The 40,737-nt window shown below is 49.8% G+C and carries 33 protein-coding genes; 16 read left to right on the top strand and 17 right to left on the bottom strand.

Translation table 11 applies throughout. The features are described from left to right. Positions 1-165: 165 nt before the first annotated feature. On the bottom strand, positions 166-3,735 hold the full coding sequence (locus tag KKH67_08470) for a hypothetical protein (protein ID MBU1319218.1): 3,570 nt from the start codon (positions 3,733-3,735) through the stop codon (positions 166-168). Between the two features lie 911 nt (positions 3,736-4,646). Here KKH67_08470 and KKH67_08465 point away from each other — a divergent pair. Together KKH67_08465 and KKH67_08460 are read left to right on the top strand one after the other, a co-directional pair. After that, entirely contained in the window at positions 4,647-5,330 is a 684-nt protein-coding gene (locus KKH67_08465) for a hypothetical protein (protein ID MBU1319217.1), read from the top strand. 155 nt (positions 5,331-5,485) lie between these two features. Continuing rightward, complete coding sequence (locus KKH67_08460; protein ID MBU1319216.1) at positions 5,486-6,271, top strand: hypothetical protein; 786 nt, start codon at positions 5,486-5,488, stop codon at positions 6,269-6,271. 277 nt (positions 6,272-6,548) lie between these two features. On the opposite strand, the gene KKH67_08455 is transcribed toward KKH67_08460, so the two are convergent. Continuing rightward, positions 6,549-7,046 (bottom strand): hypothetical protein, encoded by a 498-nt coding sequence (locus KKH67_08455; GenBank protein ID MBU1319215.1) that lies wholly within the window; start codon positions 7,044-7,046, stop codon positions 6,549-6,551. A 592-nt stretch (positions 7,047-7,638) separates the two neighbouring features. Then, positions 7,639-10,422 (bottom strand): cytochrome c3 family protein, encoded by a 2,784-nt coding sequence (locus tag KKH67_08450; protein ID MBU1319214.1) that lies wholly within the window; start codon positions 10,420-10,422, stop codon positions 7,639-7,641. A 417-nt stretch (positions 10,423-10,839) separates the two neighbouring features. Here KKH67_08450 and KKH67_08445 point away from each other — a divergent pair, with 417 nt between their 5' ends. The 4 genes from KKH67_08445 to KKH67_08430 all read left to right on the top strand — a co-directional run bounded on the left by KKH67_08445 (position 10,840) and on the right by KKH67_08430 (position 15,426). After that, a complete protein-coding gene (locus KKH67_08445; protein MBU1319213.1) occupies positions 10,840-12,357 on the top strand; it encodes a NapC/NirT family cytochrome c in 1,518 nt (505 codons plus the stop codon). A gap of 178 nt (positions 12,358-12,535) precedes the next feature. After that, positions 12,536-14,476 (top strand): cytochrome b/b6 domain-containing protein, encoded by a 1,941-nt coding sequence (locus KKH67_08440; protein MBU1319212.1) that lies wholly within the window; start codon positions 12,536-12,538, stop codon positions 14,474-14,476. 18 nt (positions 14,477-14,494) lie between these two features. After that, positions 14,495-14,656, top strand: a complete 162-nt coding sequence (locus KKH67_08435; GenBank protein ID MBU1319211.1) for a hypothetical protein — start codon at positions 14,495-14,497, stop codon at positions 14,654-14,656. 221 nt (positions 14,657-14,877) lie between these two features. Beyond that, positions 14,878-15,426 (top strand): cytochrome c family protein, encoded by a 549-nt coding sequence (locus KKH67_08430; protein MBU1319210.1) that lies wholly within the window; start codon positions 14,878-14,880, stop codon positions 15,424-15,426. Between the two features lie 111 nt (positions 15,427-15,537). Here the strand turns inward: KKH67_08430 and KKH67_08425 are convergent, their stop codons facing one another. Genes KKH67_08425 through KKH67_08405 form a run of 5 tightly spaced genes read right to left on the bottom strand, consistent with a single transcriptional unit; the run spans position 15,538 to position 17,902 of the window. After that, on the bottom strand, positions 15,538-15,843 hold the full coding sequence (locus tag KKH67_08425; protein MBU1319209.1) for a hypothetical protein: 306 nt from the start codon (positions 15,841-15,843) through the stop codon (positions 15,538-15,540). Next, positions 15,840-15,986: a hypothetical protein gene (locus KKH67_08420; protein MBU1319208.1), complete on the bottom strand. Its 147-nt coding sequence runs from the start codon at positions 15,984-15,986 to the stop codon at positions 15,840-15,842. Before KKH67_08420 ends, KKH67_08425 begins: the two co-directional genes overlap by 4 nt. Further along, positions 15,979-16,455: a PIN domain-containing protein gene (locus KKH67_08415; GenBank protein ID MBU1319207.1), complete on the bottom strand. Its 477-nt coding sequence runs from the start codon at positions 16,453-16,455 to the stop codon at positions 15,979-15,981. Before KKH67_08415 ends, KKH67_08420 begins: the two co-directional genes overlap by 8 nt. After that, positions 16,455-17,204, bottom strand: a complete 750-nt coding sequence (locus tag KKH67_08410) for a hypothetical protein (GenBank protein MBU1319206.1) — start codon at positions 17,202-17,204, stop codon at positions 16,455-16,457. The genes KKH67_08415 and KKH67_08410 overlap by 1 nt, the downstream gene beginning before the upstream one ends. Before the next feature lie 2 nt (positions 17,205-17,206). Then, positions 17,207-17,902: an IS1595 family transposase gene (locus tag KKH67_08405; GenBank protein ID MBU1319205.1), complete on the bottom strand. Its 696-nt coding sequence runs from the start codon at positions 17,900-17,902 to the stop codon at positions 17,207-17,209. Positions 17,903-18,215: 313 nt separating this feature from the next. Between KKH67_08405 and KKH67_08400 the strand changes: the two genes are divergently transcribed. Continuing rightward, complete coding sequence (locus tag KKH67_08400) at positions 18,216-20,144, top strand: M28 family peptidase (GenBank protein ID MBU1319204.1); 1,929 nt, start codon at positions 18,216-18,218, stop codon at positions 20,142-20,144. A gap of 78 nt (positions 20,145-20,222) precedes the next feature. Here the strand turns inward: KKH67_08400 and nrfD are convergent, their stop codons facing one another. The 3 genes from nrfD to KKH67_08385 are packed head-to-tail and all read right to left on the bottom strand — an operon-like array spanning position 20,223 to position 22,972. Then, positions 20,223-21,440: a polysulfide reductase NrfD gene (gene nrfD / locus KKH67_08395; GenBank protein ID MBU1319203.1), complete on the bottom strand. Its 1,218-nt coding sequence runs from the start codon at positions 21,438-21,440 to the stop codon at positions 20,223-20,225. Positions 21,441-21,455: 15 nt separating this feature from the next. Continuing rightward, positions 21,456-22,229 (bottom strand): 4Fe-4S dicluster domain-containing protein, encoded by a 774-nt coding sequence (locus tag KKH67_08390; GenBank protein MBU1319202.1) that lies wholly within the window; start codon positions 22,227-22,229, stop codon positions 21,456-21,458. After that, positions 22,226-22,972 carry a hypothetical protein gene (locus tag KKH67_08385; GenBank protein ID MBU1319201.1) on the bottom strand — a complete coding sequence of 249 codons (747 nt, stop codon included), beginning with the start codon at positions 22,970-22,972 and terminating at the stop codon, positions 22,226-22,228. Before KKH67_08385 ends, KKH67_08390 begins: the two co-directional genes overlap by 4 nt. A gap of 223 nt (positions 22,973-23,195) precedes the next feature. On the opposite strand from KKH67_08385, the gene KKH67_08380 reads away from it, so the two are divergent. The 4 genes from KKH67_08380 (at position 23,196) to KKH67_08365 (ending at position 24,793) form a co-directional block, all read left to right on the top strand. After that, a complete protein-coding gene (locus tag KKH67_08380; GenBank protein MBU1319200.1) occupies positions 23,196-23,348 on the top strand; it encodes a hypothetical protein in 153 nt (50 codons plus the stop codon). 361 nt (positions 23,349-23,709) lie between these two features. Continuing rightward, positions 23,710-24,072 (top strand): DUF2089 domain-containing protein, encoded by a 363-nt coding sequence (locus KKH67_08375; protein ID MBU1319199.1) that lies wholly within the window; start codon positions 23,710-23,712, stop codon positions 24,070-24,072. Continuing rightward, positions 24,069-24,350, top strand: coding sequence for a hypothetical protein (locus KKH67_08370; GenBank protein ID MBU1319198.1), 282 nt, complete (start codon positions 24,069-24,071; stop codon positions 24,348-24,350). The genes KKH67_08375 and KKH67_08370 overlap by 4 nt, the downstream gene beginning before the upstream one ends. Positions 24,351-24,361: 11 nt before the next feature. Continuing rightward, positions 24,362-24,793 (top strand): hypothetical protein, encoded by a 432-nt coding sequence (locus KKH67_08365; GenBank protein ID MBU1319197.1) that lies wholly within the window; start codon positions 24,362-24,364, stop codon positions 24,791-24,793. A 139-nt stretch (positions 24,794-24,932) separates the two neighbouring features. Here the strand turns inward: KKH67_08365 and KKH67_08360 are convergent, their stop codons facing one another. Then, on the bottom strand, positions 24,933-25,502 hold the full coding sequence (locus KKH67_08360) for a biotin transporter BioY (protein ID MBU1319196.1): 570 nt from the start codon (positions 25,500-25,502) through the stop codon (positions 24,933-24,935). 91 nt (positions 25,503-25,593) lie between these two features. Beyond that, positions 25,594-25,764 (bottom strand): hypothetical protein, encoded by a 171-nt coding sequence (locus tag KKH67_08355; protein MBU1319195.1) that lies wholly within the window; start codon positions 25,762-25,764, stop codon positions 25,594-25,596. A gap of 594 nt (positions 25,765-26,358) precedes the next feature. Between KKH67_08355 and KKH67_08350 the strand changes: the two genes are divergently transcribed. Beyond that, positions 26,359-28,134 carry a glycogen/starch synthase gene (locus KKH67_08350; protein MBU1319194.1) on the top strand — a complete coding sequence of 592 codons (1,776 nt, stop codon included), beginning with the start codon at positions 26,359-26,361 and terminating at the stop codon, positions 28,132-28,134. 177 nt (positions 28,135-28,311) lie between these two features. On the opposite strand, the gene acs is transcribed toward KKH67_08350, so the two are convergent. Further along, a complete protein-coding gene (gene acs / locus KKH67_08345; GenBank protein MBU1319193.1) occupies positions 28,312-30,270 on the bottom strand; it encodes an acetate--CoA ligase in 1,959 nt (652 codons plus the stop codon). Between the two features lie 27 nt (positions 30,271-30,297). Continuing rightward, a complete protein-coding gene (locus KKH67_08340; protein ID MBU1319192.1) occupies positions 30,298-31,341 on the bottom strand; it encodes an aldo/keto reductase in 1,044 nt (347 codons plus the stop codon). 206 nt (positions 31,342-31,547) lie between these two features. Between KKH67_08340 and KKH67_08335 the strand changes: the two genes are divergently transcribed. Beyond that, positions 31,548-32,750, top strand: a complete 1,203-nt coding sequence (locus KKH67_08335; protein ID MBU1319191.1) for a glycosyltransferase — start codon at positions 31,548-31,550, stop codon at positions 32,748-32,750. Positions 32,751-33,113: 363 nt separating this feature from the next. Here KKH67_08335 and KKH67_08330 read toward each other — a convergent pair whose 3' ends face one another. Further along, positions 33,114-33,524 carry a YkgJ family cysteine cluster protein gene (locus tag KKH67_08330; protein ID MBU1319190.1) on the bottom strand — a complete coding sequence of 137 codons (411 nt, stop codon included), beginning with the start codon at positions 33,522-33,524 and terminating at the stop codon, positions 33,114-33,116. A 128-nt stretch (positions 33,525-33,652) separates the two neighbouring features. Next, complete coding sequence (locus KKH67_08325) at positions 33,653-34,543, bottom strand: hypothetical protein (GenBank protein MBU1319189.1); 891 nt, start codon at positions 34,541-34,543, stop codon at positions 33,653-33,655. Between the two features lie 280 nt (positions 34,544-34,823). On the opposite strand from KKH67_08325, the gene KKH67_08320 reads away from it, so the two are divergent. From KKH67_08320 to KKH67_08310, 3 genes are all read left to right on the top strand, one after another. After that, positions 34,824-37,415 (top strand): hypothetical protein, encoded by a 2,592-nt coding sequence (locus tag KKH67_08320; protein MBU1319188.1) that lies wholly within the window; start codon positions 34,824-34,826, stop codon positions 37,413-37,415. 117 nt (positions 37,416-37,532) lie between these two features. Next, positions 37,533-37,901, top strand: a complete 369-nt coding sequence (locus KKH67_08315; GenBank protein ID MBU1319187.1) for a hypothetical protein — start codon at positions 37,533-37,535, stop codon at positions 37,899-37,901. 409 nt (positions 37,902-38,310) lie between these two features. Further along, entirely contained in the window at positions 38,311-40,656 is a 2,346-nt protein-coding gene (locus KKH67_08310; GenBank protein ID MBU1319186.1) for a hypothetical protein, read from the top strand. Positions 40,657-40,737: the final 81 nt, after the last annotated feature.

The raw sequence follows: 40,737 nt of genomic DNA, 5'->3' as shown, positions 1-40,737 counted from the left end.
TCGACCGGACCGCAGGGCAGGATTGACCCAAGCCCGCCATGTCCCCACGCGGAACGTGTGGCGTTGTTTTGACGTCCCATTTCATGCTGCGCATGATTGTCAAAAGCGCAGGGCTTTGACCTACAGCTTCTGGCAGGCTTCGGGGAATCCTGCCCTACTACCCTGCTACTGGCAGCCCTCACACGGCGCAGGACCACCCGAAAAGATGAAAGCTATCAGGTAAACCGCGTCATCTATATCTACAGCGCCGGAACAGTCAACATCTCCTGCCTCCACAGGGTCGGGGGCGGGGCCACCTGTGAAGATATACGCAATCAGGTAGACGACATCATCAATGTCTGTTGCACCATCGCTGGTGACATCGCCGCAGTCAAACATGAGAACCGTGACAGTGAATTGGAGATCGCAGGTCGCAGCGCATTCATCAACGAATGTGACGGTTATGTCAAGAGTGTCCGGGCCGGTCGGAGTGTATTGCCAGTTGCCATCTACAACCTCACCCGGACCTTCGGTCACAGAGCAACCGGCAAGGTTGCCGTCTGGATCCGTCGCCGACACCGGAACGAATATCGTCTCAAGGGACACCATCGAGACTGTTGTATCGCCTCTCGATCCGCAGACCGGCGGCGAGTTGAATTCAAAAATGGCTCGGAAACTTTCATCACAATATTCACCGCAGTCATCGGTGCAGCGCACCGTTACATCCACCGTATCGCCGATCGACGGGGCATATTGCCAATATCCATCGGCAACGGATCCGGGACCCTCAAGAATCTCCCAATCGACTATGTTGTCGTTCGGATCTACAGTTGCCAGCTGAATATCCATCTGATCTTCCGAGCAGGCGAGTACGGTGGTATCTCTCTCATCCGAGCAGACCGGAGGATCATTAAGATCGAAACCTACCGTAAATGTATTCTCGCAGAAAGCTCCGCAATCATCGGTGCACGCAATAGTCACGTAAACAATCTCACTCATCGATGGAGTATACTGCCAGTATCCATCGACTATCGAGCCCGGTCCGACAGTGATCTCGCAATCAGGAGTGCCACCATCGGGATCGAACGATACGACTGGCAAACTTATTGCCGACGGTGCACCGCAGTGCACGACTGTTGTATCTGTCGGTTGCACGCAGACGGGCGCATAGTTGATATCGAAAATGACCTGAAAACTCGTCTCGCAGAATTCACCGCATTCATCAGTGCATCTCACCGTTACATCGGCAGTGTCCACACCCATCGGAGGTGTATATTTCCACGCGCCATGAACCATGGCTCCCGGTCCTGATATGACTTCGCACCCGACTATATTGCCGTCGGGATCGAACACCGACACCATTCGTGAAACCATAGCCGGAACACATTGGACGTAGGTCGTGTCGGCTGGCGGAATGCAGGTCGGCGCAACATTAACGCGGATCATGACATCGAATGTGCTCTGACACTCCAGACCTTCCGAATCGATACACTCGATAGTCAGTGCGACCGTCTCGCTGCCCGATGGCATATAGCACCATTCACCGTTGGCGATTTCGCCGGGACCGGAAAGCAGTGTCGGACCCGACTGGAGATTACCGTTCGGATCATAGCAGCCAACCGGGAAGCAGACCTCTGCAAGGTCGCAGAGGAATATGCTCGTATCACCGGGGCATTGACACAGCGGAGGAAGATTGACATCGGTGACCTCGGCAGTGTTCTGATACGGCAAGAAATTGTGTTTCGTGACGGTGACATGCATCTCACCGAGCGACTCCGGTGCGGGTATGAGAGTCACATTTCCTAAGCTGTTCGTGTAGCCGGTCTCGAAGACTTCGCCATCGATCCACAAGCAGACATAAGCGGCTTCGACCACTCCGCCGCCGAATTCATCGACATGCACTGCAAACTGCGATGATCCTGTCGGCAGGAGTGGTGGATACGAGACAGTGAAGCTGTCCGGAGAATCTGTCCAAACCGGCATTTCCGGTTCTCCGAGAAGGCTGAGCGTGTATTGACAATACTGCCAGATACCGGAGCCGGGGCAACTGTTCTTCGCATACGCCATTGCATCGCCCAATCGGTACATGCTCCCGCTGAAAAGCGCTTCCCACCAGTATATGTCCATCGCCGACGACAGCGAAAGCGGATCGCCGACATAGAACCAGCCGCTGCGCGTGTTGCCGGTAAAGGCGACGCCACCCTTCAGGTCGTTGTAGATTACAAAGTGTTCGGCTATGCAGTCATTATAATCCATTTCATTTGCATGACAGCCTATCGAGAAGATTACACTCATTCTGCCTGTATTCGTGAATGCATCTACATTGTTGCTGCTGATATACTGGCCGTGATTCCGGTCACCCGTGCCCATTACGCTGTAGTTGCTGTGATCGCAATGATTGAAGAGATTCTGCCCGTCATTCATCGCGCTTATCAAATCAGAGAGATGATTGCTGGACTGGCTGTCATATATCTTGATTACATCGAAGTTCGAGGGAATATATGCGGTGTCGATCAGTTCTTTAAGTTCCTCACCTGCAGTCAATGTGTAGTATGGCGGGTCAGTTGCGATTGTAAGGTCCATTCCGAGAATAGTGGCATCAAGAATGTAGTTCGATAACTCCGGATCGATTTCGTATTTCAGGACTTTGTCGATGAATCGCTGTATCTGCGTCGGATCATCTGCAGTCACTCGCCCGACGAAGACCTCGACATCCCAGTCGTCGTCATAGTCCGCGTAATAATGATCACTTGGGATAGTCTCGCCCTCGTAAATCTTCGATTTGAATGGCACATCCCCATGCTCTCCACCAATCAGGAAGTAGATCGTGCCCCAGTTGTCATGGGCATCGATAACGAAATTGCGAATCTTCTCCTGATTATTGCTACCGCTGTAGGTGCCGTATATATATGTCGTAGTGACAACCGTATCTCTCACACCCTTCTTGTTGTGCCAGTCGACCAGATCGGAGTAATAGGGTGCATCGGTCGAATTCGCTATGATCACGTGGTCAAACGGTCCTGTTGGGAGCATAGTTGTCGACATCTTGTCGGGAGTCGCAACGATTGGATTAGCGTCCTCGGGATTGGATGCGATCTCGCTAAGCAGTCTCTCGTAAACGAGTCTGCTCTTCTGAGAAGCTGCAGGGGAGAGATAATCGCCGCAGACGTAATCATCGGTTCCTTCGAGTATGAATGTAACCGAAGTCTGCAGGATCAGTTTCTTCTCTGAAGGAACATATTGCAACGGGCAAATTTTTACTGTCGCGAATGCCTGCCCAGCAACGTCAGATTGTGATACGAATCGAGCCATCTCAGAGGGATAGCGGTCACTCGATGCATAGACTGAAACATCCGGTTCGATGAAGACTGCATCATCCGTCGATTCGCTTATTCTCAGTGGAGGCTGAGCGGGGAAGATGGAATATGTCCCCGGCAAGACCACTTCATCCGAAGATACTACGCGGAGTGATTGCACATTCAATCCTTGCGGCAGGGCAATTCTTAATACCTTGCACGGAAGCCACGGCTGCCCCAGATTGGTGAGATAGTCACACTGACGCATACGGACGATATCGAAGCCATTAGCTTCGTCGAGTTGAAAATCAGATTGTGAGAATTCGGAGGTGTACTGCATTTGCCCTGCGTTAACGTCAGAGATTCCGAGCGCAAGGACAATTGCCAGGCAAGCCAGACAGAGTCGCAGGGTTGCGGCTGACATGTTGTCATTACTAATCTTCGATGCTGTCGTTCTCATATTCTATGTGCCTTTCGAGTTGCGAGGGTCGAACACCGACCTCGCTGCGGCATCCGACTTCACTAAGAAGAGTTCTGTTCGGATGCGCACGAATAAACATAAACCTATTCAATCCACATTAATGGCGGGTAAAATCCGTTATTCTTTTAAGTATAAGCAATAAAACAACTTTGTCAACAAGTGATTTGCCTTAGGATGGGCATTTTCATACCATAGACGATTTCATCGCAATGCGCAATTCCATCTGAAACCAATCAGATGAGGTTTGTCGAGGCTCCCACAGCATTTCCCCTTTCCGCTTGACTTCACAGCAAAATCATAATAAACTTGACTTCGCGTCTCGAACGCTCACATGCCGGAGTGGTGAAATTGGTAGACGCACTGGACTCAAAATCCATTTTGAACATTTTTGTAAGTCTCTGTCAATAACCGCATCCCTCTGCAAGCCTTGATATATAGGGTGAATTCGCGCAAACCCATTTGGAGTACTTTATATGCATCTGGACGGTCCGTAGTCACATTTTGGACACACAAGCTCAAATGAGCTGGCTCACTCTCACATCAGGAATTGGGGGCAGTGCTTTTGCGGATTCGCCACAGATAATCATAAGTCAGTTGGGGCAGGTTGACCACGAAACGTCTTGTTTAGGTTTGTGTTGACTAGTTATGCCGAGTTGCCTATACTGAATATGAAAGGGGATTATTCACAGGTGCGGTTAATACTACTAGACACGGTCGCGAAAAGCTTGAATGCGCCTTTAGGCGCACTGATTCTTACTCTACTCTGCGCAGCTTGCCTTTCCTGCTCGCAGACCGAATCAGATCGAATGATCACAGCAATAGAGATTCTGAGTGAGCAGCTACATTCAGACTCTTGCCTCTCCATCAATGGACGGATGCAGATCAGGAATGTGATTACTTCGAAGTATGATTCACTTATCTTGCTAGATTCGAATTCCCCAAACATTGCCCAGTGGCGAATTGAGATCAGTCTGCTCAATGAAGAGAATAACCGAGACAAACGATTTATCCGCTATATTGATCTTATCGGGCAAGTTCAGGATTACAGGGGCACAGGCGCTATGGGATATCCACTGCAAATGAGTATCGCGCGATTTGATGCTATTAGGGCTGCGGAGTTGTACAAAGACTCAATCTTAATGGGCGAGTTCCTTTTTCCGCTCATTGATTCAATCGAATCCTATGCGAACATTTTAGAACAGGAGCAGCGATGGGCAGAGCATATAGCGTTAAGGGATCTCTACTACCGTGAGATGATCGAATATAGATTAGAGGTACAGGATGCATGCCTGAACTCAAAGGATCATAAGATAAATCCAAAGGTAATTGCGAGAGAGAAGCTAATAGAGGAGTACATACTGCTTCTCCGTCAGAACTGCAGTGGTAACGCGGCATGGGATGCCTTGATACACATAGACAACGCATTTGGAAGGTACAGCTTCATACTTGGGCAGATCTCCAAAGGGATCAATATACCTTTTAACGACTGGCAATATTTCGATAGAAGGGCAGATGAAGAACTCGCACAATTTGAAGTCTATTACGATTCAATCTTGGGGAGTGAGGGCTATTAGAATCGATCAGCAAATACCTTGTGGCGTGGACTATCGTGATGTGGATTAGCAGGAGTATTATCAATCACGAAGTCAGGGCGATTGTACTGACAGACAGAAATCAATGGATTAATCTGAAATTTCGTACACGTATCATCTAAAGGAAGGAAATGATAATGAAAAGATCTATGTGGCTAATGATCGTTCTGTGGGCATTTGAGTGCATTATGTTTATCAACAGCGACAGAGTCGATCTTAGAGCAGAAGTGTTTTCCCCATCTGCCACTACAGCTGACAACTATGATTTCCGTCGCTTTGCAGAGCAAGTTTTGCTTATATTTGAAGGCAGCGAAGTTAGCAGTTCCGAAGATAGTCGAGAGATTTCAGAGATATTTCAGGACCAGATTTCCAAACTTGAAGCCATTTACGCTGCAGAAGCACTCTGTGACACACTATTACAACGATATCCGGACGGCCCTGTCCAAGACACAATTATCACCTATTCAATTGATCTCGAAAAACATAAAAGAACGATCGAATATATCTCACTGTTGATGGCAGTGACGCAGCTCTATATGGTCGAGACTTTGGGATCAGCTGTATGCGAAACAATGACTGCTGTATGGCAAGCTGAGATTGATGCTGGTCTGGATTCTTCCACTCATGCTGGCTCCTCTGTTTGGGCTTTAGCCGATAATCTTATGGAGAGAAATGATCTGGCCGAGCCGATAGAGGAGGTAGGATCTCTCTTGGCCGTCATTCAGCAAAGTTGTAATGGCAAGTCATGTGAGGCATGCAGTAATCTCGCATTTGTCCTGAAAAGGGTCAAAAGGATTGTTGAGTTGGCCTTTAGGCCTGAAGGGACTTATCATAATTATGTAATGGTCACACTCGAATTGAAATTCGATGTGTATAGCCAGCTGGCGGAATTTGAACTGAATATGACACAGATATTAAAGTAGATCACCACTTTGCAGGCCAGAGAAATCGGAAAGGTTGCGGGATGAATCTTCTTATCTCTTATATCCCTCGCCTCACAATAAAACTCCCACACCAATTTGGTCAATCTATCGATGGGGCAGTAATTGCTTGAAGAATAGTCTGCTGTGGCGCTCAGATGGTCTGTGAGCAATGATCAAGCTGAAATGGTAAAAAGGATATGGATGAAGCGATTTACGCTTATTATCCACCCCAAAGTGTACAGTTGGCAGACAGTTTCCGAAAAGGGCTTGATATACGCTACCGACTCATGAGTTTGCGCACAATTTCTGTATACTGGTCAATCTGCTCAGAAATGATATCCACTCCACTAATCTCCTCTTTTTCGAGGAGCGTCACAAAGCCGGAAATAACTACTTCAGTTCTAATGTAGTCCGATTCTGTGCCATAGTATTGGGGAAAGGCCTGCCAATAGAATTGCTCAATTACCAATCCTGATCTCAAGACAGCAGTTGCAGAGCGCGCATTCCCGTAACTGTAGGCCACTCCTGCAATCGTCAGATCTGCAAGACTTCCAAATAAGCTTAACTTAGTGTCAGCATCGACAAGATCGACTGTCGGCCTTAAGCTGTCCCATATCGCTTTCCCAGTGTCATCTATTTCCTTCTGCGCCAGCTTGCCCTTCAAATACTCCTGCAAAACAAAGATGTTCATTGCACGAGATTTTAGTAGGAGAATAGTGGCATTGCAGGGAGGATCAGAAATCTTGAGACTATCTTTCATGAGTTTCTGTGTCAAGCGGATTAGACGCTCCTGTTCAGAACGCAATGGCTGTAGACTCGACAAAGCCGATCTCAGAGCGTGCTCATTAGGCACGGGATATGGATTCATTAGGGCTCCACAGAAATTCTCGTTACTTTTCGCTACGATTGTCGTAATATTTAGATCATTAATGGACAAATGTAGATCCGCTGAGGGTTTGGAACGGACGTAGTTGTCGAGTTCGTGCTCTGCAGGTTCAATCTGTGAAAAGCCGTTCGGACACATAAACAGCAGTATTATTAGGGAAATCAGAGCTCTGCACATTATCACTCTCCTTTTAGGCCGAGTTTCTTTCCTTCAGAAGCAAAGATCATAAATCACCGGCACCACGCCTTCCTTCTGAAGTGTAATCCCGATGAAAAATCCGCCTGCTGTGTTTTGAGGATAAGATACAGTATCCAACTCTGGAGTCAATTCCAAAGAGACAAAATTCCAATATCCAAGCTGTAGTAAATTAGTGTCCATCCTCAACAAACAAAATCCTATCGAAATAGCCAAGTAGGGTGGAACATGTTCCACCATCCTACCCGTGGATGAATCGGTGGAACGCGTTCCACCCTACCCGTCTCTATCTGTATCCAAATATCTCTGCGTAGATAATCAAAATGATTAGCGACAGTCCGATGAATAGCGCTACGGATCCGAATACTCTGATGAATTTCACCAGCACGGGCGGCAGCGGTTCTACAAGGTGCTTTTTGATCTGACGCGATTCGACAAGTTCGCGGTATTCGCCGGGACGATCCTGCTTGAGTTCTTCAAGCGGTACTCGGCCGGTGAATATGACCGTATCCATCGGGAATTTGTCGGGGCGGAAATGAGTGTTGAAGAAATGCACGGTGAATATGAATGCCACCGCGAGCAGGGCCTCGTCTGAGTGGATGATTGTCGCAACATTGATGATCCATCCCGGCAGGAACAGTGTGAAAAACTCCGGGAACCAGAGTACAAGCCCTGTCGATCCGATTATTGCGACTCCCCAGAAGACTGCGAAATAGTCGAATTTTTCCCAATAGGTCCAGCGGCCGTAATTGGGACGGGGTCCCGCGCCGAAGAACCACTTGATAGTGGCCTTGAACTCGCGCCAGTCATTCTTGTTAGGCAGCATCGAGTTTGATCCTGTGAGGACATCTTTCCAGCTCTTCTTCGATGATACCTTGGTCACTATTCGATCGACAATGTGAGCTATGAAGTAGAAGAACGTGATAATAGCACACATCCTGTGAATATAGCCCGCTGATTCAAAGCCACCGAGCATCCCAGAGAGCCATCGCGCCCATCCAAGATATGAGAATTTCAGGGTCATGCCGGTCACTGCGAGTCCCAGGAAACTGATAACGACCAGGAAATGGAGCCCACTATGTAGCGGTTTGAACCGTCTGTATTCAAGGTGGCCGTGATATTTACTGCGCAGAGCCTTATGCTCCCTCATCATCTGGAATGACTTCGGCATCCAGAGGAGAGTGTGCGTGCCGGCGATAATGAGAGTCCCGAGCAGGAGAGAGGTCATGAACCAGAATGTATAGAATAGAATCGGATACTTGGCGCGATCGTGATGAGTCGCATGTGTAAGATACCCCGCGAACTGCCTGTGCGATCCGGGATGACACTTCGCACATGTTGCCACGATGTTTTGTCGTGACAACGTCGAATGGGTATTCACCGGTGGCAGGATGTTGTGCGCACCGTGACAGTCATAGCACTTGGCTGCCGCAGCATAGCCGAGCTTCGAAACCTTGCCGTGGAATGTCTCGAAATATGTTTCCGTTACATCCGCGTGGCACTTCCCACACTGATTCATTATTTTGAGTCTGAATCCGACCTGATCAGCGCGGATGATAGTGTGCGACTGATGACAATCGTTGCAGACGGGCAGACGTTCCTCCGTGTGAGTGACCAGTGGTGAGTGAATACTCTTCGAGAACTGCTCATAAATGCCATTGTGGCACGTTGCGCAGGTCGCGGCGATGTTATCCCTATTAACCGTCGATCTCGGATCAGATGGCGGAAGCTCCATGTGTGCAGTGTGGCAGTCGGTGCACATTGCTGTCACCACCAGGCCACTCTCGAGCAGCCCCTTGCCATGGATTCCCATGGAGTATTCTTCCACAACATCCCGCTCGCCGTTGGCATATCGCTCGGAAGCCTGCATGCCTTCACGGTGACAATTCCCGCAGAGCTGCGGCACGTTTATCGGGAAAGTCGGGGATTTGTCGTCTGTCTTTCCGAGTACGCCGTGAACACCGTGACAGTCGGTGCAGTCGGGCGCCTTCTTGTCCCCTCGCTCCGCAAGCGATCCATGAATGCCGCTGAAGTACATCGCCTCAACTTCGGCGTGACAAATGGAGCAGTCCACTTTATCAGCAACTGTTTCACAGGGACGGTCATGTTCAAGACTCGCTCCGGTATGACACTGTGCACATGTTACACCTCTGTGCATAGAGCCGTAAAGCTCTTCAGACTCTACATAGAGTGAGACTGTGTCCCCGTCGGATACCATCACGAGATCCTTCTTCTGATGGCAATTCAAGCAGTCTTTGTTCGAGATTCCCTCATCGTAGAAGACTTGCCGGATTTCATGCGGAGAGTGGCAGTCGACGCAGATCGGGACTTTGTCCGGCTCTTTTCTCCATACTTCTCCACGGATGACCTTTCGGTGAACTTCCTCAATCTGCCCGTGGCATTTCTCGCACGTCTTCGGAACATTTTCTCTGTAAATAGACGATCTTGGATCGGTGTGTGGAAGGACATTGTGAGCCGTATGACAATCGCTACAGACCGCCGTAACCGTCAGCCCCATCTGGTAGAGGCCAACTCCATGAATACTCTCAGAGTAGTGCGTGAGGATGCTGTCTTTAGGAATATCGTATTTCTGGGTGACAGCAGTGCCCTCTTTGTGGCACGATCCACACATATATGGAATGTTGAATTTGGTAACTCTCGAAATTGGCGAACTGGGTGGAAAAATGTCGTGGGCGCCATGACAATCCCAGCAATGAGGGGCAAGCGGCTCCCCCTCTCTTACTTTCTTTCCGTGCAGGCTTCCGTCATAAATGGATGCAATGTCATCGTGGCACATCGAGCAGTCGACAAGTTCCAGCACCTCGTCATGAGGGAAATCTGCGCCTGATAGATCCTGGTGACAATCAACGCAGTCGAACCCGCCATGAACCGTCTTCTCGTATACACTGAGGTCTATGAATAGTGAAACCTCCTTGCCGTTCCGTTCCTTAGTCAGTTCCTCGTCTTCATGGCACATTATGCAGTCTTCGATAGACTGCGCGAACACCGGTGCAAATCCAAAGGTCGTAACAAGTACCGCCGCCAGAAGCCATTTCAGACAGGTGCTCATATCAAATCTCCAGACACAACACAAGCTCCAAGGGTTCATTTCGCGTCGCAAAGCAGGTCGGCCGACATTGGGATACAAAATAGATGATCTCCTGTATTAGTCAATGAAAATGTGATACTTTTCACAATAAAGACTGATTTTATCGTACATTAAGGACCTCAATTAGAGAATCCACGGCCAGGTTGCTTGTTAAGGGCAATGGATTCTGGTGTCAATCGTATTCATGTGTTATGTCTCTAATTTATAACGGTTTACCGGGATTATTGTAGCCGTGCTCCTGTTAATGCTGATAACTTCCGGCAAACTTGTTACATGTCGTTCTTAGGTGAGACAATTGGCGTGTTTTCCGCTTGCAGTAATCGGACTGATCTTGTATTCTTGTGAGGCATTTCATTTTTTTGCTATAGGAGCGAGCTAATGGCTGAAGTGATGATACGAAGACGGACACTGTTCAGACACCCACTCGCCGCGATCGGTGGCTCATTGATTCTTGTCTCGGGCTTCCTGTTTGTGATGCTGTTTCTTATTGACGTCGGCAGCAGTGAAGACAATCCCTACCTTCCTCTTCTGACCTTCATAATCGTGCCATCTATAGGCGTTGTCGGTGTTCTGCTCTTCTTAATTTCTGTCTGGCTTCAGGTTAGAGCGGCGCGACGAAGAGGCGAGAAAGTCAAATTCAATCTTGCAATAGATCCATATGATCCGGCATATGTCAGAAATCTCCGACGGTTTCTCCTGTTAACAGCAATTCTCATAATAGCCTCGGCTTACGGTGGCACAAGGGCGTACGACGCCACCGAGTCGACTGAGTTTTGTGGGGAAACGTGTCATGAAGTCATGGGCCCACAGAACGTGACCTATCACAATTCGGCTCATGCGCGAGTTGCATGCGCAAAGTGTCACATAGGTCCGGGAGCGTCATTCCGGGTAAAATACAAGTTTGACGGCATACGGCAGTTGTTTGCTACCGCTCTTAATACATTCTCTCGCCCAATTGAAACACCCGTACATAGTCTTCGCCCGGCTCAAGAGACCTGCGAGGGATGCCATTGGCCACGTCAGTTCTATGGCGAGAAAATGATCACGCATACATACTACAAAACGGACGAGCAGAACTCTCCATGGACGACTAAGTTGCTCATGAAAATCGGTGGTGGAAACCCGCGTACAGGGGAAGTCGGAGGTATTCACTGGCACATGCTCTCAGCGAACAATGTCGAATATATTGCTACCGATCCCAAACGCGAAAATATTCCGTGGGTACGACTCGTCACTTCGGAAGGCGAAACTGTAATCTACACTGATCCGTCAGAAGATATTCCGGACATCAATGATCCGGCGACTGAGATCAGGAAGTTCGACTGCATGGACTGCCACAACAGGCCAAGCCATGCTTTCCTTCCCCCAGCCAAATCGATCAATCTGGCTCTTTCATCAGGAAGCATATCTACGAGACTTCCTTACATCCGGCAGGTGGGGCTGGGCCTTCTCAACGCTGACTACTCGACCAAGGAAGAGGCTCTCGCTGCAATTGAATCTGGTCTTTTTGAATACTACAAGTCAAAGTTTCCTGCATTTGCAGATTCTGCGAAGACTTCGATTGAGCAAGCGGCAGATATGTTGAAAACAATCTACGACGCCAGCTTCTTCCCTGAAATGCGCACAGACTACCGCCAGCGCGAAAACAATCTGAGCCATTTCGTCAATGATGGCTGTTTTCGATGTCACGACGGCATGATGCAGAACTCGGAGGGAAAGGCAATATCGCATTCGTGTGAGACCTGTCACCTGATCATCGCTCAGGGACCATCTGAGAAAGTCGAGGAACTCGCAAGTGACATCGCCGGCATCGACTTCAAGCACCCCGAAGATATAGACGAGATGTGGCGGGATGTGAAATGTACAGAATGCCACACTCCTGATACCGGTTATTAGAGCTTTGCGGTACTCGAATTGATTGCCTCGATCTAAATGTGGCCAATGTCACTCTAGTTGTACATGTGATCTTTTTCACAATTCCTGTTGACATGCAGGAGAAAAAACGTCATATTTGTCTTGCTTGTTGAAGCTCGGATGCATATCTGATGATGAAGCACTTCGAGGATAAGACGTTATGAGAAATACAATCATCTCGAGAATTTCCGCAACATTCATTTCCATCACTGTTTTCGCAGGTATCGCCTATTCGCAGGACGCTATGGATTTTGGCAAAGAGACCTGTCTTGAGTGCCATGATGCGTCTGTCGGCGAGAGCGGACAGACTGTTGATGTGGTGCTCAAGTCTTCAATCCATCGGGATTTTGAATGCATCGACTGTCACGCGAGCATCGGGGAACTTCCCCACGAAGAGACATTGCCCAGTGTAGATTGCGGCACATGTCATGGCGATGAGGCGGCCACTTACCAGTGGCATGGAAGATTGAGAATCCCCGATGGACAGGATATTCCGACATGCGCCAATTGTCACGGTTCTCATGACATCCTGCCATCAACGGAGAAGACTTCTTCGACAAATCCTCAGAATCTGCCCAAGACATGCGGTCACTGCCATGAGGACATAGACTTGACCGAGAAGCACGAGATTCTTTACGGTCATGCGGTGGAGGTGTATCAAACGAGTGTGCACGGTAAAGCGTCACTTGGTGGTGTCTATTCCGCTGCGACCTGCAATGACTGCCATTCGACCGGCGGGACTGCGCACCGAATTCTGGCTCCAAATGATACTGAATCAACAATCAGTCACTTCAATATTCCGAAGACCTGCGGAAAGTGCCATCGGAATACTGAGGCCGACTACTGGGAAGGCATTCACGGTAAACTCGTGCTGCGGGGCGAGGTGGATGCTCCGGTGTGTACGCACTGCCACGGCGAACACGGAATCATCTCACCCAGCGATCCTCGCTCCCCGGTCAGTGCGTCACGGCTGGCTGAAGCGACCTGCTCTCCATGTCATGAATCAGCATCTCTCAATGAGAAGTATGGCATTCCGTCGAGACGACTGCAGACGTACGTCGACAGCTATCATGGATTGAAGAGCAAGGCAGGGGATATGACTGTGGCCAATTGTTCGTCCTGTCACGGGGCTCACAGGATTCTTCCGCACACTGATCCGACATCATCCATTCATTTTGATAATCTTAAAGAGACATGTGGTCACTGCCACCCCGGTATCTCATCCGAAATGGCGCAAACTCCTATCCATGGCACTCCCGGAATTACTCAGACTCCCGTGGCCGGTGTAGTGAGACATGTATACATCATAGCAATATTTATTATAATCGGAACCATGGTATTTCACTGGCTGATTGATCTGCGTAAAGAGATTCAGCATGTAATCCGAAAGCCGCAGGTCAGGCGAATGAACTACAATGAGGTCTGGCAGCACAACTTCCTGATGGTGTCCTTCGTGGTGCTGGTAATATCCGGATTTGCACTGAGATTCTCCAACGCTTTCTGGGTGCAATGGTTTTTTGGATGGGAAGGCGGATTCCCTGTGCGGGGAGTCATTCACAGAGTGGCAGCGGTAGTGTTGGTCGGCACGACCCTGTGGCACCTGTTTTACCTCATGGGCAAGCGAGGAACGGTGTTTCTAAGAGACATTTTTCCCGTGAAGAGAGATTTCGAGGATTTTCTGCATATGGTGGGCTACAACCTCGGATGGAAGAAGGACAAACCCAAGTTCGGTCGCTTCGATTATGTGGAGAAGGCTGAGTACTGGGCGCTGGTATGGGGCACCGCCGTCATGATTATCACCGGGTTCTTTCTCTGGTTCGATAACTACATCGTGGCGATATTCCCGAAGGGCGTGCTGGATGTCATGCTGGTCATCCATTACTACGAGGCATGGCTCGCGATGCTTGCAATTTTGGTCTGGCACATGTACTCGACAATCTTCAACCCGACTGTCTATCCGATGAACACCGCGTGGATAAATGGGAAAATGCCCCAGACTATGTATGAGCATCACCATCCGGCCGACACGGAATTGTCCGGCTTGAAAGGGAAAGCTCCTGCTAATGAGACGGTAAAGAAGGACGAGCCGGACCGAAACTGATCGGTAGCGAAGCCCCCGGTGGGTTGTCAATTCGGATTTGCCTATCTCTTCAAACACGGTCTGATTTGGGAAGCTGGGGCGTCATACTATGATCTTAAAGACGATGCCGGTGGCAATGTCTACGGTGATGAAAGTGGACAGTATTTCGTGTTGAGATCGGATCTCAGGATCGACTTCTAAGACAGAGATTACGGTCTCTGTTCATGATCTCGATCGATATTGGCTAAACACAACTACATGCTGCAGGAGGTGTTAGATCACTCCTGCAGCTTTCTTTGATCCAGATCAGATTTTGTATTTTTTTCACAAACAGGAAGAAAATGGTTTGCATTTCGGCTGCCAGAGTGTATAATTTGCGGAAATGAAAATAAGGGAAGAGCAGCAGATAATAAGGAGTAAACATGGCTAAGAAATTGACTCTCATTCTCACAGCGATCCTCTTCGTCGCCGCGACTTTCGTGATTGCGACAGCCCAGGAGGGCGAAAAGACTGCGAAGGCCGAAAAGGTCGAGAAGGAAGTTGTCAAGCACGAGTATGTCGGCGATAAGAAGTGTTCCTGCCACAACAAAGATGGCGTCCATCCGTCATGGCTCGAGACAAAGCACGCGAAGGCGTTTGCTGCACTCAAGCCTGAGCAGCAGAAAGACGCCAAGTGCGTTGGTTGCCATACCACAGGCACCACCGCGAAAGGCGAGTTGCTCGAAGGCATCCAGTGCGAGGCCTGCCACGGTCCGGGTAGTGATTACAAAACTATGAAGGTCATGAAAGACATGAAGCTGGCGATGGAAAATGGTCTAATGATGCCCGATGAGAAGACTTGCTTGAAATGCCACAACGAGAACGTACCGGAAGAGTTCCGCTCGAAAGAGAAGTTTGACTTCGAGAAGATGAAGGCGAAGGGCGTTCATGCCATGCCGGTGAAAGAGAAAGTAGAAGAGAAGAAGGGCTAATCCCTGATCTCATCTCGATATGAAAGCACCTTCAAACGAAGGTGCTTTTTTTGTGTCGATTGTATACTCAACAAACTCAGCTCTTGTCATCTATCTGCAGGGGCAGAATGCTCATTCAGTAAGATGCTTTTTGTCGCTGAAGACGGCGAGCAAACCCGCGGCGATAAGTGTGAGTCCCACGATTTGGACTAACCAACGCTCAATCGAGACCGCGATTTGATTATTAAATAGGGCACCAAAGGCGACATTGGTCTGGCTGTGAAAATCAACTCTTTCGCCCCAAAGAAGGCCATAGCCCGCGGGGATGCGCGCACTTGCGCCTTCGTCAATCACAAGTAAATCCCAAGGCACGTAGATACAAGAAATGAAGATCGCAACCACATAGACAATCAGTATAATCCTCTGGAGTCGATTCATGAGGACTTATCTCTCTTGCGCGATTTCTTCCCGGGCTTAGGCTTCTTGATGTCTTCCTTGGGGATTTGGAGGGGGGCTGATATAAGTTTATCAAAATCGCCGTTGTCATGCTCTTTTTTTCGCGTCGTTGCTCTCTTAGACATCTTCCGCCTCATCTGGAAAATCAATCAATTCTTGGTATGAGATATTGGGGTGTCCAATCCTAAGTTTCGGATTCCCCAGCTTACCATCAAGCTTTGTCAATCCATCATCAAACGTATCGAAGTCGGGCACTTTCAATTGAAGGGCGGTAGCAACGTGAATTGCATCTTTCGGTTGCACATTGTGTTTCCATATCAGTTTTCTTGCTTCTTCAGCAATAGTTCTATCAACGGATCGAACGGCAATGAATGGCTGCTCGAAAAATTCGCTGATAGTGTTTTCTGATTCTTTCGAGAGTCTGGGATGGCCTTTTAGCCAGACCACTTCAGTTAGTGTTATCGCAGATGTAATGATGATCAGTTCGCCATCTTCGGCGAGTTTCTTCACACCTAAACATTTCCCAATCTTTTCGCTCTCGTTGTTGAACCATCCTAGGAACGTGCAAGCGTCCCAGTATCTGCGTTTAATCATCAATTACCTTGCCTGAATATCCCTTTTACATCATCAAAGGAGGGCAGCTTGTCACCCCTTCCAAGGATACGAATGTTGTCTACTTCAATCCTCACAGGAGTGTTGTCTCTGCGATAGTGAACAGTACCGGTTACAGCGATTCTCTTTCTGAACGTGGCGATGAGTTCGTCCTCGTCCACATCCCTCGCAGTGCAGCGTACAGAGTGACCAGTGAGCACATCGTCAACGTATACTTTGAAACGCCTCTTATCCGAAAGAACTGTCACTCGTCCCTCAACAGACCCGTCCTCTGTCCTTTTCACACCGAGAATGTCCTTTACGTGCAGCGAAGTCTTTACGGAAAGGTCTTTGGTTTGCCCCACGTACCTAATCGCCACCCTCGAAATGTCTCCGTCACCATTGCCAATCACTGAGGCCAGTTCATTTGCGTTCTTTAGTGCAGCGTCAGAAAATCCTCTTGGTCGCCTTCTGCCTCTTTCAATCAATCCAAATCCCTCATAGATAGTTTTGGGTATCGACTCCAGGTTCCTCACGACCGTCTCGTCGGCTTCCGGACTCGCCTTGAATACTTGACTCCCCTTCTCAGCACTGATAAGCCAAGTAACGGAATCCTGCCCTTCGGTCAACTCGTCTGCGACATTGCGCAATATCGCCGTGAAGTTCTTGACAATTCGCATGAACTTGGCAGTAGTGATTCTACTACCCTCGATCTTCAGGACAAGAGGTTCGATTTTCTTTTTCTTGGTCATATTTATGAGTCCCTGTACAATAATCTTCTTCCATCAATCCCCTTCAAAGCCAACTGAGCGCGTTCCCCATCACTCCCGTTGCGGCTATTGAAGCCGAAATCAAATTCGCCAATACAGCGTTTCAAATGATGCGCACCGACATGTTGATAAACACCAACTAATCCACTCTTCAGAATGCTGACGTAGTTTTTCACTGTAGTAGCATGTATCGGTCCGCGAGTATATTCCTTCTGTCTATGGTTGACAACTTGATGGTTCAAGAATTCATCATCAACACCACTAAAACTACCAAAATCATCGGTAAAGACTTGGGTATCTTGACGTATCTGCTCTTGCATAATCGGTCCACGAGTCGCGGCAGTTACCGCAGGTACATGAAAAGAACATTCATCGCCGACACGCTCGATCAAGGAGAATATCTTCTCCTTGTACGCGTACCCGCGACCGGGAGTCCCTTTTCTTCGCTTCTGGTTTCCCCAGAAGGTTTCGTCAGCCTCAACCGTCTTGCCAGCCCCGCCAAGCTGTCGAGTGAACACAGGGTCTTTCATGGCTTCCTTGATCCTGTGAGTCATAAACCACGCAGTCTTGTGCGTAAAACTTTGACTACGATGCAACTGATGGCTGCTACTGCCTTTTTCAATACACTCATAAGATAAACAGCCAACAACCATTTGCGCAAGGATATTTTGCTTCTTCAAACAAAGTCTTGGTTTTTACCCTAAACTGCCTACAACAGAGACCCCATTTTGTGACCGACGCCACCGGGGAGTCCTTTCTAACGGTGTGTCGCTGGGCTGCGGTATTAGCTGGTTGCTCCAAATTACACCTTGACAGATTAGCCTATCTTAGTATATTGTAATGAGTTATAGGATGGGTGCGCTCGCGCGCTCGATCCTGAGATGTTCTTACCCGTGTTCTACCAGGGTTGTCCGGGAGGTGTGCATCTCTCGTTTATTGCATCTTTGACATTCGGGACCTCGTATCGTCAATAGAGTACGAAGGAGGATTATTTTGTTTTGGAAGAAAGCTTTAATGGGACTAATCCTGTTGATGGGCATAGCATCAACAGCAGTTGCCGATGACCTCTACAAAGTCAGCATCAACAGCGCGCAGGATGCGCAGATTCTAACTTCGACAGGCGTCGATGGAGTGCTGCTGCTTTCCGACGGTTGCCTCGTATTGGCAGATGCATCATCCAGCGCAAGGCTTCTTCAATCCGGGCTGACCATATCACTGGTCGCGAGCGATGTTGACAAATCGAACCTCGCCATTGACAAGCGAATGGATCGCCAAAATGTTGACAAGTACGAGTTGCTTTTTGATGAGAGTGGTTATCGACTCTTCAGAGTCGACATCCTTCAACTCGGCCAGACTCGTGAACCACTCGATCTTGTCCCGATACATATGGAGAGTATGCGGTTTTCATACAGGAAGCCGTTCGCGCTCTCCGATCTAAAATTCAGTGCTGAGATCGATTATGATTCGATAATATCGCTGGTACGGCAGGATTCGATCACATCATATATGAACGTGCTGCAAGATTTTGGCGGTAGAGTTGCCGGCACTTCCTCCAATTACGAAGCTTCGGCATGGATCAAGCAGAAACTCGAATCTTACGGCTGCGATGAGGTCATATTTGATGAGTTCACTATTCAAATCGACGGCATTCCTACGGGCTGCCGCAATGTCATAGCTCGTAAAATCGGATCACTCTATCCCGACAAGCATGTTGTAATCGGAGCGCATCATGATGCAGTTCCCGGCTCTCCCGGTGCTGATGACAACGGAAGCGGCACTTCTGCTGTCATCGAAATAGCTCGCGTTATGCGGAACATCGAGACACCCGTAACTCTCATATATGCCACGTTTGATGCTGAAGAGTTAGGCTTGCATGGCTCGTGGCATTATGCGGACAACGCTGCTATTCGCGGAGATGACATAATTGTGATGCTGAATATGGATATGATCGGTGACGAGTATAACTATGATTACGCATGGCTGAATCATGCATCCAATTCAATGTATGCTCAGGTATGGGCGGATCTTGCAAACCAGTATGTTGGAATATACGGAATCCTTGACGGTTGGGCCGGGGGAGGGTCGGATCACCATCCGTTTCAACAGAATGGTTTTGAGGTAGCGTACTTGCACGAGTACTATTTCTCGAGCGTCTATCATTCGCCTTACGACAACACATCACACGTCAACTTCGATTATCTCACTCGTATGATAAAGGGAATGACTGCTCTGGTGGCATTTCTGAATTCTGACGATAGAGATCTTGACAACATCCTCAACGATGCAGACAACTGCCCGGATGCCAACAATCCTCTTCAGGAAGATGACGACGGCGACTTAGTTGGTAACGCATGCGATAATTGTCAAGATGTATATAACCCGGAGCAGTACGACGAGGATCATGATGGTGTAGGTGATCACTGCGATGGCAGGATACACGCTATGGCTTACGATGTCCCCTACGGGATCATCGGTGAGCCATATTTCTACCAGTTCTCAGCGATCGGCGGCATCGAGCCTTACTACTGGACGCGCATTCTTGGGCAGCCCCCCTACGGTTGCATATTCACCGGTGGTGCGGTCGGCACAATATCGGGCACTCCATCGTGGCCCGGTCTTTACTTCATAATGATAGAGCTGGCTGACTCAGACACATTGCCGAAATATGATACGATTGGCGTATTCATCGACATATATGAAGAGGAGCCACCGCCTGATTTCATTTGCGGGGATGCCAACAACAGCGAAGAAGTCGACATTGATGATGTTGTCTATCTGGTCGCGTATATTTTTACCGGAGGGCCCGCACCCATTCCATTTGATGCAGGCGAAGTAGATTGTTCAGGCGACATCGATATTGATGACATCGTCTATCTGGTGATGTACATATTCTCCGGCGGCCCGGCGCCATGCGATTGCTGAGTTTGGAATACTGTCCTGGACTCAGATAAGATAGGTATTTCTCCGGGAAGATCGAATCATGCGCGCGAACTGCCGATTCTATCCTTCCGCTGAAATCGGACCGCCGTCTGCTGCCGGGGGCGACTGTGTCTGTGACCACGGTGGAAGGACTTTGATCAGCGCAAATAGTATGATGAATGGTAAGATTAGAAGTAACCCTGTCATCAGGATACCTTCCAGTCCGAACAATTCGAGTTTGTAAACTGTGAGGCCGCGAAGGCTTTTCGAGAAGAGCTGTCCGCCGATAACGACATTCCATCTTGTGCTGAAGATGCCGACCTGGACGAGTATGCCTCCAAGGAAATATAGAATGCGTTTTAGCTCGTTGGGGACTCTCCCGAATCTCGCCACTATTATTGCGATCAGCGGGAAGAGAGTGCCGAGCACGATCTGAGTAATGATAAGACTTATAAACAGTCTGCTGGAGATCATCTGCGACAAAATATCGATTGATTCTTCCGATTCATAGAGGCGGTGAATGAAATCGAGTAATTCCAGCGAGAAGTCGACGATCATCGCCAGAATCAGAAATTCAGCAAGCTTGTTCAGGCAGGCCATGTTCAGCGGCTTCCATCTGAACATGGTGGTGATCATGTAGATAAGAAGCATCAGAGCGATTCCTGACACTATTGCAGAGAAAAGAAACACTATCGGCATCAGAACGCTGCTCCACCATGGGTTTGCCTTGACTGACCCGAAAATGAAGCCTACATACCCGTGCAACAGAAACGCGGATGGAATCCCGATGATAGTAATGAACTTGCCAGCTTTGTGGTCGAATCTGACTGACTTTTCCGAAACATCCCTCGATCCGAGGCTTAAGAGAAGGTAAACGTATTTCATCAGGCCAGTCTTCTTCTTCGACCATCCTACAATGTCTTCACGATAATCGAACCAGATTTCCAGCAGCAGTACCACCATCAGATACCAGGCATACACAAACCCAAACATTGCCATCGCCGATTGCGTGTGCGGGGTCAGAAACATCTCATAAGATCTTTCCGGATGCCCGAGGTGTGCCAGGAGCGGAAGCGGTGCGATTATCATGAAAGAGAGGGCCGACAACAGAGAGAGTCTGTAAACCGGCTGCAGAGCATTCACGTTGAACACGGCTTTGAGCGATGCAAGGATGAACGCACCGGCCACAAGTCCCGTAAGATACGGATAAACTACGATCAACAGTTCCCAGTGCAACTCGAATTCGTTTGGATAGACATATCCCACTGTACCCTGAAGATCGGCCAGAATATGAATCAAACTCGCTGGCATTGTCTATCTGACCTCCCCGTCTGCCCCTGCATAATAAACCTTTGGCTTGGTGTTGAGCCCCGGCTTGAGAACGGAAACATCGTTAAACCTCAGGAACCGTCGTAACGGACTGCTCTGCTTGCCGATCTCACCGAACACCCGCGCCTGAGTCGGACAGACCTCAACACAGGCAGGCAGAAGGCCCCTTACAATGCGATGATAGCAGAAAGTGCATTTGTCGGCCACCATCTTGGTCGGGTGCAAATATCTTGCTCCATAAGGGCAGGCTTGAATACAGTATCGGCAGCCGACACAGTAGTTGTCGTCGACCAGCACTACACCATCGCGGCTCGAAAAAGTCGCACCGACCGGACAGACCTGTACGCAGGGCGGGTTGGCACAGTGGTTACAGAGTTTTGGAACAAAGAACGACCGCAATACATCCGCGCCATGCTTCGCCTCAGGGAATCCGTCGATTCCACCATTCGGGCTGTCCACGATTGCCTCTCCATCGGCAGCTATAATATATCTTTCTACCCACGTGCGGAAAAAGAACGGCTCGGTCGGGACCTTGTTCTCTTTCTTGCACGCGTCAGAGCAGCGGCCACAGCCTATACACTTGTGAATATCAATTCCCATCGCATAATTGTGCTGGGTGGGATCATAGTGAGTGTCATCAGTATCTGACAGAAGCTGCTTTGCTCCAATCGTCGAGCAAATCAGCAGGAGTCCTGGCAGCTTGCGTGTTGTGTTCGCAATAAACTCTCTGCGAGAGATACCCGGCTTGTCGTCTTTCATTGATTTGCCTCCGGATGGTGCGGGTAGTGGCAGTCCCAGCAAAGGTATCGTTCTCCGTGTGCATTGAGATCAATCCGCGGTATTTCTCTCGGACTGTCGGCATCCTCAGAGTGACAACCCCCACAGAGTTCTCTGGTCGATGGTTTCTCTGCTCGCACGAACCTTGGATTGATCCAGTGATCCTCCGGAACGACATGGCAGGTCGTACATGTGAGAGTGGCGTGGTGCGATACCATCTTCTGATTGGAGATTTCACGGTGGCATGCGCTGCATTCTTCCGGCGCGTGTGGAAGTACCGGGTTGTGAGGATCATGGCATGTCATGCATGCCCTGCCTGGATTGTGTAATTCAGCCAATATTTGTGGAAATCCTGACGGTCTCGACGGATTGTACCCGTGACACAGCGGGCAGTAACCTCGACCACGTGGGGCGCTCGGAGTGAATTCATCGGGAGCATCAACATGTTCGGCAGCAGGGCCATGACAGACCTCGCAGGTGAGCCCCGAGTGATTCGATTCCTGCTTGATCTCGAATATGTCATCGTGACAATCAAAGCAGGCGTTGGAGCCCGCGTACGATATATCAAGTGACGCAATCTCATCCACAGCATCTGCCCTGTAATGGCTGTACTCTCCGAAGGAGTCTGGCACTAGAAGCTGGCGGGCCACTATCAGGGCAGCAAGAGCTGCCGCGAAAAGGATAGCGAGGGGGATGAGCTGCTGAGGAATGTTGCGAAAATTCAACTTGATATTTCCGATTGCGTTTCAATAAAAGTTCAATATTTTGTATTTACTGAATCGGGATAATAAAAGTCAAGATATATTTTCAGAAAGCGCTCTCTCATGGCAGACCTGTCAAATGGTTGGACGTGTCGGAATGTCGACTGAATCTATCCATGAGGAATTTGCTTCTGGAATCAATTCACAATCTATCCGTCGGTAATCGACCCAACGAAGGATGGTTCTAATGAGTACTTATGTTTCGATGCTCTTCATCGTCATCGGCGTGTCATTAATCGCCGTAGTCGGCCTGCTTGGACTGATACTCCTCGAAGTGAAACGAATACGGGATGAAGGGCGAGGTCGGACAGCCAAGAGACTTAATTCGATTGCCAATTAGCAGCCGAGTGTCGACCGTGTTTATCTTCTCAAGAGGTATTTCTGTGCCTACTTGAAATAGTCCTCCAGGTAGAGACTGATGTATATCCAACTTCGTACGCTGCAATTGTGGTAGAGAGCCTCGTACCAGCTGCCATCTCTCTCCCAGCGATATCTCATCCCGGTAATCGCGTCGCGTCAAGACGATCTCTTCCCCTGCAATCATGTAACAATTTGCATGACAACGACTTCAGAAGCAGGGATTTCAGTGTTGGAGGTTCTAAGCTGCATCATAAGGAAAAATCAATTACATGCTACTTTTCGCGCAACTTTATTAATCATAAGTCGTACATTAATTCAGAAAATCAATTATCGGAGGATATATGGTTAAAGAATGGCAAGAGTTGACTCGACTTACGGGCGATGAGCCTATAATTGTTGAGAGCGTACGGATCACCGGGAAGGACATTGCCATTGAAGGTGAATTCGAGCTGCCACCCCTCGCCAGACTCGCTCCGGAAGACCAGGTGTTTGTGGCAGCCTTTGTACGAAGCCACGGGTCTATTAAGCAGATGGAGGAGCTGTTCGGTGTCAGCTATCCGACGATCAAGAACAGACTCAATCGGATATCTGAGCAACTCAGCTTTGTTGAGATCAAGCCTATCGCAAGCAATGCAGAAGTTCTCGAGCAGTTGGAGCATGGGGATATCTCAGTCAAAGAGGCTCTGGAAAGGATGAAGGAATGATGTTCCCGCCGGCAATAATCAGGATACGGATCATAGAGAGAGGCTGCAGAAAAATCCGACTCTGGCTGCCAGTCTTTCTTCTCTGGCCGCCGCTGCTGCTGGTTGCGATTGCAGCGATCCCGTTTCTGCTGTTTCTGATCATTATCAAGCCGTTCATCCCCGAGGTCAGGAGATTCTTGAGGAAGCTCCACAGGTTGGTGATGCTTTCCTGCTCACTAAGGGGACTGCGCATTGAGTTTGAAGACGAAGAGGATGAAATTCGATTGCAAATAGTATGAAGGAGGAAACGATGAGTGACGATCGTAGCAAGATTCTGGGTATGCTCAAATCGGGCAAGATCAGCGTGTCGGAAGCAGAAGAGCTGCTGGATGCTCTCGGCAAGACCACGGAGAAGTCATCGGAGCCAGCGGCGAAACCAGAGAGTTGCGGCAGAGCGAAGTACCTATGCGTGATGGTACAGGCGGATGAAGGCCGCCACGGCAAGTGCGAGAATGTCAATATCAGGGTCCCGCTTGCTCTGGTGAGAGCCGGTGTGAAGATGGGTTCGGTAATTCCGACGCATGCTCGCGAGAAGATCGATGGCGCTCTTAAGGAGAAAGGGCTGAACATCGATCTCGAAAATATCGACGACGCCCAAATCGAGCAGATCGTCGAATCGCTGAGAGACCTCAATATCGACATCAGTTCGGACAACGAAAAAGTCCGGGTCTATTGCGAGTGAGTCGACGCTTTTTTCCCGCGGGCGGCAGACTTCCCGGTCTGCTCTGAAGGTAGGGAAGAATCCCGGAGCAGAGCGGAGTGGTTCTGCCTACTTGCTGGATTCCGTTTTCAGCGGAATGGCAATGGTGAGCGCACTGAGATTACCGTTGGCCGATAAACTTCCAAAGTGACGGCAGAATAACCGCTGCAAGGCTGATCTTCAGTACTGCGCCCGGCACAAATGGCGTCAGTCCTACAGTGAGAAGCGATAATTCCGGAACGAATTTGGCGAGCCATGAAAGCCCAAAGAGGAATATGATCGCAGTGCCTATTGTCATTGCGATGATCGATTTCAGATAGCTTCGGTCCCATCCGCGATCTGCCAGAGAGCCGGCAACGAATGCAGCCACAGCGAAGCCGAGAAGATACCCTCCGGTTGGCCCGAAGAGCGTTACTAAACCGGCCTTGCCGCCCGCGAACACCGGCAATCCCGCAGCACCTTCGAGAAGGTAAGCGCAGACGACAGCGGCACCCCGCACTCGTCCCAGAATCATGGCGATCAACAGCACACCGAATGTCTGGCCTGTGATTGGAACCGGAGAGAATGGCAGATTGATCGAAATATATGCTGATGTCACCAGCAGCAGATTGAATCCAAGAAGAATCGGAATTTCCATCAGACGGCTCGATGGCCTGCATACGTTGTAGATTGAGACTGTCTGTGTGTTCACCTGATGCTCCTTTCGGACAGACCTGTGAATCGTTCTGATGCCGAATTTACGCCCCCCGGTATGAATACGCAAGAAATATGTCTTGAATTACTCAACGATATATCTCAGATCCCGGTCTCATGTCAGCGAGCGTCTTCAAATCGGCAACCTCAAGATCGGGTGTTGCCGCCGCCTCGGGCGTCGCACCGGATACCTCGAATCCCTTGCGTCTATTCACCCGCACGCTCGTCATTCCAAGCTTGTTGGCCTGCGCAAATGTCATGAAACAAGCTCCGCGCGACATGCAATACCCCACTCCCAATCGATCAATGTGCCGTAGCAATCAAAACTGAGAACTTCTAACCTACCGGAATCGATCACTGCTACGACTCCCGATATATCTCGTTATGATTCGCACACATTATCATAGAGGCATCGATATTCTGATATCGCACGATCCCAACTGAAGTTATCAAGCATTTCATCGAACGGGCAGGAATCCTTTCCTGCACGATTCACTCGGCTGTCAGGAACGGATTCCTGACAGTGCGGGGCGGAGATCGCCGCGTCGCTCCGCTCCTCTCGATGACGACGATGGGCGTATTTGGACTTTTTCAACACGCCTTCTCAACGGAATGACAATGCCTGCGGCATCTGTAACAACGATATACTTACCTTGACCGATCTGGTTCAATATCGTATATGATATCTTAATAGGCAGGCGACGGGCGGCCCACCCGTTGGAGGGCTTGTTGAAAAAGTCCCGATGCTGTGAAGCAGCGTCATCGCGAGGAGCGGAGCGACGTGGCGATCTCTATGTCAATCAATCCAATAGTGAGATAATGAGATTGCCACGCTTCGCTCGCTATGACGGCGTTTGGGGTTTTTCAACAATCCCTGGAGTGGGTATGAACTGAACGTCTTTCTGAAAGGACCGGAGATGACCAGCGTATCATCGCGTCCAAAGCCGAAAAAAAGCGGCCGCAAGATTGTCTTTGTGACATTCGAAACCGAATTCGCACCATGTGGCGGGCTTGCCGCAGTGATGCGCATATTTCCCAAAGAACTTGCGCGATCCGAATCGTGCTTCACAATTGCGCCGTACTTCGGCAAGATCACTGGACCCAAGGCCATAGCGAAGCAGATTCGCAAAACAAAGCTCACGTTCAATGTCTCCTTCGGTGGCAAGACTGAAACTGTCAAGATCTTGAAGCACGAAACCGACAGCGGATTCAAGACATATCTGCTCGATTCCGAGCGATTCTTCAATGCTCCGCGTGACCCATACATAAACCCGGGCAATCCCGATCAGCTCCTCCGGGATGCTCTCTTTTTATGCGCAGCTGTGCCGAAAGCACTTGTAGCGTTGCGCGAGACTCATGACCTGATTCTGCACCTGCAGGACTGGGAATCGGCATCGGTTGCTCACACGATCACTCTCGAAGATTCTATTAAACGGTCAGCCTGTATTCTTACGATGCACAACCCGTATGATCGAGGTTTGACCGAACATAACTCAGCGCTCATTTCAGCTCAGGATCTTCCAGGTCCGACTGTACTGACCAAGATGATTCCGCTTCTGAATGGCCCCCTCACAACTGTCTCGCAGAACTTCGCCGAAGAGTTGACCAGCGACCCATTGCAGACCGATGTTTTCGCGGATCACCTTCAGCAATTATTCAAAGAGAAGACAATCGTTGGAATCGATAACGGGCTATTTGGAGAATTGAAATTCCCGTTTTCCGAAGAAGCCGAACGTGAGGCAGAATCGGGTGGTTTCCATCTGATCAAGAGAGAGAAGTGGGAGCGGAGAATTAGGCTGGGAGAGAAGATCGCTGATTACCTGCGGAAAACAAAAAACAATCCGGAATTTGAGACATGGGGAAATGATTTCGATCTCTCCGACCCGAAGCTACCGGTCTTTTTCTTTCTCGGTCGCGATGATCCGCGTCAGAAAGGCTATGATGTCGCATGCGAGGCGATTCGAAAGATACATCGTAATCGGGCAAGATATATTTTCACACCTATGCCGGGAGATGAAGGCTTCGATGGGCTGAATTTTCTCAGGAAGCTGACCGCAGATAGACCGGGAGAAGTGATCGTCTTTCCTTTCAGGATCGATTTCGAGACATTCATCGCGCTGCAACAGGGAAGTTCATTCATGGTCATGTGCTCGCTCTATGAGCCATTCGGCGGGGCGAATGAAGCGTACCTTGCCGGAATGCCGGTCGTGGCACGCGCCACCGGTGGATTGGTACAGCAGACAGTTCCGATCAGCGAGGAGCACCTCAGTCCGAAGGGACAGCAACTTGTGGAGCGGTATCACGCCAAGAATGCTGCACCGACCGGATTTCTGTATCGGGAGCCATCTTCGAAACGGGCGATTCAGGGATGGCAGACAATTGTTGACTGCGCATATCTGACACAGACTCCAATTGGCGACCGCGTTGCCGATCGCAAAGGTACCCGATTATTCGACAGCATGGTCGAGGCTGCAGCGGGGGCAATTGCCCAGGCTATTGCTATGTATGTGCATGATCAGAATGCTTATGCCGAAGTGATCTACAATGGTTACAGGATTCTCGGCAATTTCAGTTGGGAGCGCGCGATTACGGAATACCGGCGCATGTATGATGACATTTGTGATCCTTGAGGTGTTACGGGCAGGATGAATCAGCGATCGCTTTCGACAATTCATGCGCAGCATGAATGCCGGGTGCTGAAACCGCAATAGTATCTACCTGGGTTTCTTCTCAATGTGGAAAGAACTGTCGAAACGTCGCTCCGCGTTGCGCGCGTCGCTCAGGGGTTTCGACCTGCCTCGACTGTGTCAATTCTCCTCATACTTCGCCTTCAAATGATCGAGCACTGTCGGATCGGCAAGTGTCGTCACTGAACCGAGCACTCCGCCGTCAGCAATATCACGCAGTAACCTCCGCATAATCTTCCCCGATCGAGTCTTCGGCAATTCGGCGGAGAATATGATCCGCTCCGGCTTAGCAAACTTGCCGATTTTCTGGGTGACCCAAGCTGCGAGTTCGTCTTCGAGTGCAGCGTTCGGTTCACGGCCATCCAGCAGGCTGACAAACGCCACCAGCGCCTGACCTTTAATATCATGCTGAATGCCGATCACGGCTGATTCCGCGACAGCTTCATGCTCGACAAACACGCTTTCGAGTTCGGCTGTCCCGATCCGGTGACCGGAGACATTGACAACATCATCGACACGTCCGAGTATCCAGAAGTAACCGTCCTCATCCATTCGCGCACCGTCACCGGGGAAATATACCCCTGGCCACTTTGACCAGTAAGTCTCTTTGAATCTTTCAGGATCGCCATAAATTCCGCGCAACATGCCGGGCCAAGGTTTCTTGATCGCAAGTAAACCTGCTTCAACCGAATCCCCTTCTTCGTTTATGACATCTGCATCGATGCCGAAGAATGGCCGTGTCGCGCTTCCCGGTTTGGTTTCGATACATCCGGGCAGCGGAGTGATCAGGATTCCACCGGTTTCTGTCTGCCACCACGTGTCAACGATCGGGCATTTCTCTTTGCCGACGTTTTTGTGATACCATATCCACGCCTCGGGGTTGATTGGTTCGCCGACAGTACCGAGGAGCCTGAGCGTGGAGATATCCGCATTTGCTGGCCAGTGATCTCCCCAGCGCATGAATGTCCGGATCAAAGTAGGTGCGGTGTAGAAAATGGTGACACCATACCGATCGACCAACTGCCAAAATCTTCCACGGTCTGGCCAGTCGGGAGAGCCTTCATACATCAGGCATGTGGCCGCATTCGCGAGGGGACCGTACACTACATAGCTGTGGCCGGTAACCCACCCAATGTCAGCCGTACACCAGAAAACATCTTCAGGCTTAAGATCGAACACATATTTCGACGTGCAATGAGTGTAGACCATGTATCCGCCCGTCGTGTGAACAACACCCTTCGGTTTGCCAGTCGTTCCGCTCGTATACAGCAGGAACAGCATATCCTCGGAATCCATCTTTTCGGCTGGGCAATCGTACGACTGCATATCCACAAGCCGATGGTACCAGTGATCACGCCCTTCCTTGATGTGGCATGGGAATGTAGTCGATTCGGATCGCCTCACAACGATGACATCGCTGACACAATCGCACTCATTCACAGCGTCATCAACGATGTTCTTCAGGGGCAGCACATTTCCACGACGCCAGGAGCCGTCGGCGGTGATGACGAGCTTCGCTTGGCAATCGAGAATACGGTCACGAATTGACTCAGCCGAGAATCCTGCGAATATGACCGAGTGAATCGCTCCGATCCGCGCACAGGCGAGCATGCTGATCGCGAGTTCCGGGATCATCGGCAGATAAATCGCAACGCGATCGCCTTTTCTTATTCCTATCGACTTTAGCGCATTCGCGAATTTGTTTACCTCTCGTGAGATATCCCAGTATGTCAACACCCGCTTGTCTCCCGGCTCGCCTTCCCAGATGATCGCTGCTTTGTTGCGAGTTGGCGACGTAAGATGGCGGTCGAGACAGTTGAATGAAATGTTCGTCTTCCCATTCTCGAACCATCTGAAGAACGGAGCATCATCTGAATTCAAGACTCTATCCCATCTCCTGAACCAGTGGAGTTCCTCTGCCGCTTCAGCCCAGAAGCCCTCCGGGTCGTCAATGCTCTGTTTGTATTTAGCCTCGAATTCATCAATCGATCCCATGTGGCTTCCGTGACGAAACTCATCGGATGGTGAAAACAATCTGCTTTCGTGCAAAAGCGTCTCGATGTTTCCGTGCTCCTTCATACTCTGATCCTGCCTCTCAGAAAAAGTCTATGCTCTGTGATTGTCGATATCTCTGAATCTGTCCCCCTGCACCAACTCTCTGATATTGTCTTTCGAGAGAAACTCATGCGGGAAGCCGAGATCTATCATGCTGACATCATCTAATCTCTTCAAATGCTCTCCTGTGAGTTGAATCTCCAGACAGCCGATGTTGTCTTTCAGCTGCTTCAGAGTTCTCGCGCCAATGATCGGGATTATCAAACCGGGCTGCTGCTGCAGCCACTTGATCGCAACCTGTGATGGTGTGCAGCCGATTTCATCTGCGATGGTTTTGACTTCTGCGGCAATCTCGAAATTTCTCTCGTTGAGTTTGATGCTCTTCTCCGAAAGTCGCGCATCGGCCGATTGAAGTGTCTGTTTGTTTCTATCGTTGTATTTGCCGGAGAGAATTCCCGCACCGAGAATTGACCACGGTGTGACGGCGATGTCGAGTGATTTCGCCATAGGAAGCAATTCACGTTCCGGTGTTCGTTCGACGAGGCTGTATTCGATCTGCAAACCGGTAAACGGCGTCCAGCCACGACACGATGCAAGTGTATTGGCCTGAGAGACTATCCAGGCAGGCGTGTCGGACACGCCGATATACAGCAATTTGCCTGCCCGCACCATATCGTCGAGCGCGCGCATGACCTCTTCCACCGGTGTAAGATAATCCCAGGCGTGTACCCAATACAGATCGATGTAGTCGGTGCCGAGGCGTTTCAAGCTCGCTTCCAAAGACTGAACCATGTTCTTGCGGTGATTGCCGCTCGAGTTGACATCGTTCGCGCGCTCACGCAAGGTATACTTGGTGGCAATGACAAATCGCTCGCGGTCCGAACCGACGAATTCGCCGACGAATTTCTCGCTTGTTCCCTCCGTGTACCTGTTTGCCGTGTCGATAAAGTTGCCGCCTGTTTCAACGAATGCGTCGAACACCTGTTTGCTCTTATCTTTCGATGATCCCCAGCCCCATTCCTCGCCGAATGTCATCGTCCCCAGACAGAGTTCGGATACTCTTAAGCCGCTACGTCCAAAAAGCTTATATCTCATTGCCTACTCCAATTGCGTGCAATTATCATTATCTCTGTGTCGGTGTTTCACCCGATATAGCAGTGAAAAACTCATCTTTACAACAAGAAAAATCATGTCCAGTTCAGAAGTCAACGTGAAAATCTACGCCGAGAGCTTGCTTGACTTGAATGGCATAACCGCATAGCTTGGCTATTCGTAACGATCAGATTCTCAAGGAAACCTGCATGAGCTCCTTTCCGAAAGTGATTCTTGGATTCCTGATGGTCGATTGGCCACTGTTCATGCGGCGCAAGATGCTGTATGCACTTGCCGAAGCGGCTGAGAAGTATGGGAGCACAGTAGTCGCAGTGAACCGTCCGCTTTGCCAGATATCCACAATTGTCAGAAAGCCGCAACGTGCCCGTGAATTGCTGGGAGATGCCAGACTGCAAAAACTGGCGAGCAATCTATATCTCTATTCACCCCGGTATTTCATCCACGATTCGATTGCGCAAGAGCTTGGAATTCTCGAATCGCTGAATCTTGCTGCTTTACGATCCAGTTACCGGAAACTGTGCAAGAGAATCGGCATAGTCGAAGAGAAGCCGTTGATCTGGTTCTACCATCCGGTGCAGGGGTATGTGACGAGACTCTTCCCCGGCAGTTTCAATGTGTATGAGATCTACGACAATCTCGCAGACATTCACGGCAACACGCTTCAGGCTGTCGAGAAGCGCATCGACAAATTCAGAGACAGGATCGATCTGCTACTGACCACTTCACGAAAGCTTCACGACAAGTACTCGCCCGGCTTCAAGCACGCATGGGAATTCGGGAACGGAATTGATCGTGAGACCTACGAGAGAATGATCCGCCACGATCATCCTCCGCATCCGGCTATCGACAACATTGCCAGTCCCCGGATCGGATATACCGGGCTGATCTCGCAACGGCTCGACTGGCAGCTGATCCACGACGTTGCAGATAGACGACCTGACTGGAATCTTGTCTTCGTGGGAAAGGTGTTCGATAAGTCGATCCTGAACAGCACCGCAAACATAAACAACATCCATTTCACCGGCGCTTTCGATCATTCGGAGATGCCGTCGGTGCTGAGGAGTTTCGATGTCGGGTTCATGCCGTATCGTGACAATGATTTCTTTCGATATTCGAACCCTCTCAAAATCTACGAGTACGCCGCAACCGGCTTGAAAACAGTCTCTTCCAATATGGAAGAGCTGAGCAGCTATCCATCGGAGATTGTCAAGATCGTCCCGAATAGACCGGATGATTGGATCGAAGCGATACAGGCGTATCTCGAGTCGGATGACGATGTCGCGAGATCAGTCGGCGCCGAATTCGCGGGGAAGTTCATCTGGGAAGATATGACGGCGAGGTTGTTGGATAGAATGCAGCAATTGTTCCAGCCGTCAGGAAAGGATTCCTGACGGCGCGAGCGGTAAGTGCGGGGATTCCTGACGGCGCGGACACCGGAATCTGTCATTGCCGCGGAGGGGCTTGTTGAAAAAGTCCCGATGCTGTAAAGCAGCGTCATCGCGAGGAGCGGAGCGACGTGGCGATCTCTACATCAATCAAGTCTATTGTGAAATGCGGAGATTGCCACGCTTCGCTCGCAATGATGTCATTTAGGGTTTTTCAACATGCCCGAAGGCGGTAAGCCATTCTCGGCAGCGCTTTGACTCTGTCAGAAAGCAAATCGTGACAGCTCACGTGATGTCTGCATATGGTTGAAGCATTTCGTAACCCGCGATCACAGATCGCAGCCACCCATGTCTGGTGCAACCTGTCCGCTACGCCGTCATCTTTTTCTTCTTTGCTCGCGCATTCGCACGGCGTTTGGCGGCCCGCCTCTTCTTCTTGAAGTATGCTTCGAGTTCCTCGGGAGTTTCGAACATGACATCCCAAAAATCGCCGAATCTCTCACAGTCGGGAGGATTGTGAACTCTGCATTTCTCTGGGCGGGTCTCATATATCTTGCAGCGGTCGTTGTCGTCGAGGTACATGCATCTGCCTTTGACAAGAATATACCATCGTCGATTGCGAATATATATGTGGACAGTGTCATATCTCAATTGCCAGTGCAGATCTTCGAAGTCTGACTTCGAAGTCGGCGGACCGATTAGCATAGAAAGATCATTGCAGCATTTCGACGGGCAGCCATTGCAGGCAGAGACCGACATCACAGGTATTTTCTTCTTCATCTACGTAGTTCCTTCAAGTTTGCGTCATCAGGAAGCATTGGAATATATACGGATATTCCTCAAGCGAATGATGGAATAAATCGAGATGCTCCAGTGCTGAGTCGAAATTATGCAGCAGAGATAGAAGGCTAATTGAGCGAATTTAGCCAGTCTGCGAAAAACTCCTTCCGGCTGTCATCATAATTAGTCATCCCGACAAGTTTACTATTCTTGATTCCGACCAGAATTCTCCCGTGCCAACTTTGTTCATACAGGAATGACTTGCCGTTATCAAACGCCAGATCACTCGGAGCATCGCTCTTGTTTTCAGCTAATTCAGACCATTTCTGGAACTTGTCTGCAACATTATCCAGAGTGAGAAACAGTGTCACAGTCTCCGCTTCAATCCCGTAATCCTGGCTATAGAATTTTGTAAGGACTTTTTGCCCTATAAACGATTCCGCAAGATACTTATCTGTTAATGCGATCCTCAGACTGATGGGGAACAGTCCGAATGCCGGAGGTGGATCAAGTGTGCCCTGCACCGATTGTTCGACCAATTTGGCGGTACCGACAAGCAAAGCCTTTGTCTCCGAAGATTCATCGAACCCGATCAACCTCACGACCTGCTTGCCTTTCACGAACTCAACGCTCGACGGCGCGACGTAGCCTTCGATGCCGATGTTGATTATCTCCGGTTCATCGGGGCGCAATACCGAATAGAGCCCATAGGCGTTGGTAGCATCGCTGAACTCGTATACGTCGACCACGATGTCCTTTTCACCCATCGTGTACTCCGCAGTCTTCACTTCTTTGAAACCATACTCATGGTATTGCTCAGCTCCGCCGTCGATGTATTCCCAGAGCGATTCTCCAACGAATGTTCTCACCTCGGTCGTTCTTTCGGCTGCGATCTCCTGGAACTTCTGAGGGAGCAGCTCCCTGGCGGACACGTCATTCGCTTCATCTCCGCCGCCACAACCTGCCAGCATGAAAGCCGCTGCCAACAAACAGGCAACAGGTCCTCTGAAGCTATTCATATTATCCTCCGTGCATCTAGTGTGCTGCAATAGTCTGTTTGCTGCCAATCGCAGAGAGCAATTCTCTGACTGAATAAAGACAAATCGGACGATCCTCCAACAAGTTTTTTCTTAACGAAACGTGCCACACGCTTCGGACGGAAATGAAACCTTATGGTTGTCCAGATTGACGTGCACAGTATCATGAGGTCTCAGAAAAGCATAGCAGTCAATACCGAAATCGATTATCTTACCGCTGGAGTTGGCGGGTACATTCTTGAATTACATCGGGAGCTGCAGGATGAAGAGACTTTTTTCAATATTGTTCATATATGTGTATATCATGCTACTGTTAGCCTCGACTGCAATGTCGAGAAACAGGGAGCCGCTGGAAGGCGAGGGTCTTCCCGGTTCTGATGGATTCTTCAAGCCACAACGCGTCGAACCTCCGAACATTCAGACCTGTACTCACAGAGCCAACAACATGTGGCTGACGGTATCGAATTTTGCGACACTCGGCTCCATGAATCAGAGCTACCGCGATTGTGAGACGAACATGTCGGCACCATCGTGCGAGTTTCCCGGGGGGTCGCAACTCGATTATCTGTATGCGGCTGGACTCTGGGTGGGAGCTATTGTCAGTTCCGATACGCTCGTTACTACCGGATGGGACGGCTGGGGATATACGAATGAACTGTGGCCCTGTTCCGGTCCGGAATGTCTGTTGTCCAGACAATCAAGCAATCCGCTGAGCGACTACTATAGCGAAGATGCCAAGTCCGACTTCGAATATATTGCAGTCTATACAGACACACTTGTTGATCAGAGATGGACCGGAACCGGATGGACCGGGCGGCCGCACACACCTCTGAATCTGGAGGTCATCCAGACCAGCTATTCGTGGGAAGTAGAATACGCTCAGGATTTCATCCTGTTCGACTACAATTTCAGGAACATCGGTTCGAGCGAGCTGAAGAAAGTCTATGTCGGCATTCAGGTCGATGGTGATGTGAGCCACATCGGGCGAGAGCGCGGAGGCTGGACGGATGATATTTGTGGTTTCAGGCAGTCATGGCCGTCGAGGCTCTGCCCCGGGCTCGACGATACAGTCGCAGTCGCATGGATTGCTGACAACGATGGCGACCAGGAGAATAATGCGTTCGATGACCGGAGCGCCAATGGAGTGAGTGGTGTCAAGATCATGCGAAAGCCAAATAAGAACGTAAAAGTCTCATTCAACTGGTGGACATCCAACAGCTCCCCGCGGTTCGACTGGGGTCCGATGCGTTCCGCGTTGAGGCGAAATTTCGGCACCGGGGGGCAGGGAACGCCGATGGGGGACTTCAACAAGTATTACGTGATGTCAAACGGTGAGAACGACTATGACCAAACGCACGCCGCAGTCGATTTCAGCGACGAAGGGTGGTTGCCGCCTAGCCAATCCGCCAGCATCGATGTTGCTCAGGGAGGGGATACGCGCTATCTTATCTCGATGGGGCCTTTCGACATCCAAGCCGGCGACTCGCTGCCCCTTACGATAGCGTATGTTGCCGGAGAGAATCTCCATACATCGCCGACAAACTTCAATATGAACATGGTTAATGAGTACGATCCGGATGGTTTCTACGGCATGCTCGACTTCTCAGATCTCGCAGAGAACGCCGTTTGGGCGAGCTGGATCTACGACAATCCGGGAGTGGACACCGATGGCAATGGCTATGCCGGGGAATTCTGTGAAGTCGAAGATACTCTTCCCAATGGAGAAATTGTCATCGACAGCGTCTACTATAGCGGAGATGGGGTTCCTGACTTTCGAGCAGCGACAGCCCCGCCCCCTCCTAGACTGCGTGCCTCGACTGCCATAGGACAGATTACTCTCAAATGGAATGGTCTTGTGACCGAGACATTTGTCGATCCGTTCACGAAACTCCAGGATTTCGAGGGCTACCAGGTCAGTTTGAATTCGCTTCGCAGAGCAACCAATCTCAGCCTCCTTGAATCGCGGGATTTGCTGAACTTCAAAAGGAAGTACTGGGATGCCAATGAAATGGAATGGATTTTGGCTGACGAGATTCCTCTCCAGCTCGATTCGCTGAGAGTGCTTTATGGGGACCATTTCGATCCGGACAATTACGGCCCTAACGATGATGGCATAGGCTTGGAAGATAACGGTCTGATATACTGCTTCGGGAAAGTTGGTTGGAATCAGACGATTGATGGATGGCTTGACGGCGGCATGCCCGTTATTCCATGCGGGATTAAGAAAAGATTCGCCGATGAGATTGCAAGGGGGGAGGTTACGCCGGATACTGATAGCACAATCGCTGGTAACTGGACCTTGGATCACGATCCGCTGACCGGTGATTCGACCAAATACCACAAGTTCTATGAATATGAATATGTGATCGACAACCTCCTTTCATCGGTGCCGTGGTATGTTGCGGTGTCGGCATTTGATTTCGGTGATTTCAAAAATGGTATCGCTCCTCTTTCGAGCTCACCCCTGTCAAATATGATCGAAGTTTGGCCGACAAATGATGCCGCCACTGTGATCGACGAGGACCTCGATGTTGTAGTATATCCGAATCCGTATTACGGGGACGGGCGCTACATCCGATCCCGTTACGAGGATAGAGAGGGGACGGGGTTCGTGGATCACTCGCGAAGAGTTCATTTTGTCAATCTGCCGCCCCAATGCACGATCAAGATATACACACTCGACGGAGACCATGTCAGAACCCTCGAACACCCCGGTATAGCCAGTGACGCCGATTCGAAGATTCAATGGGATCTCCGATCCAGAAACAACGAGATCGTCACCAGCGGGATATATATCTTCGTTGTCGAATCGGAACTTGGGAACCAAATCGGTAAGCTGGTTTTAATATTATAGTACGTTCTGTTCTGGTGCGTCGAGAGATTTCCAGCAATTGCGCGAAAATGGATTGATTGCGTTTCAATTTGTGATTATTATAATTAGGTTGGAAGAAAGCTGAAAAGAGGAGGAATTATGAAAGTAGTAGGGTACATGGAAGGTACGGACCCGGGAGTCCTGACCAAGCTTGTTGTTGAAGGCGTCGAAACACTGCCACTGTCTAACGGTTGGGACAATCACGGTAAACACCTGACGCTTCTCAATCCCGCAGACAATATCTCTGTTGTGGTAGGAAATCTGCACAAGTTCCTGCGCCTTGAGGATGAAACGATATTCAACGCCATGCTGGCCACTGTGAAGGCGTACGATATCATGGTCCTGTTTGTGGTGCCGAAAGAATTGCACGCGAAAGCAGCCAAAGCTGTTAAATCGGATGATCTCAAGTACAAGTTTGTAGATCCTGCGGACTTGGCCGATGCGATCATGGCTCATCTCAAGAACTGAGACAGTGCAGAAGGTTGAGTTGGTCTCAGGCAGACCTGCGGGAATAGTGATATCGGCAGGAGTGAGCGCACTCCTGCCGTATTTGTCTGGATTACATTTCAGACCGCGACATTACAATAGCTCCCACTGCGAAGAACAGGACGCCGATGCCGAGCAGGATGCCGAATGGCTGCATCATCTCAGAGAATGAGAATCCTCGCCAGATCGCACCTTCAAGTATAGTAGGGCAGGTTTCTCCGAAACCTGCCTCCTGAATGGAGGCGGCAGGCTTGAGGGCAATCCTACCCTACTTGGCTGAGTATAGTCGCTCGCATGATTCAATTCAAGACATTAATCACTTACGCAAAAAGCCCGTTTATCGTTGACACAAGTTTATAGGCTGCTATATTTCATCAAAGGGAAGTATCTGATGATCCGCGGATTCCTCACTTCGTCAATATCTGTTGTGCTGCTGACCACATCGTTGGTATCCGGTCAAGGGTTGAGTCTCGCACCAGGAGTTGTTTCGCATTCCAGCCAGATTCCGCTGAAACCAGCTGATTCTCCATTTCCGATGAATCAAGTCTGCACACATCGTGCGAACAACATGTATTTAGCCGTCACGAATTACGGTTGCTTCGGAAGTCATCTCGGTATTGGTTTCCGTGACTGCGAGACCAACCTGGATGCACCATCATGCGAATTCCCGGCGGGCAGCGGGCACGAGCATCTTTATGTAGGTGCTATGTGGATTGGAGCAATTGTCGGATCGGACACGCTGGTGTCCACCGGCTTTGGAATGAGAATAGTCTCTCAAGGATATGCCGTTTTGGGATGGGAGCTATTGCCATGTTCAGATCCGGACTGCATGATTGAGAAGCGGACTAACCGATTTTCGTATCCGGACTATAGTGTCAGCGCCTTGTCTGATCTCGACATGATTGCAGAGTATACCGATACGCTTGATGATCCGAAGCTCGTATTTCCCGACCGTGATGGCAGGCCCCATATACCACTAAACGTCGAGGTGACTCAGAAGAGCTACTCATGGTCCACTGCTTTCGCAGAGGATTTCGTAATGATCGATTATGACATCAAGAACTTCGGTAACGATGCTATTGAAGACGTCTATGTCGGTATATTTGTCCAACCGTATATCGGGCATTATCCCACCAAACCGGTAAATTCGTATGCATGGTACACTGGCTTTGTGGAAACATATACATCAAGAATCGGGCAGGGATATCAGGATACGATAGAATTGGCATGGGCCGCCGACAATGACGGCGATCCGAATGCCTCTGATCTGTACGACTATACAAGCGTGGCGAGCACGACCGGTCTTAGAATCCTGAGAAAGCCTGCTGATGATCTCAAGGTCTCGTTCAACTGGTTCTCAGGCTTCGAAGACCCCGACTGGTCATGGGGGCCGATGAGAGAGGGGGGCAGGCGGCGGATGTATACGGGCGGTCAGGGACACCCGTTGACTGACGGAGATAAATATTTCTTGATGGCGAACGGAGAGCGAGACTATGATCAGTTATTCGCTGCGCGTTCCTACACCGACGAGGGCTGGTTGCCACCGAGGCAGCCGTTCTGCACACTGTTGGCAACTCGCGGCGGAAGTGCCTATGTCATGTCGCTGGGTCCGTTTGACATCCCGGCAGGGGAATCGGTGCCATTGACAATCGCGTACATTGGAGGCGAGGACTTCCATCACGATCCACAAGCTCACAGGAACTATGTTCTGGACACTTATGACCCTGACCAGTTCTACCGGCAGCTTGACTTCAGCGATCTAGTTGATAATGCTCTCCGCGCCGGTTGGGTCTACGACAATCCCGGTTATGACACCGACAACGATGGATATGCCGGACCGTATTGGGAGATTGCGGACACTCTGCCGAACGGCGAAGTCGTCTTCGACAGGTATTATTACGCCGGAGATGGCGTACCCGATTTCAAACCGGCAGTGCCGCCTCCTCCGCCGGTAGTCAGGTACAACACACAGTTTGAGACTGTTCGGATCAAATGGAACGGTTTGATCTCCGAATCTCATATTGATCCGTTCACGCGGGTGCGTGATTTCGAGGGCTACCGTGTCTACATGGGCAGGCTGAATCGTCTCGATGATCTGGCGATGGTCGCATCGCAGGACTTCGAGGATTATTGGCGATTAGTCTGGAATCCGGACCGTCTCCGCTGGGATAAGAACGAAAATCCGATGACCCTCGACTCTATTCGCAAGATATATGGCGATTATTTCCAGTCGGGAGATTATCCGAAGACGTCAGACGGCTCCGGTCTCATTGTCGATTCGCTAACATATTGCTTCGAACCGGCTGACTGGAACCAGTCAGTGGAGGGATGGGGTGACGGCGCTGACATCATGAGTAGCACTGAGTTCAGCAAAGTCTATGCTGATGAGATCGCGGCGGGAACTGTCACAAGCGAGATCGATATCGAGGATACACTCACGAGCAACAACTGGATCAAAGCCATCAATCCACTGACGGGTGATTCGATTTACTATCACAAGTACTACGAATACGAATTCACGACGGGCAATTTGCTCGCATCGGTGTCGTGGCATTTTGCTGTGTCAGCGTTTGATTTTGGTGATGCGATCTATGGGATTGAGCCGCAGGAGACATCGCCGCTGGCGAACTCGGTTGAGGTCTGGGCTATTCATGAAGCATCAGAAGTGATCGGGCAGCAGCTCAAGGTAGAGCTCTACCCGAATCCGTACTACTGTCCCGTCAACCACATAATGTAGGATACAATCTCTTTAGTTTAATCCTGGCATCTTCATTGGTGAAGCGCCAATCTACCTTTGCCTCTATTTCATTTCGCTGTG

This window comes from Candidatus Zixiibacteriota bacterium, from assembly GCA_018820315.1.
Classification (GTDB): Bacteria; Zixibacteria; MSB-5A5; order JAABVY01; family JAHJOQ01; genus JAHJOQ01.
This window is presented reverse-complemented; position numbering and strand designations above follow the sequence as displayed.

Bases quoted from the DNA above. Each gene is read 5' to 3' on its own strand.
- KKH67_08470 (MBU1319218.1), bottom strand. From the start codon at position 3,735: ATGAGAACGACAGCATCGAAGATTAGTAATGACAACATGTCAGCCGCA.
- KKH67_08460 (MBU1319216.1), top strand. From the start codon at position 5,486: ATGAAAAGATCTATGTGGCTAATGATCGTTCTGTGGGCATTTGAGTGC.
- KKH67_08450 (MBU1319214.1), bottom strand. From the start codon at position 10,422: ATGAGCACCTGTCTGAAATGGCTTCTGGCGGCGGTACTTGTTACGACC.
- KKH67_08445 (MBU1319213.1), top strand. From the start codon at position 10,840: ATGGCTGAAGTGATGATACGAAGACGGACACTGTTCAGACACCCACTC.
- KKH67_08440 (MBU1319212.1), top strand. From the start codon at position 12,536: ATGAGAAATACAATCATCTCGAGAATTTCCGCAACATTCATTTCCATC.
- KKH67_08430 (MBU1319210.1), top strand. From the start codon at position 14,878: ATGGCTAAGAAATTGACTCTCATTCTCACAGCGATCCTCTTCGTCGCC.
- KKH67_08425 (MBU1319209.1), bottom strand. From the start codon at position 15,843: ATGAATCGACTCCAGAGGATTATACTGATTGTCTATGTGGTTGCGATC.
- KKH67_08420 (MBU1319208.1), bottom strand. From the start codon at position 15,986: ATGTCTAAGAGAGCAACGACGCGAAAAAAAGAGCATGACAACGGCGAT.
- KKH67_08415 (MBU1319207.1), bottom strand. From the start codon at position 16,455: ATGATTAAACGCAGATACTGGGACGCTTGCACGTTCCTAGGATGGTTC.
- KKH67_08410 (MBU1319206.1), bottom strand. From the start codon at position 17,204: ATGACCAAGAAAAAGAAAATCGAACCTCTTGTCCTGAAGATCGAGGGT.
- KKH67_08390 (MBU1319202.1), bottom strand. From the start codon at position 22,229: ATGAAAGACGACAAGCCGGGTATCTCTCGCAGAGAGTTTATTGCGAAC.
- KKH67_08380 (MBU1319200.1), top strand. From the start codon at position 23,196: ATGAGTACTTATGTTTCGATGCTCTTCATCGTCATCGGCGTGTCATTA.
- KKH67_08375 (MBU1319199.1), top strand. From the start codon at position 23,710: ATGGTTAAAGAATGGCAAGAGTTGACTCGACTTACGGGCGATGAGCCT.
- KKH67_08370 (MBU1319198.1), top strand. From the start codon at position 24,069: ATGATGTTCCCGCCGGCAATAATCAGGATACGGATCATAGAGAGAGGC.
- KKH67_08365 (MBU1319197.1), top strand. From the start codon at position 24,362: ATGAGTGACGATCGTAGCAAGATTCTGGGTATGCTCAAATCGGGCAAG.
- KKH67_08355 (MBU1319195.1), bottom strand. From the start codon at position 25,764: ATGACATTTGCGCAGGCCAACAAGCTTGGAATGACGAGCGTGCGGGTG.
- acs (MBU1319193.1), bottom strand. From the start codon at position 30,270: ATGAAGGAGCACGGAAACATCGAGACGCTTTTGCACGAAAGCAGATTG.
- KKH67_08340 (MBU1319192.1), bottom strand. From the start codon at position 31,341: ATGAGATATAAGCTTTTTGGACGTAGCGGCTTAAGAGTATCCGAACTC.
- KKH67_08335 (MBU1319191.1), top strand. From the start codon at position 31,548: ATGAGCTCCTTTCCGAAAGTGATTCTTGGATTCCTGATGGTCGATTGG.
- KKH67_08330 (MBU1319190.1), bottom strand. From the start codon at position 33,524: ATGAAGAAGAAAATACCTGTGATGTCGGTCTCTGCCTGCAATGGCTGC.
- KKH67_08325 (MBU1319189.1), bottom strand. From the start codon at position 34,543: ATGAATAGCTTCAGAGGACCTGTTGCCTGTTTGTTGGCAGCGGCTTTC.
- KKH67_08320 (MBU1319188.1), top strand. From the start codon at position 34,824: ATGAAGAGACTTTTTTCAATATTGTTCATATATGTGTATATCATGCTA.
- KKH67_08315 (MBU1319187.1), top strand. From the start codon at position 37,533: ATGAAAGTAGTAGGGTACATGGAAGGTACGGACCCGGGAGTCCTGACC.
- KKH67_08310 (MBU1319186.1), top strand. From the start codon at position 38,311: ATGATCCGCGGATTCCTCACTTCGTCAATATCTGTTGTGCTGCTGACC.